Source organism: Arthrobacter sp. NPDC080031, assembly GCF_040702485.1.
Lineage (GTDB): Bacteria > Actinomycetota > Actinomycetes > Actinomycetales > Micrococcaceae > Arthrobacter.
In genome coordinates this window covers 112,834-167,051 of record NZ_JBFBLA010000011.1, presented here as the reverse complement: position 1 = coordinate 167,051, position 54,218 = coordinate 112,834, and the positions used below count along the sequence as shown (strand labels likewise).

The 54,218-nt window shown below is 63.9% G+C and carries 64 protein-coding genes, 1 tRNA gene and 1 pseudogene (2 of these 66 only partly in view); 38 read left to right on the top strand and 28 right to left on the bottom strand.

Annotated elements, in window-relative coordinates:
• Nucleotides 1–1,351, top strand: the 3' portion of a protein-coding gene (locus tag AB0323_RS11615; RefSeq protein ID WP_366177442.1) for a recombinase family protein. It extends 419 nt beyond the left edge of the window; 1,351 of the gene's 1,770 nt are visible here — the last part of the coding sequence; its start codon lies off the left edge, out of view; it ends in the stop codon at nt 1,349–1,351.
• Between the two features lie 10 nt (nt 1,352–1,361).
• Here AB0323_RS11615 and AB0323_RS11610 read toward each other — a convergent pair whose 3' ends face one another.
• The 3 genes from AB0323_RS11610 to AB0323_RS11600 form a co-directional block, all read right to left on the bottom strand.
• Entirely contained in the window at nt 1,362–1,592 is a 231-nt protein-coding gene (locus tag AB0323_RS11610; protein WP_366177441.1) for a hypothetical protein, read from the bottom strand.
• 137 nt (nt 1,593–1,729) lie between these two features.
• A complete protein-coding gene (locus AB0323_RS11605) occupies nt 1,730–2,017 on the bottom strand; it encodes a hypothetical protein (RefSeq protein WP_366177450.1) in 288 nt (95 codons plus the stop codon).
• Nucleotides 2,018–2,036: 19 nt separating this feature from the next.
• Nucleotides 2,037–2,372, bottom strand: coding sequence for a hypothetical protein (locus AB0323_RS11600; protein WP_366177440.1), 336 nt, complete (start codon nt 2,370–2,372; stop codon nt 2,037–2,039).
• A 30-nt stretch (nt 2,373–2,402) separates the two neighbouring features.
• Here AB0323_RS11600 and AB0323_RS11595 point away from each other — a divergent pair, with 30 nt between their 5' ends.
• The 3 genes from AB0323_RS11595 to AB0323_RS11585 all read left to right on the top strand — a co-directional run bounded on the left by AB0323_RS11595 (nt 2,403) and on the right by AB0323_RS11585 (nt 4,140).
• Nucleotides 2,403–2,783 carry a hypothetical protein gene (locus AB0323_RS11595; RefSeq protein WP_366177439.1) on the top strand — a complete coding sequence of 127 codons (381 nt, stop codon included), beginning with the start codon at nt 2,403–2,405 and terminating at the stop codon, nt 2,781–2,783.
• A gap of 181 nt (nt 2,784–2,964) precedes the next feature.
• Complete coding sequence (locus tag AB0323_RS11590; RefSeq protein ID WP_071416348.1) at nt 2,965–3,546, top strand: hypothetical protein; 582 nt, start codon at nt 2,965–2,967, stop codon at nt 3,544–3,546.
• A 129-nt stretch (nt 3,547–3,675) separates the two neighbouring features.
• Nucleotides 3,676–4,140, top strand: coding sequence for a hypothetical protein (locus tag AB0323_RS11585; protein WP_366177438.1), 465 nt, complete (start codon nt 3,676–3,678; stop codon nt 4,138–4,140).
• 107 nt (nt 4,141–4,247) lie between these two features.
• Here AB0323_RS11585 and AB0323_RS11580 read toward each other — a convergent pair whose 3' ends face one another.
• From AB0323_RS11580 to AB0323_RS11555, 6 genes are all read right to left on the bottom strand, one after another.
• Entirely contained in the window at nt 4,248–4,415 is a 168-nt protein-coding gene (locus AB0323_RS11580) for a hypothetical protein (RefSeq protein ID WP_366177437.1), read from the bottom strand.
• Nucleotides 4,400–4,759, bottom strand: a complete 360-nt coding sequence (locus AB0323_RS11575) for a hypothetical protein (protein ID WP_366177436.1) — start codon at nt 4,757–4,759, stop codon at nt 4,400–4,402. Before AB0323_RS11575 ends, AB0323_RS11580 begins: the two co-directional genes overlap by 16 nt.
• 77 nt (nt 4,760–4,836) lie before the next feature.
• The gene (locus AB0323_RS11570; protein WP_366177435.1) at nt 4,837–8,379 is read right to left on the bottom strand and encodes a hypothetical protein; all 3,543 of its coding nucleotides are present in this window, start codon (nt 8,377–8,379) and stop codon (nt 4,837–4,839) included.
• A 35-nt stretch (nt 8,380–8,414) separates the two neighbouring features.
• A complete protein-coding gene (locus AB0323_RS11565; protein ID WP_366177434.1) occupies nt 8,415–10,661 on the bottom strand; it encodes a hypothetical protein in 2,247 nt (748 codons plus the stop codon).
• A 41-nt stretch (nt 10,662–10,702) separates the two neighbouring features.
• Complete coding sequence (locus tag AB0323_RS11560; protein ID WP_190610340.1) at nt 10,703–11,602, bottom strand: hypothetical protein; 900 nt, start codon at nt 11,600–11,602, stop codon at nt 10,703–10,705.
• Nucleotides 11,603–11,854: 252 nt separating this feature from the next.
• Complete coding sequence (locus tag AB0323_RS11555) at nt 11,855–14,299, bottom strand: DNA topoisomerase (RefSeq protein ID WP_366177433.1); 2,445 nt, start codon at nt 14,297–14,299, stop codon at nt 11,855–11,857.
• A gap of 213 nt (nt 14,300–14,512) precedes the next feature.
• On the opposite strand from AB0323_RS11555, the gene AB0323_RS11550 reads away from it, so the two are divergent.
• A complete protein-coding gene (locus AB0323_RS11550; protein ID WP_225496625.1) occupies nt 14,513–15,004 on the top strand; it encodes a hypothetical protein in 492 nt (163 codons plus the stop codon).
• 308 nt (nt 15,005–15,312) lie between these two features.
• Here AB0323_RS11550 and AB0323_RS11545 read toward each other — a convergent pair whose 3' ends face one another.
• From AB0323_RS11545 to AB0323_RS11535, 3 genes are all read right to left on the bottom strand, one after another.
• Nucleotides 15,313–16,740, bottom strand: coding sequence for a hypothetical protein (locus AB0323_RS11545; protein ID WP_366177432.1), 1,428 nt, complete (start codon nt 16,738–16,740; stop codon nt 15,313–15,315).
• 266 nt (nt 16,741–17,006) lie between these two features.
• Nucleotides 17,007–18,044 (bottom strand): hypothetical protein, encoded by a 1,038-nt coding sequence (locus tag AB0323_RS11540; RefSeq protein WP_366177431.1) that lies wholly within the window; start codon nt 18,042–18,044, stop codon nt 17,007–17,009.
• Entirely contained in the window at nt 18,041–18,451 is a 411-nt protein-coding gene (locus AB0323_RS11535; protein ID WP_366177430.1) for a hypothetical protein, read from the bottom strand. The genes AB0323_RS11540 and AB0323_RS11535 overlap by 4 nt, the downstream gene beginning before the upstream one ends.
• A gap of 381 nt (nt 18,452–18,832) precedes the next feature.
• Between AB0323_RS11535 and umuD the strand changes: the two genes are divergently transcribed.
• Together umuD and AB0323_RS11525 are read left to right on the top strand one after the other, a co-directional pair.
• Complete coding sequence (gene umuD / locus AB0323_RS11530) at nt 18,833–19,309, top strand: translesion error-prone DNA polymerase V autoproteolytic subunit (protein WP_366177429.1); 477 nt, start codon at nt 18,833–18,835, stop codon at nt 19,307–19,309.
• A gap of 15 nt (nt 19,310–19,324) precedes the next feature.
• Complete coding sequence (locus AB0323_RS11525) at nt 19,325–20,629, top strand: Y-family DNA polymerase (protein WP_366177449.1); 1,305 nt, start codon at nt 19,325–19,327, stop codon at nt 20,627–20,629.
• Between the two features lie 70 nt (nt 20,630–20,699).
• On the opposite strand, the gene AB0323_RS11520 is transcribed toward AB0323_RS11525, so the two are convergent.
• Together AB0323_RS11520 and AB0323_RS11515 are read right to left on the bottom strand one after the other, a co-directional pair.
• Entirely contained in the window at nt 20,700–20,984 is a 285-nt protein-coding gene (locus AB0323_RS11520) for a hypothetical protein (protein WP_139126767.1), read from the bottom strand.
• Between the two features lie 109 nt (nt 20,985–21,093).
• Complete coding sequence (locus AB0323_RS11515; protein ID WP_366177428.1) at nt 21,094–21,567, bottom strand: hypothetical protein; 474 nt, start codon at nt 21,565–21,567, stop codon at nt 21,094–21,096.
• Nucleotides 21,568–21,787: 220 nt separating this feature from the next.
• On the opposite strand from AB0323_RS11515, the gene AB0323_RS11510 reads away from it, so the two are divergent.
• Nucleotides 21,788–21,931: a hypothetical protein gene (locus AB0323_RS11510; protein ID WP_366177427.1), complete on the top strand. Its 144-nt coding sequence runs from the start codon at nt 21,788–21,790 to the stop codon at nt 21,929–21,931.
• Nucleotides 21,932–22,017: 86 nt separating this feature from the next.
• Here the strand turns inward: AB0323_RS11510 and AB0323_RS11505 are convergent, their stop codons facing one another.
• A complete protein-coding gene (locus AB0323_RS11505) occupies nt 22,018–22,593 on the bottom strand; it encodes a mismatch-specific DNA-glycosylase (protein WP_366177426.1) in 576 nt (191 codons plus the stop codon).
• A gap of 240 nt (nt 22,594–22,833) precedes the next feature.
• On the opposite strand from AB0323_RS11505, the gene AB0323_RS11500 reads away from it, so the two are divergent.
• Nucleotides 22,834–23,421 (top strand): hypothetical protein, encoded by a 588-nt coding sequence (locus AB0323_RS11500; RefSeq protein ID WP_366177425.1) that lies wholly within the window; start codon nt 22,834–22,836, stop codon nt 23,419–23,421.
• A 95-nt stretch (nt 23,422–23,516) separates the two neighbouring features.
• Here the strand turns inward: AB0323_RS11500 and AB0323_RS11495 are convergent, their stop codons facing one another.
• On the bottom strand, nt 23,517–24,365 hold the full coding sequence (locus tag AB0323_RS11495) for a hypothetical protein (RefSeq protein WP_366177424.1): 849 nt from the start codon (nt 24,363–24,365) through the stop codon (nt 23,517–23,519).
• 301 nt (nt 24,366–24,666) lie between these two features.
• On the opposite strand from AB0323_RS11495, the gene AB0323_RS11490 reads away from it, so the two are divergent.
• The 17 genes from AB0323_RS11490 (at nt 24,667) to AB0323_RS11410 (ending at nt 32,065) form a co-directional block, all read left to right on the top strand.
• Nucleotides 24,667–25,302 (top strand): hypothetical protein, encoded by a 636-nt coding sequence (locus AB0323_RS11490; RefSeq protein WP_366177423.1) that lies wholly within the window; start codon nt 24,667–24,669, stop codon nt 25,300–25,302.
• A gap of 72 nt (nt 25,303–25,374) precedes the next feature.
• Nucleotides 25,375–25,686 carry a hypothetical protein gene (locus AB0323_RS11485; protein ID WP_366177422.1) on the top strand — a complete coding sequence of 104 codons (312 nt, stop codon included), beginning with the start codon at nt 25,375–25,377 and terminating at the stop codon, nt 25,684–25,686.
• 86 nt (nt 25,687–25,772) lie between these two features.
• Entirely contained in the window at nt 25,773–26,060 is a 288-nt protein-coding gene (locus AB0323_RS11480) for a hypothetical protein (RefSeq protein WP_366177421.1), read from the top strand.
• 200 nt (nt 26,061–26,260) lie between these two features.
• Nucleotides 26,261–26,581: a hypothetical protein gene (locus AB0323_RS11475; RefSeq protein ID WP_366177420.1), complete on the top strand. Its 321-nt coding sequence runs from the start codon at nt 26,261–26,263 to the stop codon at nt 26,579–26,581.
• Entirely contained in the window at nt 26,581–26,820 is a 240-nt protein-coding gene (locus tag AB0323_RS11470; protein WP_133830785.1) for a hypothetical protein, read from the top strand. Before AB0323_RS11475 ends, AB0323_RS11470 begins: the two co-directional genes overlap by 1 nt.
• Nucleotides 26,821–26,839: 19 nt before the next feature.
• On the top strand, nt 26,840–27,103 hold the full coding sequence (locus tag AB0323_RS11465; RefSeq protein ID WP_133830784.1) for a hypothetical protein: 264 nt from the start codon (nt 26,840–26,842) through the stop codon (nt 27,101–27,103).
• Between the two features lie 232 nt (nt 27,104–27,335).
• Entirely contained in the window at nt 27,336–27,827 is a 492-nt protein-coding gene (locus AB0323_RS11460; RefSeq protein ID WP_021473537.1) for a single-stranded DNA-binding protein, read from the top strand.
• A gap of 175 nt (nt 27,828–28,002) precedes the next feature.
• Complete coding sequence (locus AB0323_RS11455) at nt 28,003–28,266, top strand: hypothetical protein (RefSeq protein ID WP_133830782.1); 264 nt, start codon at nt 28,003–28,005, stop codon at nt 28,264–28,266.
• Nucleotides 28,263–28,493, top strand: coding sequence for a hypothetical protein (locus tag AB0323_RS11450; RefSeq protein WP_366177419.1), 231 nt, complete (start codon nt 28,263–28,265; stop codon nt 28,491–28,493). The genes AB0323_RS11455 and AB0323_RS11450 overlap by 4 nt, the downstream gene beginning before the upstream one ends.
• Nucleotides 28,494–28,712: 219 nt before the next feature.
• The gene (locus AB0323_RS11445) at nt 28,713–28,850 is read left to right on the top strand and encodes a hypothetical protein (RefSeq protein ID WP_316963715.1); all 138 of its coding nucleotides are present in this window, start codon (nt 28,713–28,715) and stop codon (nt 28,848–28,850) included.
• 27 nt (nt 28,851–28,877) lie between these two features.
• Complete coding sequence (locus tag AB0323_RS11440; protein ID WP_257370982.1) at nt 28,878–29,291, top strand: hypothetical protein; 414 nt, start codon at nt 28,878–28,880, stop codon at nt 29,289–29,291.
• Nucleotides 29,292–29,357: 66 nt separating this feature from the next.
• Nucleotides 29,358–29,503, top strand: a tRNA-OTHER gene (locus AB0323_RS11435).
• The gene (locus tag AB0323_RS11430; protein ID WP_366177418.1) at nt 29,494–29,883 is read left to right on the top strand and encodes a hypothetical protein; all 390 of its coding nucleotides are present in this window, start codon (nt 29,494–29,496) and stop codon (nt 29,881–29,883) included. The genes AB0323_RS11435 and AB0323_RS11430 overlap by 10 nt, the downstream gene beginning before the upstream one ends.
• A 17-nt stretch (nt 29,884–29,900) precedes the next feature.
• Nucleotides 29,901–30,203: a hypothetical protein gene (locus AB0323_RS11425; protein WP_366177417.1), complete on the top strand. Its 303-nt coding sequence runs from the start codon at nt 29,901–29,903 to the stop codon at nt 30,201–30,203.
• A gap of 103 nt (nt 30,204–30,306) precedes the next feature.
• Nucleotides 30,307–30,954 carry a thermonuclease family protein gene (locus tag AB0323_RS11420; RefSeq protein ID WP_366177416.1) on the top strand — a complete coding sequence of 216 codons (648 nt, stop codon included), beginning with the start codon at nt 30,307–30,309 and terminating at the stop codon, nt 30,952–30,954.
• A 37-nt stretch (nt 30,955–30,991) separates the two neighbouring features.
• A complete protein-coding gene (locus AB0323_RS11415; protein ID WP_354259006.1) occupies nt 30,992–31,330 on the top strand; it encodes a hypothetical protein in 339 nt (112 codons plus the stop codon).
• A 141-nt stretch (nt 31,331–31,471) separates the two neighbouring features.
• On the top strand, nt 31,472–32,065 hold the full coding sequence (locus AB0323_RS11410) for a hypothetical protein (RefSeq protein ID WP_366177415.1): 594 nt from the start codon (nt 31,472–31,474) through the stop codon (nt 32,063–32,065).
• 197 nt (nt 32,066–32,262) lie between these two features.
• Here the strand turns inward: AB0323_RS11410 and AB0323_RS11405 are convergent, their stop codons facing one another.
• Nucleotides 32,263–33,306, bottom strand: coding sequence for a hypothetical protein (locus AB0323_RS11405; RefSeq protein WP_366177414.1), 1,044 nt, complete (start codon nt 33,304–33,306; stop codon nt 32,263–32,265).
• A gap of 371 nt (nt 33,307–33,677) precedes the next feature.
• On the opposite strand from AB0323_RS11405, the gene AB0323_RS11400 reads away from it, so the two are divergent.
• The 3 genes from AB0323_RS11400 to AB0323_RS11390 are packed head-to-tail and all read left to right on the top strand — an operon-like array spanning nt 33,678 to nt 40,113.
• The gene (locus AB0323_RS11400; protein ID WP_366177413.1) at nt 33,678–33,953 is read left to right on the top strand and encodes a WXG100 family type VII secretion target; all 276 of its coding nucleotides are present in this window, start codon (nt 33,678–33,680) and stop codon (nt 33,951–33,953) included.
• Nucleotides 33,954–34,009: 56 nt separating this feature from the next.
• Nucleotides 34,010–38,542: an FtsK/SpoIIIE domain-containing protein gene (locus AB0323_RS11395; protein WP_366177412.1), complete on the top strand. Its 4,533-nt coding sequence runs from the start codon at nt 34,010–34,012 to the stop codon at nt 38,540–38,542.
• A complete protein-coding gene (locus tag AB0323_RS11390; protein ID WP_366177411.1) occupies nt 38,539–40,113 on the top strand; it encodes a DUF4407 domain-containing protein in 1,575 nt (524 codons plus the stop codon). Before AB0323_RS11395 ends, AB0323_RS11390 begins: the two co-directional genes overlap by 4 nt.
• 13 nt (nt 40,114–40,126) lie before the next feature.
• Here AB0323_RS11390 and AB0323_RS11385 read toward each other — a convergent pair whose 3' ends face one another.
• The 3 genes from AB0323_RS11385 to AB0323_RS11375 form a co-directional block, all read right to left on the bottom strand.
• Entirely contained in the window at nt 40,127–40,546 is a 420-nt protein-coding gene (locus AB0323_RS11385; RefSeq protein WP_366177410.1) for a hypothetical protein, read from the bottom strand.
• 8 nt (nt 40,547–40,554) lie between these two features.
• A complete protein-coding gene (locus tag AB0323_RS11380; protein WP_366177409.1) occupies nt 40,555–41,904 on the bottom strand; it encodes a DNA/RNA non-specific endonuclease in 1,350 nt (449 codons plus the stop codon).
• Between the two features lie 570 nt (nt 41,905–42,474).
• Nucleotides 42,475–42,696, bottom strand: a complete 222-nt coding sequence (locus tag AB0323_RS11375) for a hypothetical protein (RefSeq protein ID WP_366177408.1) — start codon at nt 42,694–42,696, stop codon at nt 42,475–42,477.
• 252 nt (nt 42,697–42,948) lie between these two features.
• Between AB0323_RS11375 and AB0323_RS11370 the strand changes: the two genes are divergently transcribed.
• The 6 genes from AB0323_RS11370 to AB0323_RS11345 all read left to right on the top strand — a co-directional run bounded on the left by AB0323_RS11370 (nt 42,949) and on the right by AB0323_RS11345 (nt 45,438).
• Nucleotides 42,949–43,188 carry a hypothetical protein gene (locus AB0323_RS11370; RefSeq protein ID WP_366177407.1) on the top strand — a complete coding sequence of 80 codons (240 nt, stop codon included), beginning with the start codon at nt 42,949–42,951 and terminating at the stop codon, nt 43,186–43,188.
• 67 nt (nt 43,189–43,255) lie between these two features.
• Nucleotides 43,256–43,591, top strand: coding sequence for a hypothetical protein (locus AB0323_RS11365; protein WP_366177406.1), 336 nt, complete (start codon nt 43,256–43,258; stop codon nt 43,589–43,591).
• 5 nt (nt 43,592–43,596) lie between these two features.
• Nucleotides 43,597–43,977 carry a hypothetical protein gene (locus AB0323_RS11360; RefSeq protein WP_366177405.1) on the top strand — a complete coding sequence of 127 codons (381 nt, stop codon included), beginning with the start codon at nt 43,597–43,599 and terminating at the stop codon, nt 43,975–43,977.
• 36 nt (nt 43,978–44,013) lie between these two features.
• Entirely contained in the window at nt 44,014–44,277 is a 264-nt protein-coding gene (locus AB0323_RS11355) for a hypothetical protein (protein WP_366177404.1), read from the top strand.
• 155 nt (nt 44,278–44,432) lie between these two features.
• Complete coding sequence (locus AB0323_RS11350) at nt 44,433–45,155, top strand: HD domain-containing protein (protein WP_366177403.1); 723 nt, start codon at nt 44,433–44,435, stop codon at nt 45,153–45,155.
• Between the two features lie 40 nt (nt 45,156–45,195).
• Nucleotides 45,196–45,438, top strand: coding sequence for a hypothetical protein (locus tag AB0323_RS11345; RefSeq protein ID WP_366177402.1), 243 nt, complete (start codon nt 45,196–45,198; stop codon nt 45,436–45,438).
• A 111-nt stretch (nt 45,439–45,549) separates the two neighbouring features.
• Here the strand turns inward: AB0323_RS11345 and AB0323_RS11340 are convergent, their stop codons facing one another.
• The 7 genes and pseudogenes from AB0323_RS11340 to AB0323_RS11310 all read right to left on the bottom strand — a co-directional run bounded on the left by AB0323_RS11340 (nt 45,550) and on the right by AB0323_RS11310 (nt 50,269).
• On the bottom strand, nt 45,550–45,762 hold the full coding sequence (locus AB0323_RS11340) for a hypothetical protein (RefSeq protein ID WP_166187762.1): 213 nt from the start codon (nt 45,760–45,762) through the stop codon (nt 45,550–45,552).
• Between the two features lie 79 nt (nt 45,763–45,841).
• Complete coding sequence (locus AB0323_RS11335; protein WP_366177401.1) at nt 45,842–46,882, bottom strand: M50 family metallopeptidase; 1,041 nt, start codon at nt 46,880–46,882, stop codon at nt 45,842–45,844.
• A 167-nt stretch (nt 46,883–47,049) separates the two neighbouring features.
• A pseudogene (locus tag AB0323_RS11330) lies at nt 47,050–47,295 on the bottom strand (site-2 protease family protein); the annotation flags it as partial.
• Nucleotides 47,296–47,530: 235 nt separating this feature from the next.
• Nucleotides 47,531–48,004 carry a hypothetical protein gene (locus tag AB0323_RS11325; protein ID WP_366177400.1) on the bottom strand — a complete coding sequence of 158 codons (474 nt, stop codon included), beginning with the start codon at nt 48,002–48,004 and terminating at the stop codon, nt 47,531–47,533.
• Between the two features lie 3 nt (nt 48,005–48,007).
• The gene (locus tag AB0323_RS11320; protein ID WP_366177399.1) at nt 48,008–48,439 is read right to left on the bottom strand and encodes a hypothetical protein; all 432 of its coding nucleotides are present in this window, start codon (nt 48,437–48,439) and stop codon (nt 48,008–48,010) included.
• Nucleotides 48,436–49,749, bottom strand: coding sequence for a hypothetical protein (locus AB0323_RS11315; protein WP_366177398.1), 1,314 nt, complete (start codon nt 49,747–49,749; stop codon nt 48,436–48,438). Before AB0323_RS11315 ends, AB0323_RS11320 begins: the two co-directional genes overlap by 4 nt.
• A gap of 52 nt (nt 49,750–49,801) precedes the next feature.
• On the bottom strand, nt 49,802–50,269 hold the full coding sequence (locus AB0323_RS11310) for a hypothetical protein (protein ID WP_366177397.1): 468 nt from the start codon (nt 50,267–50,269) through the stop codon (nt 49,802–49,804).
• 2,139 nt (nt 50,270–52,408) lie between these two features.
• On the opposite strand from AB0323_RS11310, the gene AB0323_RS11305 reads away from it, so the two are divergent.
• Both AB0323_RS11305 and AB0323_RS11300 read left to right on the top strand, forming a co-directional pair.
• Nucleotides 52,409–52,741 carry a hypothetical protein gene (locus AB0323_RS11305; RefSeq protein WP_366177396.1) on the top strand — a complete coding sequence of 111 codons (333 nt, stop codon included), beginning with the start codon at nt 52,409–52,411 and terminating at the stop codon, nt 52,739–52,741.
• Nucleotides 52,742–52,909: 168 nt separating this feature from the next.
• Complete coding sequence (locus AB0323_RS11300) at nt 52,910–53,398, top strand: SLOG family protein (protein ID WP_366177395.1); 489 nt, start codon at nt 52,910–52,912, stop codon at nt 53,396–53,398.
• Between the two features lie 123 nt (nt 53,399–53,521).
• Here the strand turns inward: AB0323_RS11300 and AB0323_RS11295 are convergent, their stop codons facing one another.
• Nucleotides 53,522–53,857, bottom strand: a complete 336-nt coding sequence (locus AB0323_RS11295; RefSeq protein WP_056387574.1) for an Lsr2 family protein — start codon at nt 53,855–53,857, stop codon at nt 53,522–53,524.
• A 207-nt stretch (nt 53,858–54,064) separates the two neighbouring features.
• Between AB0323_RS11295 and AB0323_RS11290 the strand changes: the two genes are divergently transcribed.
• A protein-coding gene (locus AB0323_RS11290) for a DHH family phosphoesterase (protein WP_366177394.1) crosses the window boundary here: on the top strand, nt 54,065–54,218 show its beginning. Its footprint extends 1,772 nt past the window's final position; 154 of the gene's 1,926 nt are visible here — the first part of the coding sequence; its start codon is at nt 54,065–54,067; the stop codon falls past the right edge of the window.

Sequence of the window (54,218 nt, the reverse complement as noted above, 5' to 3'; positions counted from 1 at the left end):
GCGCACCGCCGAGAACATCCGCCAGAAGGGCGGCTGGAACGGCCCTGCCCCGTACGGCTGGATGCGGCCCGAGCAGCGCAACACCGACGGCGTGAAGACGCTGAAGCTGCACCCGGAAGAGAGCAAGACCGTCCGCCGCATCGTCGAATGGCGGCTCGACGGACTCTCCGTCGCCGAGATCGTCCGGGAGCTCAACCAGAAGGGCCTGACCAACCGCGAGGGCCGGCCATTCCAATACCGCGCCGTCGCCTCGCTACTGCGCCATCCGCTCCTGGCCGGATACAACTCCCTCACGGCCAAGGCCGATGGACGCAGCGCCGGCCCAGGTCCGGACTTCCGCGACACGCGCAAGATCGTCATCGACAAGGATGGGCGTCCGGTCAAGAGTCATGAGGCGGTCTGCACGGAGGCCGAGTGGGAAACCCTGCGCCTGCTGATGAAGCCCCAACCGCTCAAGCGGACCCGGGCCCGCGCCGGAGGCCTTCCCCTGGTCGGCCTCGTCTACTGCGCCGGCTGCGGCACCAAGATGACCAGCAACAGGTCGATGGGTGAGTCGGGATCGTACGTGTGCAACGGACGGATGCGCGGCGCTGACTGCCCCGGCGTTGCAATCAACAGGGAAGCCCTGGAGCGCTTCATCCGCGACGTCGTCGCCGGATCGCTCGACAGCCCCGAGGTGATGGAGCTGCAGGCCGAGAGGCTGAACCAGGCCGCGGAAGGGAGCGCGAGCTCGGAGTTGTCCGAGCTCCACGAACAGGCTGATGCCCTGGGGGACTCCATCCTGATCCTGCGGGCCCAGATCAACACCGCGCCGGCCAGCGCGATGTCGGCACTCCTGAACCGCATCGGTGAGGAGGAGGCCCTCAAGGGCCAGATCGAGATGCGGATCTCGGAGAAGACCGAGGGGCGACCGAGGGCGATCCCCGACATCAGCGGGGCCGAGTTCCTCGAGCTCTCCGAGACGGAGCAGAAGTCGATCATCAGGGCCTTCCTCCGCAAGGTCGTGGTCTACGCCGACGACGGAAAGCGCGGGTCGGTCAAGGGGATGTTCGGCTCCCAGGGCACGAACCTGAGCCGGATCGGCTTCTGGTATCTCGGCGAAGCTGACGACCAGGAGCCGCGCCGCGGGGGCGGGTACTCGCTCATGCCCTCGAACGGCAGCTACCAATGCCCCAAGTGCGAAGAACCCCGGACGTTCCGCTACCGGAACAACCTGCGCCACCACATGAACTACGCGCACCCGCAGCCAGTGCCGTGTCCTGAGTGCGGCCAGGAATTCCCTTTGCCCGGGCTGCCCAGCCACCGCCGCAACAAGCACGGGGTCAAGGGCTCACGCCAGTCCTGGAGCTGACCCTCGGGGACTAGGCGGCCCGACGGCGACCCAAGCGCGCAGGCCTGGCAGCCTCAGCTGCCTCCGCCCGCCGGATGGCCACCGAGGCCGCCACGGCAGCTCCGGCCTTGATGGCCTCCACCGGGATCGGGCGGACGGCGATCGCGGCCGCAGCTGCCGCCGAGATCTGCACTGGCCTGCGCGGGGAGGCAGATGCAGACAAAGCCACACCGCGTTCAGCGGTGGTGACCTGTCCTGCCATGACTGCCTGCCTCAGATAGCTGTGCTTTGAATGCCTATCGGCACTCTATCAACTAATGAGTCAGAGGATCAATCGAATGGAATCGGATACGAGTCGAATCGTCACACTCAGGGATGAGTCGACGAGATGGAGCGGGCTCAGGCCGCGGCGGCCCCGATGTTGCTGATCCCGGCCAGCAGCCACTGCTCGGACAAAGGGTCGAGGCGCAGCTCGAAGGTTCGCAGCGCCGAAGTGGACGTCAATCGGACCTGGACCTGCCAGTGTTCGATGCTGACCAGGTCGCCGCAACCCACCGGTGCCCGCTTGGCGGTGTTCCACCAGTCGGCGCGGGTGAACCAGTGCACAGGTTCCGCGGCCACAGCCCAGATCCTGCCGTCATGCCTGACGGCCAGAGGGACCCCCTTCGCGGTGAAGCGGACCTCCACCGGAGCGTCCAGAGGTTTGCTATTTGATGCTGTTGCTGCCACGGGTCCGCTCTCCAAGATTCCTGTTCATCATTTCTTCCCGGCGGGTAACCGCCGAACTCCACACCCAGGTCCGGTACGTCACCGGCCCGTCCTTCCACGTCACTTCGACCGCTTTCGCTGTCCATGCGAAGACCTCGGCGTCCACCAGTTCTGCGCAGTTCGGGAACCGGATCCAGGCCTTGACGGGAATTCCGGGATACCCGTTCCTGGCCGGGAAGTGTTCGAAGTCGAGCTCTTCCGTGGTCAGCCCGATCGGGCCGGCCCGCCGCGCATACTGCGCCTGCAGCGCGGCGGCGAACTCTTCGGAGGACATACCTCAACCTTAGAACACATATTCGAATAGATGACCCGCAAAGATGACCGCGCACCGGCCGGCCGAACCACTCCCGGGACACCTTTGGTCCTGTTGTTCGATCCCATGGGCACCACGCTACGAAAGGGCTCCGACATCGCCCCGAACAGACTGAGCCTGGTCCGCTGCCTGTCGGCACAACACCGCGCAGTGTCCGACAATGGGGACATGCCAGCTGCTTCTGCCCCCCGCGCCGTCCACCACCTCTACTCCGCCCCCGGCCACCTCGTTCCCGTGTGCGGTGTAACCCCCGGCCCCGACGGGTCCGAGTGGCACACCGGACACAACGCCGGGGTCCTGCAGGCGTTCTCCGCACAGGGATCCGCGTGCTGCTCCCTGTGTCTGGAGTTGTCCCTGTCATCTCCTGACTGACATGTGCAAGGTGGTACACGTGGTACGTGGTCTGCCATACTGGTAGAGAAAACAGGTATAGGAGTGGAAATCCTGCTCAGCCCCGGCTGAGCAGATCGTCCGTCCAGGCGGGCGTGGATAGTCCAGCTTCGGCTCCCGGGCGTGGCCTGGGAGCGGGGGCTCGGGGAGACAGTTCTGAACTGTGGAGCCGAGACGCTGGACCTTCCGAACACTCATTGCCTGGACACAGAGCCAGGACGACAGGACCGACCAGAAGGACGAGAAGACCATGGACATCACCAGGACCGCACACGTGACGCGGACGAAGCTGGCCGCGACCGCTGCAGCCCTGGCATGCGCCGCGCTCGTGCTCAGCGGCTGCAGCAGCTCCGGCGGGGACGGGCGGTACTTCGCCACCTCGGAAGGACAGAACGGCGACATCGTCGTCGTGGACGGTGACCAGATCACCTACTTCGACACCGCCAGCCGCCAGGACCTCGCCTGCCACTCCATCAACTCCGTCCTCGACGACCCGAAGGCGGCCGCGGCGAAGGGCGAGCTCAAGGACGCCTACACCGTCCGCGGCACCGGCAAGATCAACGAGTCCAAGTCCTCCGTGGACTGGACCGAGGCTGGCCGCAGCACTACCGAGACCGGCTCGATCAGCTTCGGCAAGGACAAGTCGACCATGGAGTTCGTCTTCTCCAACGGCGTCAACGACGTCGTGCTCGTGCCAGTCGACAGCGAGCAGGGCAAGGCCGTCAAGACCAAGTACTGCGGCTGAGGAGGCTGACCCCTTGACTGCCCCGATCGACCTGCAGTACCGGAGCCCCGTGGACCACGCGTCCGCGGGGCTCTGCCTTTTCTCTCCCGGGACGCGCCCGTGCGCCAGACAGGATGCAGGAGCTCGGGCATGACGCTCATCGGACCGATCAGGTACTACAAGGGGCGGGTGGCGTACCCCAGCGACGAGCAGCTGCGCACGGCAAGAGCCACCTGGGATTTCGACGACATCCGCCGGCCGACGGACGATGTGGACTGCACGCACATCCAGCTGATCGAAGTCTCCGGCCGCAACGCGGGGGAGCGGCGGCAGCTCGAGGAGGAGAAACTCACACGTTTCTTCGACTACATCGGCACGCGGGCCGGCTTCCGGGTGCTTACCCACCAGAAGAAGCCGGACTCGGCCACTTCGGCCTTCGTCTCGCACGAGATCGTCTACGTCATCGAGTCCCGGCCGACCAGGGGGTACACCAAGCTCACCCTGCGCTCGGAGCTGCCGCGCAGCGGGACCGCCAGTGCCGTCTCGGACATCTTCAGCGCCGAGGGAATCGACCGCATCTCGCGGATCTTCGACAAGGGCCCCCGGAGGGATTGAGGCCGGTGCTGCAGTACGACTGCCGCCCGACGGAAAAGGAAGACCCCGTGGACATCACGTCCACGGGGTCTTCTTGTGTCTGACTGGCTGGCAGTCCCGTATGAGCCCTACAGCCGTCCGCCCTTCAAGCGCAGCGCCCGGTACTCCTCGATCGTCTCCGGCGGCCGTCCGTACTTTGGCGCATGTGTCTCGACGAAATCGATCTCGGCCCAGGTGTCCCGGTGCCGGACCCGCGACCTGGCCAGCATCGCAAGCGCGGTTACTGAAACGACCACGTTGGCCAGCCACCACAAGATGGCGATGAAGACCGCCGCTGGACCAGTCCCCGTTCAGAGGAGCCCGTCTGTGCTGCCACGGCCGCGAGGGCCGTTGAACTACCCAAAGCCATGCACCCGAGCAGGAGCCCGGCCACCCAACCCTCCGTCGGCACCCGCCGGCGCGCCAGATCAGCGGGGCTGTCGCGATCGCGGACCAGCCGCAGCGCCTCGCGCAGGAAGAACACAGCAGCCAACGCGGCCAGGCAGTTCACCGCCAGCTCGCGCGCTCCCTCGAGCCACCAGCGCCCCGAGTGCCACCAGCCCGGCGGAAACTCGTCGCGCGCCTTGCCTCGCAGATTCATCCGTTCCATCCTTTCCCCCGTGGAAGGCAAAGGGCGGCGCACCCCTTGTCGGAGTGCGCCGCCCTCATCACCAACGATCAGTTCTTCGGGTCCTCAGCCGGCTTGCTCCGCGACACGGGACCGTCCGAGCGCTTCGGAGCCGGATCCGCCGTCCGCCGCGGCTGGGCCGGAGCCTGCTGCGACGGCTTCGGGGCCGGAGCCTTCGGAGCCGGGGTGGGAGCCGAAGCCTTCGGAGCCTGAGCCGGCGGTGCCGATCGACGTCCGCTGCGTGGAATCGGCTGGACACCCTGGCTGCCCTGAGCGCCTCCGGTAACCCGGCCACCGACACGGGGCTGGGTAGGAGCAGGAGCAGGAGCCGGGGCCTGCGGACGCTGACCGGACTGGCCCTGCGCCTGCGCCGGAGCGCCTGTGCGGGGCTGGACCGGAGCCCGGTGGACACTGCCCTGGCCGGTCGGAGCCTGGACCGGAGCCTGCGGGCTGCGGCGCTGGCTGCCGCTGGCCTGCGGGATACCCGGTCCTGCCTGCACAGCACGGGAGCCGGAACCCGCGTTGGCCTGCGGCTGCTGGCCTTCGGCGGCCCGCGTCGCCCGGGTGCCCGGAATCCCCGGGACCGCTGCGACGACGGGGTTCACCTGCGCGGGCCCGACGGTGCCAGCGGTGAAGCGCGGGCCCTGGCCCGAGGAGGCAGGAGCCGCCTGCTGTCCGGTGCCGAACTGCGTCGGTGCCGACTGGCCGGCGTCCGCCTTGCGGCCACGGCTGGTGTGTGCACCGCTATCGGTGCCGCCCGTGAGCCCGTCCCGCTTCTGGCCCTGACCCTGGCCATGGCCCGGCTGCCCGGTACCAGGAGCACCCTGCGCGCCGCCGAGCCCGAAGCTCGTCTGGCCGCCGGTGGCCTGGCCGCCCCGCGAGGAGGGACCCTGGCCGGTGCTGTAGCCGAGGTTCGACAGGCCGCCCTTGCCGCTCAGGGTCTGAGCAGTCTCCTTGTCGGAGCGGGAGCTCCCCGCCTTGCCGCCCGCGAGCTGCAGAGGACCGCCCTTGTCGCCGGGACCCTCGGGACCACCAGCGGACGGGCCGCGGCCGCCGCTGTCACCACCACCGCCGGGAACCGGACCGGGGCCGGCTTCCGGACCGTCGTTCGGACCGGCGGCCAGGGCCAGTGCGCCCTTCCCGGCAGCAAGCGACTTCTGCTCACCGTTCAGGCCGCCGGCGTTGGTCGACGAGCCCTTGCTGCCACCGGGGGTGCCGCCGGGCTTCGTGGCCCCGCTGCCGCCGAGCTTGCCGCCGACGCCGGAGGCGAGCTTGTTACCCATGGCCATGCCCGCTCCGGCCCCGGCTCCCGCAGCCAGCGCGGGGAGCATGCCGCTCTTGTCCGGCTTCGGTGCGGTGTTGGTCTCGAGGAACTTGTCCACGAGCTTGGTGAACACCTCGTCCATCGCCTGCAGCACGACCTTGCGCACCCGCAGGAGCGCCAAGGTGATGCCGATGATCAGCAGCGAGGAAACCAGGGTCAGGATGACCACGATGATCCCGCCGAGCATGCCTGAGCCCCACAGGCCGTCCTGGGACATCCAGGCCGACACCGGTCCGGAGATGATGTCCGGGATGGAGATCAGCAGCTCCGAGACGAACTGGTAGATGAACAGCGTCACCAGCACCTCGAGGATCAGTGCGACGGAGTAGACGATCACCTTGCTGATCGCGGCGGTCGCGCCCAGCGTGGCGAACGGCACCGCGGCCACGAGGCTGAAGGTGCGCTTGACCGCGCCCACCAGCATGCCGATGGCGTACCAGAAGCCGAGCAGGACCATGCTGCCCAACACGACGCCGGCGTTCTGCCAGTACATGAACTTCGCCGGGCCCGTGCCGACCTGGCTGACCGCCATGTGGTCCTCGCGGGTCAGGCCGCTGGTGACGTTGTTCGAGCTGTACATCGTCATCGAGTCGGGGCCGAAGCCGGTGTTCAGGTAGTTGTACGCCGACAGCGCCGACATGTTGCAGGAGACCGGGGCGTTGTCCGCCCAGACCGAGAACCCGCAGCCGTGCTTGGTGCCCTGGGTCGAGAAGCTCGTCGTGTTCCCGCCCGGATTCGAGGAGGTCAGGCCCTTGCCGCCGACCGCCAGCACCGGGTGGTTGGTCGGGATGTAGTCCGACTCGCCGTGCCCGCCGAAGTTGTCGCTGTCACCGTAGGACTTCTTGTCGATGAACCACTCCTTCTTCACGTCGCTGTTGACCGGCAGGTTGGTGATCGCGCTCTTGATGCCCGACTCGAAGTCCGACGCCGATGTAATTTGGCCCGAGATGTAGCTGTTGAGCATGCCGAAGGTCTCGCCCACGGCGTTGAAGTCACCCGCCGGGCTGCCCTCCATGCCGACCAGGCTGTTCTTCCAGGCCGTCTCGGCATTGGTCGCACCGGGGCCCACGCTGATGTCGCGGAAGGTCGAACCGTGCGCCTGCTTGTTGATCGCCAGTGCCGTCGTGCGCACCGACATCATCGCGTTGTTGCTGGCCTGGCCGTTGTCCCAGGCGATAACGGCCTCATCAGGAACGCCGAGGCGGTCGTTCATCATCCAGGCCTCGAAGTCCACGTACGTGGAGAGCACCACGCGGGTCGGGCCGGCGTGCTGGCCCAGCAGCGAGTCATCGAACTTGTCCAGGACGCCGGTGTACATCGAACCCATCAGCGGAAGGCCCACGCCAATGAAGACGACGCGCACGACGAGCTTCTTGATCGCCGAGCCGCGGTCCATCTTCTTGAACAGCACCAGGCCAATAATCAGGAACCCGATGAAGAGCGGGACCAGCGCCTCCCAGGCGATGGACTGCAGCAGGCCGTACCAGCTTGCGATCCAGTGCTGCAGGCCCGCCAGGGCACCGCCGCCTGCCTGGCCATCGGTCATCCCGTCGGCGAGGTCCTGCTGGTGCGCGCTGTTCGTATTGCCGCCGGAGTCCGCGACGCCTGCGACCGCCTGGTAGAACCACATGAACGGGTTCAGCACTTTCAGCAGCTGGATGATGAGATAGAACAGCGTGCCCACGGCCAGCGCCATCGCGTAGAGCAGCCAGATCGCGCCGCCGCCGATGAGCGACAGGATCTGTCCACCGATGCCCGAGGACATCGTGTCCAGGCCGAGGTCGGCGTTGGCCGCGCCGAAGTGGGCGTAGTCCACCATGCCGGAGTAGACGTTCTTTCCGCTGCCGCTGGCTGTCGCATTCAGCGTGTCGTACCCGATGGTCTGCGTGGAGCCCGTCGCCTCGGCGAAGAGCCAACCGACTACGTTGAAGAGGCTGAATTCGGAGTCGGCGTAGCCGAGCATGTCGCCGCCCGTCGCCGGGTCGGCGGTGATCGCCCGCCAGTCCTCGTTCATCCGATCCTCGGGCTTGTCCTTGCCTTCGGGAGAGTTCTCCTGACTGAAGTACGTCGAGGCATTCGACGCCAGCTGGTACAGCGAGTAATTGTCGCGGTCCTCGTCGTCGGCAGCGTGCGCCGATGGCGCGAACACCGTCATCAGCAGCGGCACAACCAGTGCCACGAGCAGCGACAGAGGCAGGACGCGCACCAGCCCGCCCCGGGCAGTCGCCGCGGCCCGGGCCCGCGCCGCGAGCGTGATGGTCCCGTTCATCTTTCCCTTCCTGTCTGTCGTGTCCGTGATGGCCGTCATGACTTACCCAGCTTCCGCGGGGTCGTCCCGGCCTTCTTCATGGCCTTCCTGCGGTCGGCCCGCCCCACCTGGTCCTCGGAGCGGTCCTCCTCGGACTCGACGCTCTGGCGGGCGCTGGTGAGCTTCGCGCCGGGTGCCGGCTTGTCCTTCATCAGTTGGTCCATCCGGGCCGCTTCGTCGGCCTTGGCGGCCTCCAGGCGAACCTGCCTGCGCTGGGCCTCGCGGAAGGGGTTGATCCCCAGCGCGAGGTCGAGGTGGAAGACCACGTTCGACACGTCCCGGCGCAGGTAGGTAAGGTTCTCGCCCTTGGTCGTGATGAGCTGGGCGAGGTCCGGCGGGATCTGCTGGTGCAGCTGCTTCTGGTACTCCGCCACCGTGCGGTCGCGCATCGGCCCGAAGAGCGTGTAGTCCGCGGCGTCGAACTTGTTGAAGTCCGAGTCCGCGAGCATCTTGTCGACGTCGTTGTAGCTGTAGACCACGCGGCCGCCGCGCTCGTGCATGTGGTCGAACTGGTCGCGCAGGTACTTCTTGACGCGGTCGTCAATCTGCTCGGTGCCGTGGATCACCACGGTGTCCCCGCGCCCGAGCTTGCCGACGGCGAAGCCGACGATGTTGACCAGCTGGGCCATGGCCACGCCCTTGCCGCGGCGCATCAGCCGCGAGAAGTCGTAGACCACGCGCCGGGCATCCCGGACCCCGTCCACGGCTGATGCCGTGTGGTTGTTGAACAGGTCGCCGTTCGTGCTGAGCATCGTGTTCGCGATGCCGCGCAGCACGTTGTACGCGCGCAGCTGGTCGGGGTCGGTCTTGCTTGAGTTCAGCAGGGCCTTGTGCGCGGTGTCGAGGTACGAGACGAACATCTGCAGCCGCGGCACCTGCTGGTGCGGGATGTTGACCACGCGCAGGCGGTGCCGCTGGTCCTTGGCGTTGTGCCGCCACATGCCCTGCTCGACGTAGAAGTCGGTCGCCGTGTCCTCCAGCGCAGAGCGGATGATCGAGCCGATGGCCCCGTCCGTGGTCTCGTAGAGCTGCTCAAACATCAGCTTGAGCTTCTCCATCTGCGCGGCGAAGACCGTCAGTTCGTCGTCCTCGTCGCCGAACAGCTCGAAGGGATTGACGTCACCGCGGTTCAGGTCCACGCGCGAGGTCAGCCGCTCGAAGTTCGGGCCGAGCTTGTCCAGGTCCGCCCCGTCCAGCACGAGGTGGACCACCGAGCCGTTGCCGAGCATGCAGGCCTGCGAGATCTTCGAGCACCACATGTTCGACACACGCTGGCGGTCCAGGTACTCGCTCAGGGTCGCGTCTGCCACGACAACGTGGTGCTCGTACCGGTTCACGTCCATGAGTACGGCCGAGTTGTTGACGTCGCCTACCATGTAGCCGACGTACTCGCCGCCCCGGTCGTTCAGGCCGTTAGTCACCAGCGAGTACGAACCCGCGAGCTCGGTCGAGGTGAAGTGGAAGCCCTTGCCGCGCTTCTTCTCGTTGTTCTTGAACAGGCCCGAGAGTTCCTGGCGCTGCTCGCCGGCGTACGCCGCAGCCTTCAGCGTGCCGAAGCGGTCGATGTACAGGCGCGTGACGCGGTCGACCGAGTCGTCCAGCGTCTCGAGGTCCGGAGCCTTGAGAAACAGGCGGTTGTGCACCGACAGGTAGCTCGCGCCGTCCTGGATCTCGCCGATGGTGACCTCCAGATCGGAGGAGATCTTGGCGGCCTTGCGCTTGGAGGAGGTCGTGCCGGTCTCCTCCTGCTCGTTCGCGTCAAGGCGGTCGAGCTTCTCCGACTGCTTGGTGAACGAATCCACCCACTTCTCGTCCATCCGGCGCACCTGCTCCAGGACGACCGCGGTGACGCGCTCGTCGAGCCCGTCCGGGATCCGGTCGATGCCCCAGAACGCGGCGAAGTTGTCGTGCGCGGCGTCGTCGTGGAAGAACGCGAGCACGCACGCCACGGAACCGTCGACCTCGAAGTAGTCGGAGCGGAAGGCGTACTTCTCCCGAGGCTTGAGCGCCAGCAGGTGCGGATACGAGTCGAACCGCCCCGCCAGCTTCTTCATCTCCTGGCGGCGCTGCCACCAGTTCTTCTTCGGCTCGGCCACCTCGGCCGGCTCAGCGGCGACCGCCGGCGCGGGGCCGTCGAGAGCGGCCTCCAGTTCATCCACGCCCGGCACGGCCGTCGCGTCCCCGCCCCGGGGCTTCTTCCCCGGAATGCCCAGCTGCGCGCGGGCCTTCGTCATCAGCGCCATGTCACCCTTCGTCCTTCCTTTGTTCGTCCAGCTCGGCCCGGTCAGTTCAGTGAGGCCTTGAGAGAGTGCAGGTCGTCCTCGATGCCCTGGTAGAAGACCCGCAGCATGGGCTCGGTCTCCTCGCGGTCGAGGACCGTAGCCTCCTTGATCATCAGCGCGGACCCCTCGACCTCGGACTGCAGCACCATGTGCGCCCGGCGCAGAGCGTCAGCGCTCTTGCCCTTGAGCAGCAGGTACTGGTGGATCGAGGTGAACTTGCCACCGACGTGCTGCGTGAGGATGTCATACTGCTCGTTCTGCAGCTCGATCAGGTCAGGGTCGCGGACCGCGAGGGCGTGGTTGCGGTGCTCGAGCGAGGCCACCTGGTGGTAGATCCGCTGCGGCTCCTTTGTGGTGACGAAAGCCCACTCGCAGTTCGTGTCGATCTTGCGCCAGAAGGCGTCGACCCGGTCCAGGATGCCGATGCGGTCCTCGTCGAAGAGCAGGTACGACGCTGAACCGACGACCAGGTAGACCTGCCCCTCACCGCCGTCCGAGAAGTGGATCCGGCCGTCCTCCTCGATGCCGTCGATACCGACGATCGAGTAGAAGTCGCTCGGGTCCGAGCTGCGGCGGGTGAAGACGTTGCGTGCCCGGGACGGGGCGTATGCCAGCAGGGCGGGCACGTTCATCGCCCGCAGCTCCTTGGTCTTGGTCATGCCGCCGAAGTAGACGATCAGTGCCAGGCCCCAGATGACGAAGAGCGTGATGAATACCGGACCCGAGCTCGCCACGAAGGTCTGCGTCACCGCCCACAGCAGCGCCAGCGCGCCGCCGCCGAAGAAGAACAGCTGCTTGATGGGGGAGGGCTTGGCCGCCCAGCCGCCCTTGCTGAGGGTGATCTCGTGGTCGAGGAACGACCTGTTGAGGCTCGTCGGCACCTTGTACGACATCTTCGCCATGAATCTCTCCCTGCTGCCACCACTGATTTGTCTGCGCCTGTCCGAATGCCCTCATAGATGAGGGATACATGACAACTCTACCTTAGATAGGCCTATCGAATCGAGCGCGACTGACGCAAGAATGGCACCGCCCAGCGACTCGGACGTGCGATCCGGTGCCGTCGGGCGGTGCCGTGGCGTGCTGATGTACGTGGACGGGCAGTCTATCGGACTGGCATCCGAATAATCAGTCAGAAACGAGTCCGCGCAACCTCAGCCAAAGGAGGGGACGAGCTTCTTCTTGCCGCCCTCGTTCCTCCACTGAAGCTCGGCGTCGAACTTCTTTCCCTTGTTCGAGGTGAAGCCCGTACCCTTGATCGTCTTGCCCGCGGTCAGTGCCGCGAGCTGGTCGTCGGTGAAGGCAACCCCGCACCAGCTCTTCGGCGGGGAGTCCAGGGAGGCCTCGAAGTCAGGCACGATCTTCTTACCCTCACCCTTCTTCTCCTCCCGGAAGAAGACCTTGCACTGGAAGCGGTTGCCCTTCTTTGAGACGAAGTCGCTGGACTCGACGCCCTCGCCAGCCATGAGGCGGTCGATCTCCTCGGGCGTAAAGGTGTAGTGGCACCAGGACGCCGGCGGCAGCGCGTTGCCGCTGGCGTCGCGCCGGCCGAAGCCGAGCTTCTGGAACCCGACGAACTTCCGGCCCTTGAAGGTGCCCTCGCCAAGCTCGCCGAAGACCTCATAGGCCTTGCCCGTGGTGCTCTTCGCCGAAAACTCGATCGTCTCCCCGGCCAGCAGCCGGGCGACCTCGTCGTCGGTGAAGCGGTGGCCGCCCCACTCACGCGCGAACACCACATCCTTGCCCGTCTTGACCCAGGTGCCCTGCGCCCGCTCCTTCCGGGTGACGGCCTCCTCCTTGAGCCCCAGTGCGGAGCGCATCGTCGCGGCGTTCTTCTGCATGGTCGCGATGTCTTCGCGCACCCAGTCGGCCACGACCGCGAGGCGCTCCTCTGCGCTCGGGCCCGTGCCCGCGGCAATCTCCTTCATATCGGCATAGACCTTCTCGGTCAGCGCCAGGTCGCCGATCCGGGTGCCCGGAAGCAGCCGCCAGCTCATGTCCCCGGCCTCGGCGAGGATGAGCTTGCGGCCCTTCTCCAACAGCAGCGGGTACTTCGTCTTCGTCGAGGTCACCTCGGAGTACGTCGAGGTCCGGGTGGCACCCGTGCCCACGTCGCGCTTCTCCAGCTGCTTCATGAGCCACTTCATGCTCGGGTGCTCGGGGCGCTTGTTCGCACCCCCGAAGACGAAGGGCTCAGCGTTGGTGCCCAGGCCCTTGGCCGATTCGTTCTCGTCGCCCTCGGCGGTGTCGTCGCCGGCGTCCGGATCGAACACCGCCTTCCAGCCCGCCGACATGGGCACGTTGGCGATGCCCACGAAGTCCGGATAGTCCTTGACGTGGCCCTTCTGCTGCTCGTAGACGTAGTCCTCGGCAATCATCGCCAGGTAGTTCTTGCCCAGGGTCTCGTAGATCAGGCGGCCGGCCTTGCCGAAACGCTGCTCGACGTCGTCCAGCGAGGACGGCACCTTCGGGCCGGGACGGTTCGCACCGTGCGCCCCCTGCGGCTTCACGTGGGTCTTGCGCGGCTCGCGGTGCGTCAGATGCTTGCGATCCACCCCGACCACGCCGGCGATCTTGTCCACCAGAGGCGCAAGCTCGTTGAACTGCTCAGGCGTGATCGTCTTGTCCTCGGTGCGCGGGTAGCTCACGACCTGGGCCTCGTACATGGACTGGTAGGTCGAGAGCACCAGCTGGGCCTTGATTCCCTTGCCGACCAGGATTGACGAGAGTGCGGCCAGGTCCAGCAGCTTCGGTGGCGGGGTCTGTTTCGTCGCCTTGCCGTCGAGCAGGACGGGGGAGGGGCCGTACTGGTTCGGCACCTGGTCCTTCTGGTCGAACCGCGGCTCCTCCGGGTTCGTGTACATCACGTCGTTCTCGTCACGGAACCGGTTCTGGAAGAACGGCTTCTTGACGTAGTCGTTATACGCCTTCAGCTGGTCGCCGACGAGCTTGATCATCGCCGACTTCAGCCGGCCCTGGCGCAGCACCGTGTCCTGCCCGGACTGGCGGGCCATGTTCGTGGCGATGCGGGTGAACTGCATCGAGAGCAGGTCGAACTGTGAGCGGTAGCGCGCCTTGCGGTACTCGTCGAAGTCCAGGAGCGACGGAATGGCCTTGCGCGCGGCGAAGGCCTTCTGCAGCGAGGCCGGAGCCTCATCACTGAAGTACATGCGCGACCACTTGCCCGGCTTCAGCCCCAACTCGAGGAAGGCATTGACCGCGATCATGCCGCCCTCGCCCGTGGGGTCGACGTCGGTGGCGATCACGATCTCGTCGCACTTGCCCAGGGTCCGCTTCACGTCCTGGGCGACAGAGCTCGCGTTCTTGATCACCTCCAGGCTCCAGTCCAGCTGCTGAGGGTCCCAGGGCAGGTTGCCCAGGTCCCAGGTCCGGTACTTCCCGGCCACGTCCGGATCCCCCACCATCCGGTGCGGATCGACGAACTCGTACAGGTGCCCCCGGGCGTGGGCGATGACGAACTGCTCCCCGTTGTACGTGCCGTTCATGCCGCCGAGGGCTGCAGCGAAGTGCCGCGCCGCGCTCGGCTTCTCGGTGAGGATCCCGACAACCATCATGACTCCCTTTCGTCGGTGACTCATAATCCAGTCGACTCATAAATCAGTCACAAGTCTATCGACAGAATGAGTCGAATGGCGAGTCGGTGCGAGCCGCACAGCGAGTCGAATGGGAGCCGCGAGACCCGCGCCGGCACGCCGGTCAGAGAGGGCCCGGATCATTCACGGCGACCCCGGATCGAGGTAACGTCTATAGAGTCGCCACCCGCTCACGCCCGACCCAGGAGCACGAATCCCATGGCCCTCGACCACGCTTTCCTGCGCACACCACAGGACTTCAGCAGCATGCTCATCGAGATGCAGGAGGGCAGCTGGCCGCCGGATGAGGCGGACGTCATCCGTATCGCCCAGGGGTGCTCGATGCTGATCGAGTGCATCGACGCCTGGGAGAGCGCCACGCACGGCAAGAACGTCTTCGACGTCGCCCGCGGAGAGATCTGCACGGCCGACGTACGGCGGCTCCTCGCCCAGGAGGTCTCACTGAGCTACGAGGGCGACGTCGCGGTGCTGCTGGTGCCGCCTGCGGACGAACGTGTGCGCGTGGAGATCCGCGCCGACGTCGACGAATACCAGGGCCTGCTGCGCCGTCCGGAGATGGTCCTGGATTGGGAGCATGATGGCAAGCAGCACGAGCACTACATCTCACTTAAGCCCAAGGGCGCGCACTGGTACATGCTGTCGCAGCTGCGCGACGACATGAAGGAAGGCCGGCTCACCGTCCGGTCGTAGCGGCCAGGCCGTGGGCCTCCTTGCATCCTCTGGAATGAAAATCAGCCCGTTGCCTGATGGCAACGGGCTGATCGTTTCGGCTGCAAAGCGGCGCTTGGCCGCCAATCGGCAGTGCGACGCCCAGGCGGGCACGGTAGGTCTTCAGGACCGGCCGGTTCGCCATCCCCCCGCCTCGAGGAGCACGGTACAGCCCGAGCTGCACCAGAGCCTGGGAAATCATCCCTGGGCACCTGATACCCGGATGTGCTGACCGAGCTCAATGGCAGCGGCAGATGACGAAATCGAGTCTCGCCTTCATTGGAAACGGTTTACGGCAATTCATTTTCAGCATCGTTGGCACTGCCTGCCAACTCTGCGCGTCGGGCCTCAAACAGCATTTCATTGATTGCGAACTCCGCGTTCCCTGACCACGCTTCGCTGCCGAATGCAGTGATGTCGTAGTACTCGGGGATGCCGTCGCCTTCTGGATCGGCAAAACCAACCCCAAGGTCGTCGCATTTCAGCATGAGCTTCCACTCGCCATACGAAGCCGCCAACTCCCAGTTGCCGAGGTAGCTGCCGTAAATTGTGAGATCCAGGGGAGCCCCGGCAACGTCTACCACCAAATTGGAGGATTGGTTCCTTCGCTGTTCCGGCCAAGACGCCAGGCCATCCAGTTCGACGGTGACCCCTGGAACCAGAGTCAGAGAATCCATGACGCTCTCCAGCGCGTCACTTTGCTCACTCCAGCCACTTCCACCTGCATTGAGATAGCAGTTTGTCACCAGCGCGTCCTCAGCTGACGTGGAGCCAGCGGGAAGGGAGATATCCGCTCGCAGAAGGGCCCTTGGGAGAGTTGCTTCCTGCGTCCTGGTGTTTCCACGGCTCCACGGAGATTCCAGAAGGCCTGCGATCCTCACCTCTGCAAGATAGAAGGCCGTGAACGTCAATGCAGTGGCGTCCTGCTTGGTGTGGTTGAGACCGACCAGTTTGGCAGAGGCGGCATCGACGTCGAACGAAAGGGAGGAAAAATCGTCGGGTACCAGATCCGCCCAGTCACCCATATGCCCTTCGCTGATCGTGACGTCCCGCAACAGAACATTACCCTCGTAGGCAAGCCGCAGAGCCAGGCTGAGCCCGTCGGCATCACTTGGAACTGAACCGAATATCTTTTCTGTGGCCCTCCTAAGATCGTTGAAGATGTGGGGACCTTCTGCCCCGAGCCACTGCTGGTAGGCGGTGCGGGTGTCCTTGTCTGCCGAGACAACCACATACTCCAGGTCCCGGCTTCGCCCCTCATGGATGTACGCGCGGAGGTGAGCGCTGTCGGCTGCGCCGGTTTTTACCTCACTCTTTCGTTTGGCCGGTCCTTCCAGCAGGATCTGGTCACGAAGAGCTTCATGGGCAAAATCTGCGGTACTGAGGACACGAATGCTGGACCCCAAGGATGTGATGACCCCGCGAAGGTCCAGCGCGATGTCTTTGGCTGTCTTTTCGTCCGGGACCTCGACCGAAAACCCGGCACTGTGAAGCTTTTTTGTCGCGGCCCGAAGTGTTACGTAGTGGGCGTGCAGGTGCTGGCCCCATTCCCAGATAGCGGTGTCCGTTACCCAGATTTCAATGCGTCCGTGCTTATCAGCGCGGGAACAAAGGGACCTCAGTGTTTCCATGCCGGGTGCTTCGGCGAAGATGTTTGTGTCGAGCGCGATTGCTGCGACGCGGCTGAAGTTTGGGTCGGACCCGGCAGCAGTTTCCATGCCCTGATCGTCGGGCAAAGTTGACCAATTCGACAAATTGTCCCGTCACAAGCTTTCTTACGGTTCGCGAAGACGCACTCCAGGACCAACGACAAATCCGAAAAGACCTATGTCAAATCATGGGGCTGACGCCCGGTTTCCTTCATTTCTGCGTTGCCGGGCCGGTCGTCGCGGCCCTCCTCCACCTTCTTCCTGGCCCGCCTCCTTGTCGACCTTCTCCCAGAACCGCTCGGCGTCGGTCGCTGTACTCCTGTGCGTGGCGGTGCTCACCGGATCGGCCGCCCTTCCCGCTCGCGCTCAAGCTTCGCCTGCTTCTTCGTCGCCTCCCGCACCCGATCCCGGACGAAGACCGCGTCTTTGTGCGTGATCGGAGCCTCGTGGACATTGTGCGAGCCGCGCAGGAAGTTGCTCGTGCGGTCCGCGATCGAGTACGCGACTGCCTGCTCGATCGCCGCGCTGGTCTCCTTTACCTCACCCAGCTGCCCGTGAAGCGCGGCCAGGCCCTGGGTCTGCTCATGGCCCCTCCGCTCCAGGGCTTCCATGCGCGCCGCGATGCTGCCCAGCAGCGGATCACGGGCGCGGAACAGCTGCGCCGCGCGCCAGGTGGCGGCATCAGTCGCCAGTCCAAGGTCGAGCTGGGCCAGCAGAAAGGCCGTGACCAGGCTTGCCTGGCTCAACCGCTCGGCGAACTCGCGGGCTGCCGTGTCGCCGACACCGAGCTCACGGACGGCCGCTGAGCGCAGCTGCTCCCGCAGCGCGCCGACGATGGCCTCGGGCAGGGCCCGGACGGCAGGCTGGCTCTTCACGCCGTCGAGCCGGAAGCCGCTCTGTGGCAACGACTCGCTGCCCTCGTCCCCTCCGCCGGAGCCGCCCCTGGCCGCCGCAGACTGCACGGCCTCCTGATGGTCGGTGTGCTGGAGCGGGACGGGCGGGAGGAGGTTGGCATCTTCCGGCGGCGACACCGGGAGGGCCGCGGGGTGCGCTTCGGCGTCTGCGTCGTCGTGCACCTGCGGCGTCGCTGCTGTGTCCACGGCGACGGCGTCGCTCTGGGCCGGGGGAGTGGCGCTGCCTGCTCCCGATCCTCCCCGCTGGCCAGCACCGGTGTCCCGGTCGAGGTCCTCGGCGCTCTGCTGGGGGGCCTCATCCTTCTCCGGCGAGTCCTGCTCCGGCTCCGCCGGCTGTGCCCGTTCCTGGGCCCGCTTCAGGCCCTCGCTCCCGCCGGTCCGGTACGCATCGAGGAAGGACGTGTCGACGTCCATCAGCTCGTCGGTGGACGGCATGATCCCGTTCAGCCCCTGGCTCACGTCAGCTCCCCGTTCTCCTCGTCCAGCAGATAGTTGTCGCCCCTGGTCAGCCCGAGCAGGGAATCGAAGCCCATGGTCACGACCCGCTCGAGGTTGGCGTTGTTCGTCGAAAGCGCCTTGAGCTCGTCGACGACCTGGTTGATGCGTGCGGTGAGCAGATCAGGGATGTCGAAGTCGAGATTCTCGCGCCGGATCTTCTCGGCGATCGCCTCGGCGTAATACTCGTTGGCGGAGGGGTAGCCGCGCCGCTGCGCCCAGTACTCCGCCCGCTGCTTCTCGTCCGAGGACAGGCGGGTAAAGACCCGCTCCCTGCGGTCGCTGCCGTTCTGGTCGGTGCTCGGTCCACCGGACCTGGTCGCAGCCCGCGCAGCGGGAGGCGCAGCCCTCGGCTCGTCGACGACGGTCATGTCTGGCCTCTCCTGTCATATTCGACTGATGTACGAGTCCATTCTAACGTCATTCGATTGTCTGTCACGAATGATTGCGCAATGACTTGTGATAGACCTTTGCGGAGAGGTCGGGCAGAGAGGTAGGGTCATCTGCGTCACCCGGTCAGCGCCTGATCGCGTGTCCCAGGCTGCCTCGGTTCCTCGACCCCAAGTCCGGGGCCGCTGAACGTTGGTTCGCACCTCCCGTTCGTGCGGAAAAGAGAAGGCCCCGACGCGCATGAAGCGCACCGGGGCCTTTATTCCTGCCTGCAGTCCCAGGGCCCAGGCCCGTCCGGTCCGCCCGTCATTTGCTCCACGTTGCGTGCCGTTCCCGCCCGGGCGTACGATTCCATCGAACATATGTTCGAAAAGGAAGTGGACATGCAGGCCTCGCAGCCAGAACCGTTGGCGCTCGACGAGCCGCTGATACTCCCGTTTGCGCCGGAAGCCGTCGCCTGCGGCTTCCCCAGCCCTGCAGAGGGATATTGGTCCGGGGACCTTGATCTTGTCCAGCACCTGGTCCGGGACCCAACCTGTACATTTGTCTGGCGTGCAGCCGGCCATTCCATGACCGGAGCGGGAATCAATGACGGCGACCTGCTGCTCGTGGACCGGGGGATCGATCCCGTTCCGGGCAAGATCGTGATCGCCGTCGTTGACGGCGAATACACCGTCAAGCGGCTGGACGTCATCCAGGGACGTACCGTTCTCGTGGCAGAGAACCTTGACTATGCGGACATCGTTCTCCACGAACACACCGCGATGTCAGTCTGGGGCGTGGTCACATGGATTCTGTCTCCTGCGAAAACCAAACGTGGTGTCAGACCCCGCCTATAGTCTCCGGCCGTGGCAATGACGACTCTCACCCCAGCACCCGATCAAATCGCTCTCGTAGACTGCGTCTCCTTTTACGCCAACGCGGAGCGCGTCTTCGACCCCACGCTGCATGACCGGCCGACCCTTGTCCTCTCGAACAATGACGGCTGTGTGGTTGCCGCGTGCCCGCTGGTGAAGGAGCTCGATCCTGACATCATGGGCAAGCCGTGGTTCAAGATCCGCGGCTGGTGCCAGGCCAAGGGCGTCGAAGCCAGGTCATCGAACTATGAGCTCTATGGCTCGCTGAGTGCACGGGTTGCCACCATTCTGGGCCGCTTCAGTGCGTGGCAGGAAGTGTATTCGATCGACGAAAGCTGGCTGAAGCTGCGGGGCGCTCCTGAAGAACTCGAATCACGGGGACAGGAGATCCGACGGACTGTCCTCCAGCTGACCGGAATTCCTGTCCGCGTCGCGATCGGTCCCACGAAGACCCTCGCCAAGGTAGCGGCTCTCGGCATCAAGAAAAACCCCGGGTTCAATGGAGTTCTCGATCTCCGGCGGTTTTCGGAGGAGCAGCTTGACCGGATCCTTGACTCCCTCCATGTGACTGACCTCTGGGGCGTCGCCGGGCGTAACGGCACGCGCCTGGCTGCGCTCGGCATCCACACGGCCAGAGAACTGCGCGACGCTGATGCCAAATGGCTCCGCAAACGGTTCTCCGTCGTCATGGAAAGAACCATCCTGGAGCTGCGCGGGCAAAAATGCATCGAGCTGGAGACCCAGCCGCCGGCTGCCAAGGACCAGCTGATCTATTCCAGGAGCTTCTCGCGCAAGCTTACGGACCCTGACGAGATGCACCAGGTTCTGTCGATCTACGCCCAGCGGGTCTCAGCACGTCTTCGGGCCCAGGGGTCCGTCGCCGGCGTGCTCTCGGTGTGGGCTTCGACCGGCTGGGCCGACGAAGGAACCGTCCCGCATTCAGCCCACCGGGCTGTTCCGCTGGCCATGCCGACCGATGACCCGATCGCGCTTACGAAAGCTGCCAGTGCGATCCTGCCTGATCTGTTTCCGACCGCCGGTATCCGCTACGCCCGTGCAGGAGTTGTGCTCACGGGACTGCGCGCGGGTGACGGCGTGCAGTTCTTACCTGTGTTCCAATCCGAATTCGAAGATCGGGGAGTAGGGAAGGTACTTGACGAGATCACGAGAAAGCTCGGCGCGCAGGCTGTGGGTGTGGGCCTGGGCGGCATGAAGACCCCGCCGGCGTGGGAGATGAAGCGCGCCATGCTCTCGAAGCGCTGCACGACCCACTGGGACGAGCTGCCGGTCGCTGTGGCATAGCGGGGTAAGGGAAGCGCAGGACCTCAACAGCACCCGCGCCGGCAGCAAACTCGAGCAGCGACCTGCCACATTAAAGCGCGGCTTCGAGTTCCTCCGAGGAATACCCGAACATGTAATCCTCATCCTTACCGTGTGAGGCCCAGATCTGAGCTGCATCGTAAACACTCAGCGCCTCGCTGTCGTCATCGTCATCGTCATCTAGACCGTAGCGACACTCAAGGCAGTACATCTCGGAGTAAACAAACTTTTTCACCAGGGGCGTCCCACAGTTGGGGCACGGGGGCGTTTCACCCTCGTAGACATCGATCTCGTCCCAGCTTTTTTCCTTCTTCGCCAGGAAATCAAAGATACCCAAAGGCCCTACCGTCCCAATACGTCCCGCCGAAGCCGTTTCTGATATGACACAAACCGCTGACGACAAGCACAACCGCAATTTTCGACACGGTCAGTATCGCATGCGCCTGTTAGGTACTACCTCCACGCGAGTAAGGCGATACCTGGACGAACTTTGTCTCGGTGCCGCCGGGACCGTAGTGCTGCACGCGCTGGTGCCCGCTGACATTATGCTCGGTCGGAGACTTTCTGCTGGCCTCCCCGCCGATGCCCTCGAAAGCCGCCTCCGTGAACTCAGGGATTTTCTCCCAGACCGCCGCGCTGACCTGCTTGAATGCTTCGGGCGACCTCAGTGTCAACAACGTGACCGCGCCAGCAGCCGCAAGAGCGCCAACGGCGAGACCTGTCTTGAAAGCCGGATGCTCCTTGATCCGCTGCCAGCGGGTCGGGCCCTGGCTCATATCCTGCTCGCAGGCTCCGGCGGCCTCAGGGTTGCGCACTTCACTGGGCTCAGACTGGACTGACTTGTCCTTGGGCTGCGGAAGACGTGATGGATTGAGCGGCTGCGCCCGATCGCACGGGCCTTCTTGATCATGATCGGGCACTCGGGCAGTCTATCCTTTACCGGCCATCCCAGTCTCACTCCGGTCCGATTCAAGTTGCCGACCGTAGTCCGACACCGTTGATGGCGCGCCGATCAGAGACTCTCATTTCACAGCTTAGGCAGGCTACTCACTGCGCATGCTGTTACTTGACAACTTTCTCTTCTCCAACGGACAGAGGACGGCCGAGCAGGGCTCTATGCTCAGAGCTATGGAGGTTGAATTGACCATTGAAGATGCCCAGGGCGAAATGATGCGCGTCAGCGCGACGGGCCCCGACTATGACACCGCCATGGCTGCGGCGAAAGCAAAAATCCCGGAAGGCTCCCGGGCAATCGTCATCCGCGTCGCGGACCGGGAGGCCTAATCGACCCAGGAAGCGACAAAGCTGCCCGGGCCATCGAGAGCATGAATTCTCGGAACCAGATGTCGGTCGATCGAGCGGCTGCGGATTCACTGCTGCCGATCAGTTTCTCCAACCCGCACATCGCTGGTGACAAGCTGACCCATCTCCAGCCAATAGTCGATGGCTGCATGCGTCCCACCCGCGCTGTTCTTGCACAACCGCGCATCCGAGACTCGAGGAGAGCTGCCAGGGGCCACATAAACGCGGCTCTGGCCCAGCTTCCATTCCTGTAGCCCAAAACCGCCGCACCTATGCCCGTTGAAGCGCGCGTGCTTCTTGGCGTGCTCCGCCCCATTGAAGACCACCCATGCCGGAGTCAAAGGTAGTACACGATCCAGGAATCCCTGATGGTCGTAGGCGAGGCCTCTGTTGTTCCCTTGAGCCACCGTCTTGTTCAGGTCTGTTACACCAACCCCGTACTCGAGGAGTTTCAGTTCATCCTTCGGGCGAAGGATGACGTCAGTGAGCCCAGCAAGGAACAGTCGCCGCCAAAACGAGTTCTGAATATTGGAGTAATAGTGCCCCTCCCGGGCGCTCACATTCCCGACTGCCGTGCCGACAACGACGACGTGAAGCCCCGGGGCGAGGATGTCAGATAGAACGTGCTCGGACCTGTCAGGCATAGCTACTCCTCAGATAGTGGAACAGACGTCGCCGTGAGATTTCCAAGGAAGTCCACGCCCGTGTTGAGGAATCACGCCTTATGTTGAGCGACGCAAGTAGCCAAATTATGCGCCTGAAATGAGACCCAAGACCAGTCAATCGTTCTCACCGTGGCGTGGGCCTCTATGTCATACGTGCATGCAAAGCTGAAACATCACCGACGGCCATTTCCGTCGGGCCAGCACAGCACGAGGGGGATCATGACTGACATTTTTATTTCCGAGCCCGAATTCTGGTGGCGCGCCGACGCCGGGCAGATCCGTAAATTCGTACCCGTCGATCCCGATGTCGAGGACGGGCGTCAACGCTGGGACGATCGCGAGCAGATTCGCTGGGGCCTCGTGACACAAGCTGTCATCCGGGTCTCCCAGGCACTGGCCGCCGGCGAGTGGGAGCGGGACGAAGAAGACGACGGAGCCCACGGACTGGTCCGGATCGACACTGAGGACCTGACCGCCCAGGAGAAGAAGATCGTCCAAAAGTGGTTCAGCATGGATGAACCCGTGCGCATGGATCCCTGGTTCGAACCACTGCAGAACGGCCGGCACCGCCTGTGGTCGACGCTGGACTTCTTCGGCGGTGAACCAGTTCCGATCAAGGGTGACGCCCTCTGCTATGCCAACCCGGCGGACACTGAGGTACTGGGGCAGAACTGGCAACAGCTCTTCGTGATGAACGTCCAGGATCTCGCCGCCGTGGACTGGTTCGACACCACTGACCCCGTCAATATCCGGTTTGCCAACGCACTGAGGACTGCGGCGGGCGGACATTTCCCGGCATCGTGCTGATCCGGCTGACCCAACGAAAAGAGATCACCCCGGGAAGCATCAGCTTCCCGGGGTGCATTGTTTTCCGACCAGCCTGGCGCAGGTTTTGATGCCCGTCAGGCCTTCCTGCCCTTCGTTGTCGCACTGGCCGTGCAGTCCACGAGCGCCGAAGTGAAGTCTTTCGACTTCCAGATCTTCTTGTCCTCGTCCTTGGGCAGGAAGTCCGAGATCGATCCGGCCCCTATTGGTGCGCCGCCGGCGAGGAAGCGCAGCGTCTCCTGCGAGAACCCCGCCTGGAAGACGACGCCCGCCAGGCAAGCGCCCGAGGCTGCGTAGGTCTTCTTCTGATCCTCGTTCAGCGCATAGGAGGAGAACGTCGAAACGAGCCCCGCGGTCAGCTGCGACGAGGAGTTGATGCTCGTGCCCTGCGGCACCGGGAACTTCGGCGTGAGATCCGGCTGCCGGGCCTGGGGGAGCTCCTGTCCCTGCTTCGGCGGCGCGTAGACCTGATCCTTGCCGTCCTTGCTGGTCGTGGCACCCGGGGCAGGGGTCGGCGGGATCACCGCGTCGACGCAAGCGTCGAACTTGTCGCGCAGCTCGGGGGAGAGCATGATCGCGGCGTCCATCGCGCTGACCTCGCGCAGGCCATTTGCCACCGCGGCGATGTCGTCGCTGCCCTTGCCCACGATGTAGGCCTGCGCGGCGTCCGAGAGCTTCTTATCTTGGACGGCGCGGACCAGGCACGCGCCGCCGTCGGTGCTCTTGGCCCCGGTGCCCTGGAACACGAGCCGGTCCAGCGCCTTGCCGAGGTCCTCGCTGGTCACCTTCGCCGCGCTGGTGCTCGGGCTCGGCGACGGCTGCGCCGTCTCTGAGCCGGCGGAGCATCCGGCGAACAGGCTGCCCAGCACCGCCAGTGCGGCGGCGGACAATGCCGCCTTCCTCGTCATCGGGGTCTTCATCGCCATGGCCTCTCATGTCGGGTCGATGTCTGCGCCGGATGGCACAGAGCCCGCATCCGACTGGTCTTCCAGTACATCTTATCCGATAGGCCAATCGAATGGTCTATCGGTTGATGCGCGAAGAGCGACACCAAAGACGGCTGACAGAAGGTCTGCGCCAGGCCCTGGCGATGCCGGGTATCGCCAGGGGGCAGCTGGGCTGGGAGGGATCAACGGAGTTGATCCGGACGGGTGCTCGACGCGTCCCGAGCGCGTCACCCGGTCCCTGGTGGGCCGGGTCGGGACGGCATGCCGCGCCCGGACGACTGTGCCGACGGACCTGATGCCGCGCTGCCAGATCGCGGACCCGCAGGTGCAGGAGCACCTGCCGTGCCAGCACCACGAGAGCGGCGGCGTCCAGTGCGAGAACCCCGATCCGCACACGGACGATCACTGGATTTCGGAGCACACAATTTCCCACGCGCTGGCCGGAAACGGCTACGCCTGCACGGCATTCGACCCCGCAGAGCCGGCCCAAACCTTCCAAGGGTCTGTCCAGACCTACACCGAACAGCAGATGGTCGACGCGCTCCTGCGCTGCGTTGCGGACCGGGACAGCCTCCCGCGCAACGACTACATCCGCCGCAGACACGACGACGAACCATCCGCGCCGCTGCTGGAGCGCCGGTTCGGCTCCTGGAATGCAGCCCTGGAGAGAGCGGGCCTGAACACCACCGAGCAGCCGCTGCACTTCCAGAGCGCGACCACGAAGTGGACCGAGGAGATGATCCTCGACGCCCTGCGCGAGTGCTGGATCAAGACCGGCTCCATCGCCGTGCTCGCCTACGAGGCCTGGCGCACCGGCGGCACCGACGGCATCTGCCGGACCCATGTCCCGCCGGCAGCCACCATCCGGTTCCGGATGGGCAGCTGGTCGCGGGCCACGCAGCTCGCCGTGGGCTGAGCCGGCGGCCCTGGCGCGGGTGGCTGCCATCCCGCTCATCCCACTGACCGCACACAGACCAAGGACTCCATCATGACGATCGCCCGCCCCCTCCATGACGTCATCGACGACGCACCGCCGTCGGACGCCATCGCACAGCAGATCCAACTGCAGGCCGCCGCTGCGCTCCTGCCCGAACAGGAGTGGTGCGGCGGCTGCACCCCCGGGGACGATCCGGTGCCCGACGTCGAGGGCGGCATCCCTGGCATGCCGCAGGACGTCGTCCTGCGCATGACGGAGCCGCTGCCGCTGCCCGCGGACTGGAAGGCCGCCTGGGGCCCGGCCCCGCTCTACGGCATCGCGTACCTCGCCTGTGGGCACACCGTTGCCCGCCGGGCCTCCTGACCCGGGGCAGGGATACAGCGACGCAGCGCAGCTGCGTCGGGGGACTCATCGACTGAACCATCGACCAATAAAGGAGCGTCCCGCTCATGCCCATGACACCACTGCAGAGCTGGGCCCTCATCGTGCTCCTCGCCGTCTTTGTGCTCGGGCTCATCTGCCTCTACGCCGAGGCCGAGGCTGCGCTCCGGCGCAGACATACAGACAAGGCGGCAGCACAGCAGCCGCAGGCCGAGGAGGCAGACAGCTCACTCGTTCCCATTCCTGTACCCACCGCCCGCCCGGCCCTTCGTCTCATCCAGGGGCAGGGCCAGGGCTCCGCGAGGTCCCGTCGCGGTCCCGCCGAGGTCTATGACTGGGCCCGCCGGGGAATCTAAAGAGACCCCTTCCGGCCCCTGGCCTCCTGCGCGGCTGGGTCGAGACTTCATGCGGCCAACCGCCGCACCACGAACAGCCCCGGGCCGTCGCGAGAAGCGCCGGACACACCGTTCCCGCCGCAGCCCGGCAACGAAGCCACGGCGACTCGGGGTCAACAACCATTCACCTGCCCGTGCAGGCATCGAAAGCGAGAAGAACCATGGACCAGACCATCGCACCGCCCCTCATCAAGCACAGCGTCGCCGTCGACTTCGGCGTCATCGAGCTCACGGGCACCCTGCAGCACGCCGACGCCCAGCGCAGCCTCATACTCCTGACCGACGAGGCCCCCGAGCGCATCTCGGTGAACCTCGAGGCATATGGCCTCGTAGTCGGCCCGGGGCGGGTGTTCATCAAGGACTGGTCGGAACACGCTGGCCTGGCCGAGCGCCTGCAGGATGCGGGGCTCGTCCGCATTATGCGCTCCGTGACCGTCGGCCCGTTCGCCTCCACCGCCCACGAGGTCGAGGTGACGCTCTGATGGCCGCGGACACCCATGCGCTGAGCGTCCTGAAAGTGAACACCGGCCACCTCGAGAAGATCGAACAGCTCCAGGGGCGGATGCTCGCCCTCGGCGAGGAACAGCTGGAGGTCGAGCGCCGCCAGCTCGAGGCCCAGGACACGCAGAACGTCCTCGCCTGGCTGCAGCTGCAGCAGGCCCAGGGACATACACCCGACCCGACGCTCATGGACCTGGTCCGCCGGCGGCTGCGGATCTGAAGCAGACAGGAGAAACGCCATGGACAACATCATCGAGAGCACCGGAGTCCTCATCACCACTCTTGCCTTCATGATCTGCCTCGCGTGGCTGGGCTGGTTGCTGTTCCGGCGACGGTTCCCGAACCGGGACGGGCAGATCGCGTACCTGGAGGAGGACTACCGGCGGGCCTGCGAGAGCGGAGACGTGGCCGCGGCCGATCAGATCGAGGCCGAACTCTGGGATCTGGGAGCAGCACCGGGCTGGCCTGGGGCCGGGCGTACCGGGTTCGATCAGCGCAGCTGATGCGGGACCCGTGATGCAAGGGCATCTGGGATCAACGCAGTTGATCCGGAAGGAGCACTGAGGAGCGCTCGATCAGCACAGCTGATCCGAGTCTTCATTCGAAAGATCATCGTCTGATCAGCACAGCTGATCCGGATGGGGGTCTGAGAGACAACCGAACACTTCAACTCACCATCGCGCGCGGAGCAGGGACACTGCCCGCGCGTTTCGTGCACAACGAGGAGAAACACTCATGTCGAACCCCCGCAACTCCGCCACCGTCATCGGCCGCCTGACCAAGGACCCGGTCGTCTTCAACAACCAGGACGGCTCCAAGAAGGTCGCGTTCACCCTGATGGCCGACCACAACTACACCGACAGCCAGGGCAACCGCGGCGCTGACGCTGTGCCGGTCGAGGCTTTCGTGCGCGCGACCACCAACGGCATCGGCCCGTTCGCGAGCATCCACAAGGGTGACCTCGTGGCCGTGAACCTCAAGCTGCGCCAGGACCGCTACACCAAGAACGGCGTCGAGGTCTTCGAGCTCAAGGCAGTCGTCGAGGACATCACGTTCCTCGAGCCCCGCTCGGTGACCCAGGCCCGCGTGAACGAGCGCGTCGCTGCCGCCGAGGCGCAGAACCAGGCCCTGCAGACCCAGCCGGCTCCGGCTCCCGTCGCAGCCGCTGCCGCACCGCAGCCGGCCGTCGCCAGCGCCGTCCACAGCGAGGAGCTGCCCTTCTCCTGAGAAGCGCGGACCGCACCCAGCACAACCCACAACTGAATAACAACCGAATAGGCGGGTCACGCACGCCGACAGTCCCCGTCCGAGGAGCCTCGCGCTGCTCGGACGGGGATCTGCTTTCGCTGGCCGCCGCCCTGCCCTGCCCCCAACGTCATCAGCCAAGAGAAGGAGTTCCGCCATGCAGATCGTCGCCGACGCGACCGTCGAGGCCACCGATCACGACCAGGCCCTGCACGCAGGGCTCACCGCCGTCGTCGGCTCGGTGATCACCGACCACCCCGGACCGGATGTCGAGGCCATGGTCGACGACGTCGTCACTGCCGTCATCCAGAAGCTGCGCCTTCACGCCAGCCAGGTCTTCGTCGCCGATCACGGTGGTACCCGCCCCGTGGAGCGCTTCCGCACCGTCACCGGGCGGATGGACCTGGAGGACCCGGAATGAGCCTGGTCCAGCAGCTCGAGCCCGCCGCCGAGGTCCATCGGGCTGCCGGGCTTCCCGCGGCGGCGCGGATCCTCGCCGAGGCATATCCCCAGATCGTCGACTTCGACCCCAGTGGGATGACGATCGAAGAAGTGCACTACTTCCTCGGTGAGTCGGCTGCCGTCGCCTTCTTCCAGTTCCTGGTCCTCACCAAGCAGTGCAAGGTCGCCGTCGGGATCCGGCGCTGAGAGCTTCCGTACAGAGCGGTTCGATCCCTCCGTGGCTCCGGCCCCACCAGCGCCCCGCGCGCCCTGCCCTGCCCTCCCGGCAGCAGCGGCGTGGCGGGGCGCTGTCTTTTCGTTCAGGTTTCGTTCCTGGCCGGGCGTGGAGGGGATCGGCACAGCCGATCCGGATCTGACGACGAAGGACAACGTCCCCGTCCTGCCACACTTCACTGGAGGTCCGCCATGTCTGGTCTCAGCTGCCCCAACGATGGCGCGCCGATGGAGTCCGACGCCCCCGCCACGGCCCGCGAACGGGCCGGCCGGAGCGGTTGCGCCTGCACCCACACCTGCCCGGAGTGCGGCTACTCCGAGATCCGCTAATCACCGCCCATCGACCGAGGAGGGGCCATGTCGACCTCCGTGCAGCACCGTCATCACCGCAACCACGACCACACCCTCACCGGCTTCCTGTCCGCCGTCGCAGCGGTCTGCCAGGAGCTGAACGCCGCCGACGACGCCCACGAGCTCGAGCGCCACGTCGGCTGGGTCTCGCACTCGTGCGAGCCGGACTACCAGGTGCTCGTCGAGCTGATCGGCCCCGCGCCGGGCCTGGCCCTGCAGCTGGTCATCGACCTGGACATCGACTCGACGGTCGCCTCCGCGCAGATCGTCGGCACGGCCGATGACGAGTCGTTCACGACGGACGTCGAGGTCGGAGTCCGGTTCCTGTCCCATCTCGTCGAGCACCACCTCGCGCCAGCGGCCAGGCCGTGCGACGGCTGCACGGCTCCGGGCTCCCTGCGGGCACCGACCTGGAAGTGAGTGGCGAACGGCTCCTCGTCCCTTTCCTCACAACCCCTCGCCGGCTCCTTCCCGGAACCGGCCCACGGCGCTCTAGCTCAGCGGCAGAGCACTCGGCGTTCTGACTGCCCGCGGTTCGATTCCGCATCACTCCCTGGTCGGGCAGACCCAGGCTACAGGCCCGCTGCAGGGCGACGCACGAGAGGTCACGGGTTCGATCCCCGTGAGCGCCACAGACCCAGGGTCGTACAGGCCCGCGCGATCCATCAGCTGCACCAGCTGCACCAGCCAGGAGGGCACTGCCATGACCGACACCATCACCCCCGCCTTCCTCGACATCGTCAAAGACGGCGGTCCTGCGGTCCAGGAGGCTCTGTTGCGCTCGACCGAGCGCCACCGCATCCTCGGCGGCAAGAGCGCCCGGATGCTGCGCCGGGGCGACCGGGTCGCGCTGCGCGACCTGAACCCCGATCTGGATGGCGGCACAGCCGTCGTCGAGCAGGTGCGGCCCTCGGTGGGCAGCACTGTCCACGTCCTCACCGTCGGCGGTGAGGCCCACCTCGTCCGCGGCTCGCGCCTCGTGCTCGTCGCCCGCGGACCGGAACAACCCTGACCAGCAAGGAAACCGCCATGTACACCGGACCCATCAGCAACGGCATGCTGCTCGGCATGACGCACAAGGGACGCAGCGCATTGATCCGCGAGCTCAGCCCGGACGTGCGCCGCAAGCTCGCACACATCGCCTCGCTCGGTGCCGAACAGGAGACCAGGAAAGCCGCAGAGCACTTCGACGCTGGCCGGCGTGTCTGGGCCGGTACCAGGCTCGACCACGCCCAGTCACTGAGCCGGCTCGCTGCTGAGCTCGCGGGCGAGCCCGATGACGTCATGGTCGTCGAGCCCATCGACTCCGGATCCGTCGCCGTGGGCAACTGATCGCTGTCTCTCGCGTGACCCCTGGCTCGGGCGTGCCCGTGGAGAAGCATGCCTGCCGCCCCGGCCAGAACGCCTACCGCCCACTCCAGCAAGGAACTCCACCATGAAGCGCACCCCCTCCGGATCTGTCTTCGGCAGCCTCATCGCCGCCGTGCTCTGTATCGTCATGCTGACCGGCTGCGAGGACCTGCCGATGGCCCCCGGCGTCCCGGGTACGCCGTCCACCAGCACTGCGGCAGCCCAGGACCCGGCACAGGTGTCCTCGGGCGCACCGGCGAGCGTGGAGACCAAAGTCATCCGCGTCATCGACGGCGACACCGTCGCCGTGCTGCCGGTGGCCGGCCTGCTCGAGGCGACCGACAAACATATCGGGATCCCCGAGCACACAGTCAGGCTCCTTGGCATCGACGCGCCCGAAATGAACTATCACAAGGATGCCGAGCCCGAGTGCGGCGCGAGAGCCGCTACTGATCATCTTGGCGGCATCCTGCCGCAGGGCATGCCAGTGACCATCGAGTTCGACCCCGGGGCAGACAGAACTGACCGTTATGGCCGTTCTCTCGCCTACGTCATCACACCGGCCCACAACGATGCCGCGCGACAGCAGGTCACCGACGGCTACGCCATGCCCTGGTTCCCCAAGGGCGAGCCGGAGCCCCAGCGGATCCCCGAGTACCGCACGGCGGCTGACAACGCCGTGGCTCTGCACGCCGGTGCGCACTCACAGTGCTCCTCCATCGGCGGCGGCTGAGCTGCTGCACTTACAGACTACGAACCAGGAGAACCACATGCCCATCCCTACAGCACCCTCTGAGCTGGACGAACTCCAGGTCGGCGACAAGGTCCTCGTCAAGAGGGTCCTCGACCACCCCGCCTGGATGAAGCAGGTCCCGTGCGATCCCCGCAATGGCTCCACCACGAAGTACGTCCGCGACCCACAGGTCGTGGAGGAGCTGGGGGTGAGCAGCGTGATGGACCGCCGGGCGGTACCCGCGATCGCAGCTGCCGGCAACTGGCCGGGACGCGAGGCGCACACGCTGGTCCGCCTGCCCAACGGCTTCTGGTACGACTGCGCCACCGGCCTGCAGGACGGGTCCGGATCCACGCGCATCGAACGCGTGCACTGAGCCTGAACAGAGCCCGGCACGGGGGAGAGCCCCTGGTGCCGGGCTCGTCTCTTTCCTGGCGGCTCGTCAGATCGGCACAGCCGATCCGGATCTGGACTCGAAGGAGACACCCGCTCCTTCCTGACCAGAAGGAGCAGCACGATGAGCCACGACGACCACAAGTGCAGCCTGGCCCAGCTGGAGCGGGCGCTCGAGGTGCTCGACGGAAAGCTGAAGCGCCTGGGGCTGAACGCCCCGGTGCAGATCCGTGCGATCGGCGGCTTCGCGCTCATGAAGTACGGCATCCGTGCTGCAGACCGGGCATTCACCGTCGACATCGACAGCGTCACCGGTGATTTCGCGCCAGAGGTCATGGCGGCAATCCATGAGGTGGCCGACGAACTGAACCTGGAGCGCGACTGGATCAACAACGACAACGTGATGGACGGCGACGACGCTGAGCTGGTGGCCTCGATATACCAGGCGCGCTGGATCGACGACGACACAGCGTACGAGTGCATCAGGCTTCAGCTGGCCAGTGTCCCCACGCTGACCCGCGCCAAGATCATCGCCGCGGACACCGCGGAGTTCTCCGGCCGTGCACAGGACCTGCCGGACCTCTTGGAACTGCTCAGGCACCAGGGCATCACCACGGCTGCCCGGTTCGATGCTGCTTACCTGGATCCCCACGACGAGTGCCCCGCCGCCCGCGACGCTGTACACCGGCATTTCGCCACACAGCGGGCGGCTGCCTGAAGACCCGCGACGGCCCAGCCGGCGCTGCGCCCGACGATCACCACCTTGAGCCCCGACGGGAATGGGCGATCGCGCTCTTCGTCGGGGCTCTCTTTTTCCCGCTCCATTACTTCAGGCACGCACGACCGGAGGGTGAAGGTGTCGGGGACCCCGAAGGGCTCCGTTTGCGCCTAATCAACCGAACAGCGCGCCGAGCGTCAATGACGTTCCCTTGCCTGGGCCATGTGAGACAGGACCTGCTCAATCCGTTCTGCCGTAGGCGTATCTGTCCGACGGTTGCCATCCACCAGGACCGTTTCGGCAAAGGAAAATGGAGCGTCCTCGCGAACCCGTTCCAGGACCCGGACAAAGCGCCTGTCCGAGGTCAGGAACAGGTCACAGCCGACCAAATAGGACGCCTGCTGAGCGTCGCCCGGATTACCAGAGCCGGGCTTGGCTGTCAGCTGCACGAAATCGACTGCCCAGTTCAACCAATTCCGGGGAACGTCGACAACGTTGGCCTCATCCAACCACATGTGCACGAAGCTCTCCGGGCTGGAGCGCAGCTTCCCGAGGTCAACCCAAGGCTCGATCCAGTCGGTCATGGTGCGGTCCTCGCCCGTGATGCGGGCTCGAGGGCCGACGACCCCCAGCTGGTGCCAGGTCAAGTGCGCGAGCCTTAGTCGCCACAGGGCCCTGGGTGAGCCGTTCCATCCAGGCAGCTCCCCGAGAAGGGGGGGGCTGTCCGACTCGGGGTCGTCCTTTCCGTGTAGCTCGGTGAGGTCGCCCGGCTTGAACTTCTCTTCCCTCATCTCCTTGCTGTTCTGCTTCTGTCCTGCGACGATGTGATCCCTCACGGGGGCCTGGGCCCCATGATGCTCATGCAGAGCCGTCGAGTCCTCTAAGGCCTGCCTCCAGATCTTCTTCAACCAGAAGGTCCGGAGTCGTTCCGCCTCGGCACGGTCAGGAATCCGGCGCAGCCATTCCGGATGAGTGCGTCTGATGAGCTCGACGACTTCCTCAGCGAACAGATCCGCCTCAGTACGAACCCGCGTTCTTCTGGGACCCCTGGCAAGGCCAGCCACCAATCTCTTGCGGACATCCTCGCGCCCGATGCCGACGATCTCCAGCAGTGTGCTGGGCAAGACCTGTACCTGCAGGTCCAGTTCTTCGAGGAGAGTCTCCAGCCGGGGAAGTGACCCATCATCCAACGTGGACCACAAGTTTGTATCGAGGATGATCCGCGTGCTTTGAGTCGACATTCCTTGACCATAGTGCTGCCAGCACGCGGCATGAAAATCCTCCCAGGTGGTGCAGATCCGAGTCGCGGGCCAGTCGTCGTACCAGTGGTGTCCATGGTCGTCTATTCGGTGCGGCCGAGGGAGGTGACAGCCGAGCCACATGGAGGAGTCATCGGCGAAAGGCGGGCGGCAGCACAGGGCCCGGCATCAAAGGAAGCAATGGCCTACGCAGGCCATATCAAAGCGTCACTGCTGCTTACTCATGGAAAGGAATCACCTAACCTGACACCTCCGTAACATTAGCCAGTTCCTTGACATGACAGAACCATCCGCTAGCTTTAGCATCACGCGCAGCATGCGCGGATTGGCGGGTTTAGCAGCTAGGAGAAACTGTGGGCTCCATACGTATTGACGTTGATTCCGTGCGGGCTATTGGTCAAGCAATTGATAATGCTTCCCAAAACGGATTTTCTGAAGTAAATTCTTTGGCCGCCCGCTTTGACCCTTCGGCAGTTTGGTCAAGTAATGCGTCTCAGAGCTACCAAGCGGCTATCGACCGATGGAAGCAAGCGCAGCTTAATGTTCATCAGGCACTCGAGGAACTCGGCAGGGAAGTCAAGAACATCGCCGACAACTTCGAGTACGTCGATGGAACCAACTTCGGATGATCAGATGATGATTCCATTGAGCCCCGCTGCCGCTGCCCTTAGGGACTGGGTGTAGTTTGCAGGGTGAGCGTGAGATTAAACTGCGGTTCTCGATTCCTGGCAAATCTGGGGCTGCACATGCAGATTTCATAGTTAAGTTTGGACCTGAGTCCACTGTTCGGGACCTCACGGACGGTCTCGAGGCTCAAGGCATCGTAGGACCTGGAGACTATATTCTCCGCCGAGAACTTGTGAGGTACGGTGACGCACGAGGCGTGCAAACCGCGGTGCACGGTTACCTTGATCATGCGACGCCCGTAGATGTCCATGATCTTATTGATGGTGACGTCCTTGAGATCGTTGCGGATGCGGGCCAGCTCCCGATGCCTCTGCGGGGGCGGGGGAGTGACCTTAAGGCTGACGAGATCTATGTCGTGGACGAGGCCGGTACGAGAAAAGGCCGTGTCACTCTCCTTTGCGAGGGCGATCCTGTCGTGTTTTCGGCCTTGGATTCTGATGCTCAGGTTGTCGTCGACGATGGTCAGTTCGGGCGGGAGCGCATGGTCATCCAGCGGCGGGGTAATGCCGCGGAAGTCACGTTCAGTGATGGATTGATGCCAAGGATGCTGGTCGGTGGTGAGCGTCCATCAAGTTCTATTGTCAGGCTCACCCCGGGGGTCCGCCTTGCATTCACCGACCTAAATGATGAAGTCGATCCTGTCCGTGCAGAGTGGGTGATAGCCTCCGGTGCCTCCCTGATTGGGAAGGCACCCTTGGGGAAGGTGCGGCTCGAGCCGAAGGCGCGTACCACAGTGCCAAAGACTCCGACGCTGAGGGAAAGATACAGAAAAATCTCCCGCCGGCCCGAGAAGCCCAGGAATCCCGACTTTCAGTTCGAGAACTTAGTAACCCCCATCGGTGTAGGGGCAATTTTATTTGCGGTTACAGATAAGCCGCTTTCCCTGATTCTGGCTGCTCCACTGGCTGTCCCAATGATTGTCTCGTACCGCCGCAACCTACGGCATCAGGAGAGGGTCTATCAAAAAAACCTCGATGTATGGCTCGAACAGAGCCGGAAGTCGCTTTCTGAACAGACGCGGTTAACTGGACAGGAGGAAGACATACTCCGGGAACTTGGGCCTGATTCTGAATGGCTCAAGGCACAAACCTACAGACGCCGTGCATCTACCTGGGGGCGTTCTCACCGGGACAGAAGCTTCATGCACGTTGTTGTCGGGAATGGAAGCTTTCGCAGCCATCAAACCATCGAGCTTGAAGCGGGCGTTGAGCTTGATGAGATTGAACTGGAATCAGTGCTCAAGGATGGAAAGCGAACCCGCGAGGGTGATCATCTGGCGTCGTGGGTAGCCGATGACACGCCAGTCCTGGTCGATCTGAAAAGCCACAACCTGGCGATCGTCGGTCCCGCTCAATCGGTCAAGAACAGCACCATAGACGTCCTTCTGCAGTTGGTTTGCAGCCATTCACCGACCGAGCTCGCTATTGCCACTTTTATTCCGGAAGGGGAGCTAGGCTCTTCGTATGACTGGATGAAATGGTTGCCACAAGTAACCGCGCCTTCCATATTCCTCCCACTCAATCGGATGGTCCTCGGAAGAACGTCCTCAACAGTTTTCCTTCGTGAGGTTCTTAAAGTCCTGAAGAGCAGGGAGGATCTCCTGCGGCGCGAGGTGACTGCAAGACATCATGTTCTCTTCATTTTGCATGAAAGCGCGGAAGTTGATGTGGCCCTCTTAGAGGAGATCCTCTCGCTCACGCCAGGCCTGTTTCATGTTTTATGGATCGGGTCCAGCCGCGACGGAATCCCTCAATTCATCGACGCGTTTCTGGAGATTCCGGCGGACCATGCCCTCTCACTTGCTGGACAGCCTGAGCCCAGAGCCTCATTGACGCTGCCCAGCGCGACAATAGACGACTTTGAGCCCGTACAGCATACTCATTCGCCCGATCGAACAGCGCTTAGTCTTGCACCTCTGTATGATCCTCGAGCTTCCGGTGCAAGTGCGAGCATTCCACCATCGGTCAGGGCGTCCACCGTCTGGAACATTGAGGCCGTTCACTGGGAAATCGCAAACGAGGATGGTGACATAGTCTCCCGCTCGGCCTCGAAAGAGCTCGTTGCCAGGCTTGGACGGGCCTCAACGGACAAGGATCTCGTCATCGATCTCGTCGAAGATGGACCCCACATGCTGATAGGTGGGACCACGGGTTCTGGTAAGAGTGAATTCCTTCGGTCGTTCGTTCTTGGTCTCACCCTCGAATACAATCCCGATGAAGTTTCTCTGTTCCTTGTCGACTACAAGGGCGGACAAACCTTCCGGAAAGTCGCCAAAGTTCCTCATACAATCGGTTTTATCAGTGACTTGGAAGGCGCAAATATCGATCGGGCCATCAAGTTCCTTCAAGCCGAAATTCGCCGACGGCTATCGGCCTTTCTCGAGGCCGGTGATGCCAAGGAGTTTGAGGAGTATCGCGCCAATATTGCTACCCGACCGGGGGCCAAACAGCTGCCACGGCTTGTTGTGGTCTTTGATGAATTTCACACCCTTGTTCGAGAGACCGAAGGCAAACGGGGTGCTGACTACAGCGTGCTTGAAGCCGTCGAGGACATCGCTCAACGTGGGCGATCGCTTGGCATACATGTAATTCTCGCTACACAGCGCCCATCAACGAAGGTCATCCGCGATGACACGAGGGCGAACATAAGGGCTAAAGTCGCGCTCGCTACACTCAGCGACGAGGACTCCCGCGTAATTATTGATGCTCCCGACGCGGCGCAAATTCCACGAAGTCTTCCTGGTCGTGCACTGCTCAGTACTGGCGGGTCCAGCCTCGTCGAGTTCCAGTCGCCAATCGTGAGTAGGGAGTACAACGCGCCCGGCCGGGCTGGCGGTAAAAGGGTGACTCTTGCCCCCCTGAGAGCGGGTACATCTTCACAAGGCCTGAGTACGGATCCCGACGCCACCGGCAAGCCAACGTCCGGGCCGACGGAAATAGACCATGTGGTAAAGACCATCAGAGATTCATATCAGGAAGCTCACCCGCTACAAATTAGTGGATCAGGGGAAGCCAGCTTCCAAGAACTGCGCGACGTTGCGGTTCTGCCGGCATCACTGTTTGAGGAGCCCCGACGAATCAATCCAGACGTCCGGAGGTCCGGCGAAAGGATAGCCGGTCAATCTTCCAGCGATGGTTCGATCGTTATTGGTGCAGTTGACGATCCGGCGAACCAGTGCATCCAGTCCCTGGACGTGGACATGGAAGCCGGCATGTTTGTTCTGCAAGGACCTCCTCGTACCGGGAAGACGCATGGCCTGTTGTTGCTCGCAGAGGGATGGCTGGCGAAATATCCCGCAGGGGAGGTCTTTGTCCTCGACGCGCAGACTGAGCTTACGAAGCTCGCAGAATTTCGCAAGCACACCAACTGGTACGTCACGTCCATCGGAGACGCGGCTTCACTGACAAGGGTTATTGACCAGCTCTGGTCGGCGGGGGAAACACCGGGCGACGACCCTGTCTCACCCCGGCTCCTGATAATCGATGGATTTGACCGTCTACAGATGCTGTTCGAGTCGAATCAGCGAACAGGACTCTGGCTTGAACGTCTTATCGACCTCACCCGGTATGGGCGGGCGGCAGGGATCCACATGGCTATCAGCATCGGCTCTGAACAGCCGGACAAAGTCTTCCAGTCAGACATCGGGGTCACGTTACGGCTTGGACGGAACTTTTACGAACACCGTGTTCCACGCAGCGAGTGGCTTCCAGGATACGGCTTGAACGACCAAGACCAGCTGATCCAGCTTTATTTCCTCGACGAGGAATCAACCCCCGTGTTGAGTAAATCGTCGAAATTCAAGCCCTGGTTGCAGCCAAGCCTGTCTGAACTGGCGTACCCGGGGTGGGAAAACAATAACTCCATTGGTTTAGGTCGTGACGACATTCTCGGGGAGATCGAATCTATCGATCTTACGAAGCACACTCTTTTGATCTCCGGTAGAGCACGCAGCGGGAGGACCAACGTTCTGAGGGTTATTGCAGCCCAACTTTATGAACGAACCTCTAAGAGAGTGATACTTTGCGGAAAACAAATTGAGGGAGAATCAGCTTACTTTCTAACCGAGCCGCTTCAATACGAGGCACCCTCCGGTGCCTCGTCAATTGAACACGAGCAATTGCAGGAAGCCGAGAACTGGTTGGCCGCTTCATACCCCGAGGCCGCATGCATCAATGGCAGGCCGGTATTTCTCTTTGATGAGGAAGATACCTACGGAGACGATACAATTCGCGAACGACTAAAGCTACTTCATAGGTATCGGCGAATTATCTTCGTGTGCACCATCAAGAGCTCATCGCAGCCGGACCGTTCGACCGTAGCCGGCTTCGACTCTGTGCGCGCACAGAGTATCCACCTTTATCTCGCTCCAAACCCACGTCTTGTCGTCGCCGAAAACAGCAGTCTCTACTCAGAGCCGTTGGTGCACAGGCCCAGGTCTAAATATCTTCCAGGCCAAGGCATTCTTGTGGATGAATCCGGACAAAGGTTTGTCTGGGTTCCCCACGCCCGCTCAGAAAGGAACGAATCATGAGTTCTGGGCTGATTGACGATGAGACTCTGGACCCGGAAGAGAGTCCTGTCCCGCCTTCGAGCGATATCCGGGATGACCCTCTCCAACGTCCGATAGGACCTCAGAGTTGGCGGCCGTCAGACCTTTTCATCAACCTCGCAGGCGGGGACGTCCGAACTGTACGTGCCTATGGGGACCGCGGGTGGTTCGTCGGTCTCGGCTGGGCACTCATCGTAGCCGCCACCGTTGCCGCGGCGAGCCTGACGACTGCCACGGTCATTTTCACGGACATGAAGACACCCGACTTTAACGTCCTGTCATGGGTGTTCGGCGGCTACTTCCTGGTTATTTTATTCCTGGACAGGTGGATCGTCAGCGATCAAAAGGCGGGGTTCGAAGTCAAGGGAAGGAAGTCGTGGTGGCGAACTGTCTTCGCTTGGCTGCTCAACCTCTCTGCGGAACTCCTTAAAATGGCACCCCGTCTCGGCCTCGTTGTGGTGGGCTCTCTGCTCTTCGCGGACATCCTGATGATGGTGGTTTTTTCTTCCGCCATCAGCGAGCAGGTCAAGGTCAACCAGGCGACAGCAGTCGCTCAATACAACACCACCATTGATACTGAAATCGGCAAGCAGATAAAGACCAAGACCGATGAACGCGACAGCCTTCAGAAGCAAATTGGGGCGGCCAACGCAGACAGTTCTACGGCAACGAAGGCAATCGCAGACGTGGACGCGCGGATCCAGGCCCTCGCAGATCGGAACGGCAAGTTCTATAGCTGTTATCTCAACGGATTTGGGTGGACATATTGCCGAACGACCGATTACCAGAACCTGCTGGACGAGCGTGACCGTCTAACGGGTGACGCTCCGAGCACCAAGGCACATATCGATGAACTTAACACCAAGATTCAAGACATCAACGATTACCTGAACCCGAACCCGCCGGCAAAGAGTGACGGAACCGTTCCCGCGACCGTCTACTCGGATGTTCGCAAGAAATTCGAAGCCCAAGCCCCTACTGCCAAAGACGGATTGCTGGAACGTAAGAAAGCACTGTCGCAACTAACCGACAAGTCGGAGGGTTCCAGCAACTACGATGCAGGTGCTGACTTCTTTCACTCGCTTTTCCGCTGGTTTTTGTTGCTCTTTGAGCTACTTCCAGTGATGATGAAGTTTACGCGCTCCATCACTCAGCGAACGGCGTACGCAAGCTCCATCGCTTCCCGCGAGGAGGCGGCTCGGATTCGCGGCTGGATTGCGGTCGAAGAGGCGGAACTGGAGCGTGATGAGCGCCTTCAACGGTTCAAGACGGAGAGCCGCATAGTCAGTGAGTTTCTGGCGACCGAGAAGGAAGTCATGCTGCGCGCCAACGCCCGCGAACGCATCAAGTATCGGCTCTGGGACTACTTCCAGCGCAACCAGAAAGCCGATACGCCCTCTCCTGACGCTGGCAAAGAACCGTTCTTTACAGAGGAGCCAGCCGTTCAGGAAGCCGAGCTCCTTGACCATCTCAAGCACGCCAGCAGCAGCAGCTCCTCCAGGCGCAGGACCCGCACGAGGGTGGTGGAGAATGACAACAGCCTGTACGAGTAACTAAGCTGTGCGGCTATTGATCCACCCTCTTTGGAAACCATGGGGGAATTTCACTGGCGGGCCGGGGGTACTCCTGAAGCTCAAGCCAGTAGTTCTCGGGCATCGGCTCGAGGTCCCATTTCGGCTTCTCATCGTAATTATAAGAGAACTTGTAGTCTCCTTGTTGGCGATCAATTTTGAGCTTTAGGGAAAGCCAAGCTCCGTGGGCTTCAGTCGCCAAAGCTTTCTTCAAAGCAAGGAGCACTTCGAGGGCTTCACTGGGTATAGGCCGATATTGAGGAGTGCCCGTTCCGACAGTACACTCGCTGACCGCCTCGGATACGTTCCCAACCTCAATGTACGAGACGGTAATAGTTTCCCAGCCCGTGTCGGAATACGCCGAAATTATAGATCGGCAAATGGTCTGCTCTAAATCCGTAACGCTTTCGCTCATCGGTGTTCCTAGTTTTTGAAGATTCTTGACATGACCGGACCGTTGTCCACCTTGTAGGTGACAGTGTAGATCGATGGTCTCAGGCTACTGTCGCTACTATAATTCATCTTAATATCAACGTCGATTGATTTTCCCTCACCTATGAATTTGGCCCACTGCTGTTCAAGGGCATAATAGTCCCGGTTGCCCAGGCGATTAAGATCACTCCTCATTGCGGTAATGTTGATAGATTCCCCAGGTCCCCCGAACTGGGTGCCATAGATGTGGCCACCATCGTCACCCGGGAGTCGGTCTACTCCACCGGCGAGTCGCTGTTGATAAATGTTCCGGTCTTTCGCGATCAAAGTATCCAGTCTTGCTGATGACTCTGAGACCCGGCCTATCGAATCAGTGGTGTAGCTAAATTTTTTATCAACGATATACGTTGTGTCAGGCTTTGGATTGTTGAGGATCCTGTTCCAGCTTCCAGATTCACCCGAGGAAAGATGGATCGTATCGAGTTGTCGCCCGGCGGTCTTCGCGGTCATCTTCCCGCCCTCGGAGGCAGCCTTTTCGATCTTCCCCGTGGTTCTTCCTGCAGCCAATGCGGCCCCGCCTTCGCCTGCGGTGAGTATTGTCGCGATGATTCCCGGCGCAATTTTGCCCATGGCTCTGGCGGGGTCTTTTTGCCAAGTATCGGCATCGATGATCCCGTCCCACATTTTCTTTAGTGTTCCGGGACTGTCAGCTTGGAAGGCGCGTACGAGGTTCACAACTGACTCGGGATGGGTCACAAGGTTCCAAGTGCCGGCGACCGGCTCCCAAACGCCTTCGACAACTCCGCCGGCAAACGAAGCGAAAGACTTGCCGATCTCTTCGCCTATCGCCTGACGCATGGCCTGTGGATTGACGTTGATGTCTGTTCTCCACGCGGCCGCGTGCGTGGCCGCGGCTCTCACGTCGTCACTGGCTTGCTCGAAGCAACGCTGGATACGGGACTCAAGACTGATGAGATCACTCTTGAGCTTCGAGAAAACTAGAGTGGCTGCGAGGCCCGGTTCCCTGGCTTGTTGCTTAAGTTGCGCGATAACGGACTGGCGTTGGGCGATCAGCGGACTTACAGCGTAAGCAAGAACCTCGAGGGTTGAAGCGACTGACCCTGATGCCGAAGCGAAACCGTCAGTTGCGTTCGCGATAGTTCCGAGAGTCGAGCTGACATGTTCGGCCGATACCCCAGCCCAAACGGAAGAGTGTCCAATTTGGCCCGCGATTTGTCGAAGGACATCGGCCTGTGCCCTAAACTCGTTCTGCGCGTCTCGGTACCGCTGAGCTGATCCAAGGACTTCGTGCTGGGATGGGGGATCCGGACGGAAATCCATGATTAGTACCGCTGAAAGCTCGATGAACCAGCGCCGTCAATTTGGGAGACTTCCGATGCAAACGATTCCATAAACGACCCCGCGTTGGAGCACGTCTGCTTCGTCTGCGAGACGTCAGAACCCCACACCTCCTTGTAAGCTCCCAGACTCGTGGCCAGGTTTATTCCCCAACCAGTCTGATGAAGCCGGGAACTGAGCTGATCGCCTCCCATGTCACCGTGATTACTTGCCAGCAGCAGGTTAACTCCAGCCGACGATACCGCCTGGCCCAGGGCCGATAGTTGTGCTGGATCCACTTCCAGAATTTGAGCCATATTTCCTCCGCAGTTAGCGCCGGGACCCTTTCGAAACCTCTGGGGCTTGGCTGAAGCATATGTGATGATGTACCGCGCAACGATCTGGGCTAAGACATGTTCCGTCAACGACGGGATTGTTCGCCTTCTACCCACGGACCGGTTCCCGGGAAAACTGGCGACACCCAGTTCCGGCGGTCCTCGCATTCCCGACCTAGACCCCACCGTCCGGAGCATGTACTCCCGCGGTGGGGTCTCTTTTTTCTGCGTCCGTGGCTTACTGCTGGACGGAGTCTTCGGAGTCGCCTCCGTCGTCGATGTTCTTCATCCGCTGTTCCAGCCGGGTTGCGTGGACCTGCTTGGCTTTCCGGTAGACCTTGACACCCCCGGCAATGACAAGACCGGCAGCCGCCAACACCCCCGCGGCGATCAGGTCCTCTGTACGGGCATCCTGCTTGCCTGCGTGGTAGCCCTTGCCATAGACCGCGCTTCCCGCCACGAGTCCCTCCCCTTTTGAATTCTGAACTTCGCCGAAAGCCTATCCCAGGGGATGTGTGTGGGGGATATGTGTCGATCCGGGATCGCCGGCGCTGCCCCGGCGAGGAACTTTGGAACTTTCTTGTTGTTCTCCTTCTTCGTTTTTCCAGATGCAGCCGGTGGAGGTGACAGCGGAGCTGTCACGGAGGAGTCATCGAGGAAGGACGGCCTGCAGTGCAGCGCCGTGCCCCACAGGATTCCGAGGAGAACCGCCATGAGCACCATCGCCGCACCCATGCAGGACGCGCTGCCGTTCGACTTCGGCTCTGATGTGCTGGTCGTCAGCGCGCCCGTCTACGACGAGCAGGCCCGCCAGGCCGACCGCGAACTGTGCCAGCGCTACTTCATCGGATGGTGCGGCACGGCGTTCCCGGTGGACGGCACACGGGCAGAATGCGCCGAGATCACCTTGGCGGACTTCCAGGCGGCCGCCCGCCGTCTGGCAGAGGGCTGAGGAACCAGAGCAGCGGATCCAGGTCCGGCATCGAACAAACGACTTCATCAAACAGGAGGGGATCACCGTGTCCACTGCCACCACTTCCGAGCCCGACCTCGACGCTGAAGCTCAACGCGTTGCCGCCGTTCACCGGCTCGCCACGGGCAAGGCCTTTCACCCGGAGCTGCGGCGTGCCGAGGCCCAGGCCCGGGTCCAGCTCGCGGCTGCCGTCATGGCAATGGACGAGGTCGAGGACCGCATCGCCGCCGGCGAGAAGATCCACTCGCTCTACGAGCAGGCTGCAGTCGAGCGCGCCAAAGAGGCCTACGCCCAGGCGCTGGCCGACCTCGTCCGCGGCCAGTCCAGCACTGAAGCATCGCCGACCCACTCTTCTTCACGACCCACGAACCGGGAGTACTGATCCCCATGTCCTTCCTCGAGAAGCTCGGATTCATCGAGACCGCCGAGCAGGAGGCCCAGCGCCTCGCGCAGTCGCCCGAGGGCTCGGCCAACCACGAACTGTCCAAGCTGCCGGTCACCATCGAGCAGTGGCCCCAGGACCTGCTCATCGAGCTGCCCTGGCACGCCACCGAGCGGGGCTCAGGCCACCGCGTCGTCGTGGTGCCCATCGAATACCGCGGCGAGGCCCGCACCGAGGGCGAGGAAGAACCCCGTCCTCGCAAGCGCCACGCTGGTTGGTGGAACTGCGCGGTCGTCGCCAGCGACCACCCCAGCTACCCGGTCGGCGGTTACCGGCTGAGCATCCCCGCTGCCGAGCTCGCCCGCGGCAAGCGGATCGAGCTCTGAGAGAACACATCCCACGACGAAGGAGCGTGAACCACCATGCCTGACACGATGCAGACCACCGGCCGCCGCGAGCGGATCCTCCGGAGTGTCGGCAGGGCGCTCCTCGTCACGGGGATCGTGCTGAACGTCCTCGCCCTGCTGCCCGCGATCGCAGCCAGCGCCTGGACCGGCCACTGGACGGCGAGCGTGGTGCTCGTGGTCCTGTCCGGTGCTGTCTGGGCTGCTGGACTTCCGGGCCTGAAGACCTGGGCTGCCCGGCTAGGCCGTCACAACGACACCCAGCCCAGCCAGCACCAATGACCAGTCGCCCTGCCTGATCCCACCAGAGCCCCGGCTCCTGCGCTCCGGCGCGGGGCCGGGGCTCTCGCTCTGTCTCTGAGGCGGGTCCACGCGCTGCGGGGCAGCGCCTGGTGTTTTGCAACAGCAAGAGAACCATCCCGAACAAAGGAAGAGCCATGACCACCCTGACCACGACGCGTGTCCCGCTCAAGCAAATGGACCCTGCGATGCTCGTGTTCGAACTCGAGCGGGAGATCCAACACCTCATGCCCGGCACCACGAACACGGAGCTCGTGACCCGCGCAGCTGCGACGGCCTCGTTCCTGCACCGGAAGCAGACCCGCTTCATCAGGGGAGACATGCCTCGCGTGCCGTACATCGAGCATCCGCTGCGCGTGGCGTTGCGCCTCCTGCGCTGGGGCGTCACCGACGCTGAACTGATTGCCGCAGCACTGCTGCATGATGTCGTCGAGGACTGCAGCAAAGAGCTGCTTGCTGCTTTCGGCCAGCCGGGTGAAGATCCCCTGGGCTGCCTGGCGCGGCTGTACGGTCGGCGCGTCTCGGTGCTCGTTGGGGCGGTGACCACCCCTAACGGGAGCACCTCCTATGAGGAGCACCCCACGCGGCTTGCCAACTCCGGTTCCCGGGCGCTGCTCATCAAGGCCAGCGACCTGAAAGACAACGCCGGTTCGATCCGGCACCAGCTCGGCCACGGCCAGGATTCGCGCATGTACCGCATGCTCTTCAAGTACATGCCGGCCGTCGAGATCGTCGGAGCAGGTCTGCGCCGCTCGCTCTGCTGCCCTGCGACCCAGCAGTGCACCATGGCTGCCATCGCCGCGATGGAAGATCTCAGCCACGATCTCGCAGCCCTGTCGGCCGAGCATGGCATCGACTGATCAGCATGCCGCATGTCGAAAAAATTCAGAAAGGAACCTGATGGGAAGCAGGCAGGTAACTCTCACCTCGTGTGATCGCTGTGGAGTTGAGACGGAGTCGGATGTTGCCCATGAAAATTCAGACAACTACGACCCGGCCGCCCACGTATGGCGGACATTGAAATTCCACTACATCCAGCCGTGGTTCTTCCTCTGTCCCGATTGCGTGAAGGCCTTCCTCAAATTCATGGCCATGGAAGCAGTGCTGCCGGTCAAAGTGATCCGCAGGCCCGACCGTCCATGAACCAGAGAACCAGCACTACAGCAGAGACCCCACCGTCAGGAGCATCAGCTCCGGCGGCGGGGTCTCTTTTTTCTCTGGTCACTCCTTTCTCCCGCGGACCGGATACTCCGGCTACCAGCCGGAGCTGAAGGGCAAGCGCAGGTCACCGGAGAGGATCCCGCCGCACAGGAACAGCAGTGCCGAGACGCCGATGAGGCCAACGGCGAAAGCCACCGGCCGGTCCTCGTAGATCTGCCGCAGCCGGGAGACGAGGCTCTGTGGCTTCTTACTGGTCTTGTTCGGGTCTCCTGCTGGACTCTTCCGGGTCTCGTCGTGGTCGGTCATGGGTCTGCATCCCTTCTGGTCGGTGTGTGGTCTGGTACTGGGCGGTGGATGGTCTCGTCGAGGGCTGGTGCGGGTCCCGTCAGAGCCCCGACTTCAGCGGCACGACGATGTCGCCGACCATGAGCACCAGGCTCATCGACAGCATCGCGAAGCCGATCAGGTAGGCGACCGGCAGCTGCCGGGCGACGTTGACGTGACCGGGGTCAGGACGGCTGAACCGCCGTGCCAGGCAGCGCCTGGCCCCTTCGAAAGCGCTGCCCGCGATGTGACCGCCGTCCAGCGGCAGCAGCGGGATCAGGTTGAACACCCCAATGAAGAGGTTGAACGAACCGACCACCAGCCCGAGCAGCGCAGCCTTGCCGCCGATGTCGAGGCCGGGTTTGGTAGATGCCGCGACCTCGCCGGCGAGCCTGGATCCACCGATGACCGACATGGGTCCGTCCTGGGCACGCTCGCCCTGGCCGAAGATCGCCTGAGCGACGTTGTACACCCGGGCGGGCAGCTGCACGATGGAAGACACTGCGTGCCCGGTCATCTCGCCCATGCGCTCCATCGTGTAGACCGGGCCGTGCCTGGTCACCACCTCGCGGGACTCCGGCTCGACACCGAGGAAGCCCACTGTCGCAGTCTCCTTCGGGCCGTCACCATCGAGGTCCCGCGGCATGGCGATCGTGTGCGAGGCCTGGAGCTTCACCTGCGTACCATCGCGCTCCACCTCCATGGCAGCGACGCTGTCGCCGTTGGCGTGGATCAGGTCCGACAGCTGTGACCACGAGGTGACTGGCTGGCTGTTGAAGCTGATGACCACATCGCCGGGACGCAGCCCCGCCGCCCGGGCGGGGGAGACCTGATCGCTGTCTTGGCACGCAGTGCGCTTGGCGTCCTGGGGGATCACGCAGTCGGAGACGACGGAAACCGCAGGGCGGCCGGTCGGCTCGACCGAGTGCACACCGTAGATGCCATAGACACAGAGGAAGCAGAGGAAGGCCAAGGCGATGTTCACCCCGGGGCCCGCCACCATCACCAGGATCTTCTTCGCCGCGGGCAGCTTATAGAACAGACGGTCAGCGTCGCCGGGTTCGACGAGCTCGAACTCCGCCGCCCGGGTCTGCGAGACCATCTGTGCGAACAGGCCCGTGTTGGACTTGCGCAGCGTGACGGGCGCGTCCGGGGTCGCGGTGCTGGCTGCGACGAGGACGTCGCTGTGAGCTTGCTGTGTGCCGGCGCGGCTGCTGTATCTTCTGGCACCTGCCCGCCGCAGGAAATCTGCTGCTCGCGGTCCGTCTCGGGCGGGAACATGCCGATGATCTTCACGTAGCCGCCGAGCGGGATGAGCTTGATACCGTACTCGGTCTCGCCCTTCTTCAGGGACCAGACCGTCGGGCCGAAGCCGACCATGTACTGGCTCACCCGGCACCCGAACTTCTTCGCGAAGTAGAGGTGCCCCAGCTCGTGCAGCGCGATCGAGACGAAGATCGCGGCCAGGAAGATCACCACACTGAGCACGTACAGTGCGACCTCCGGGCCCGTCACGGTGTGTACCCCTCGTCGGGCCGGCTCTGTGCGATCGTCATCGGTGCATCTCCTCGTCATGCCTCGTCTGTCGATGCTCTATCGCGATAACAGGGAGCATCGACTCGTATACGTCAATTCTCGCATGTCGAATGCCATTCAGACAGGACGTGGCATTGATGACGAGAGATGCGAAGAGCCCTTCCTGATCCTCTTTCGATGATCAGGAAGGGCTCTTCGCCCGCGCGGACCCGGGTCAGTCCGAGTCACCGCGCGTCAGCTCAAGAGCAGCCGCCTCACGCTCCCTGTAGACCTCGTAGAGCGTCCGGCCCGCCGCATCGACCTGCAGGAACGCCAGCAGCGCCTGGTCGACGTCGATCATCCCGGCGGCCACAAGCGCGAGCTGCGCCTCGAGCCAGGTCTTCATCACGCGCCACGCAACACGCTCAGCCTGGGCCCGGCTGGTCCGCTCGGCGCGCGATCCCGCCTTCAGCCGGCCGGCGGCGTCCTCCTTTCGCAGCAGCGCCTCCATGCGGTCGACGCTGGCTGGAAGAGAGAAGCCGCGCTGGCCTTGCGGCGTCGCGAGCAGGAAGTCCAGGAAACTGGGCACGCCGGAGGCGTCGTAGTCGACGCTGATTCGGCGGGCCCCGTGCTGCGCGAGCAGCGACTGCATCTCGGCGACGGTCTGCGCCGCCGAGATCTTCGTGGAGTAGTTGACCGGCGCAGCCACGGCTCAGCTCTCCTGGTCGTCGTCCACGGCGGCCTCGTCGACGGGCACCAGCTCGCCGATGCCGCGGACCGTCCAGTCGCCGCTCGCCACGTCGACGAGCGTGCAGTTCGACCCGGCGGTCGCCTCCGAGTCATACTCCTCGAAGACGTAGACCCGTGGCGGCGCGTGCACGCCTTCATAGACGTCCTCATCGAGCATCACGCGGCCGCCGAGCTCGACGCCCTTGTGCATGACGACCTCCGGCGACTGTTCCGCCTCGTCGTCACAGTCAGCGGCGTGGGTCCCGGCGGCCTGGGCCGGAGCCCCGGCCAGCGAGCCGAGAAGCTCGGCTCGGCGCGCATCGAGCTCAGCCAGCCGACCGAGGAGCTGACCCTGCTCGTCCTGCAAGGCCAGCAGCTCGGTCACGGCCACGGAGGGGCCAGGCGCGACTATCACGCCGCGGCCTTGCTGCGATTGCCCTCGGGCTTCTGTACCTCGACGGCCTTCGCAGCCAGGTACAGGCCCTCGCGGTTCAGGTGGCGCGAGTACGCGGCGTCGAGGTAGAGCACCGGGATGCCGCCGGCGGCCTTCTGCAGGACAGGGCGCAGGATCTCCTTGATCGGGCCCGAACCGCCGCCGTAGACGTACACCACCTCGGTGGTGCCGCCGACCTCGGCGAGGACGTCCTCGAAGCGTGCGCCGATCTCCTCGCCGAGGTACTCGGCCTCCTCGTCGACGTAGCCCTTGGCGCGGTCAAACCTGCCCTGCAGGAACACGCTCGGCTCCTGCTGCAGGAAATCGGCCAGACTCTTGCGGTTCTTGAACCGCAGATCCTTGTCGCCGCTGGTGCTCATGCGGTCAAGGGCGTTCGTCAGCGCGGTGCCGTAGCCCTGCTCGAGCGTGCTGGCCGCTTCGGAGTTGAACGCGCCGTCGGTGAAGACGGGGAAGTTCACGGTGCCCTCGCCGACGTCGACGCCGACGGTGTTGCGCACACCGACCAGCAGCTCGGCGGTGACACCCTGCAGGCGCGCGGCCTCCTCGGGGTCCGAGGCCCGAAGATCGTCCAGCAGAGCCTGCGCCAGCGGCGCGCCCTTGTCGGTGATCGCGAACTGCGCGGACGCGCCCTCGGGCAGGACCTGCACATCCTCGAACTGCAGGCGCACGGTGACCGGCGTGGAGAAGTTCTTCACGGTCACCAGGTGCACCGTGGGGTCAGCCGCGCCCAGGAGTCCCACGAACTGGGCAGCGTAGGCGCTGCGGCGCTGCACGTACTCAGCAATCGGCAGAGCCAGGCCTGCGCGCACCGTGGCGCGCAGCTCGCGGTCCGGCAGCGCGCCGTGCTCGCGGACATAGTCGCGGAGGGCCTTGGCGGCGAAGACGCCCAGGACGAGCACCGAGCTCAGTTCCTGGTCTGCCTTCGAGCGGGATCCGACGACCTCGAACTGCGTGAACTTCGACCCCGGGGTGCTCAGGGCCGCACGGCCGAAGGTGCGCAGGTCCGAGTGCCCGATCAGGGGAGTGGTGAACGAGGCGGCGACGCGGTTGTAGAAGTCGTCCTCCACCACGATCTTGAAGGCATCCGAGTCAGCCTCGGGCACCTTGGGCGTGGAGCGCGAGGTGCTCACCACGGCCGAAGGAAGGTCGATCGTATCGAAGACCTCCTTGCCGTGGACCTCGCCGCGGATGACGCCCTTGACGTATCCGTTGCCGACGTCGATGCCGCCGGTGAGCTGGATGGTCTTCTCGGCGGTGCGGGTGTTGCTCATGATTGTGTCCCTCTCGGTCAGGAAGTCGGTGTCTCAGGAAGTGCGGTACGGATCAGCGGGTGAGGAAGGCGTCCAGCCCCGAAGGGACAGAAGGCTCCTCGGCGGGAACAGGGTGGGGCTCGCGGACAGGAGGCTTGGGCGGCGGCTGAACAGCCTGGGCTGCCTCAACGCGCTGCACGGGCTCTGAAGGAACAGCAACAGGCACGGCAGTCTCGTCACGGCTTTCGCGACTCTCATGCTGGCTTTCACTACCGTCACGGCCGTCATCGCCGCGTTCCTCTCCGTCATGGGCCTCGCTGCGCCCAGGGTCCTGCTCGCCCTGCGGCGGGCGGCCGCGCCGGGGAAGCTGCTCAACGGGACGGTTGACCACGTCGATGTAGCCGTCGCGCTGGATGGACTCGCGGATCAACAGCTGGAGCGAGCGCGAGATGTCGTACTGCTCGTCCAGCCACCGGTTCGTCGACTCGTCGGCCCGCGGGACGCTCCAGCGCAGACGGCGCGGCTCGGCCTTATCGGTCATTGCGAGCACCCCCTTGCGCCCTCGTGCTGATGGACACTGTCCTCGGTCATCGCGGCCCCCTCTCCTGCGCGGTCCCCGAGGCGCTACTGCCAGTCGGGGACCTTTCGACTCATTTATCAGTCATCATTCTACTGGTCTTTCAATGGTCTCTGCAAGGACCACGCCAAGACCAGCAAAAGGCCACCAGCAGATCAGGCCTGCATCACCGTGAGCGACCCCTGGCCGCGGCGGGACCCGTGGGAGCCGCCGGCAGGACCCGCAGAAGGCCACGGGTCAGCCGGGGAACCAGAAGACACAGGACTCATCAAGGGCTCACCCGGGACCGGCACGCGGTCCGCTGCGGACCAGCAGAAGACCTCGATCAGGCCACGGCACATTGGAGGGCGCTCGGTGGTCCCACACAAAGCACAGAAGCGCCCTCGAAGAGACCAGCAACAGTCCACCGTCGCGAGCCGGACCAGAGCAGACCTGTAAGAGACCATCATGGGACCAGCAGTACGCCCGAAGCGGCCCCAAGGAGTGCCATCCGGCACTCAATGGGGCCTGAATGGCCTTTCTGGACTCTCTCGGGTCTTTTATGGGTCTGGTCTGTGTCCCTGTCTGGCCATGCCGGTGCAATGATCTGTCCACTCCGGGACCAGAAGGGGTCCAGCGATGCGGGCCCGGACCGGTACCTGGAACACCCGCCTGCGACACCTCTAGGCAGTCCTGGAGCAAGCGGAGGAGCTATCGGAGCAGGGTGGAGCAGCTGTGGTTGCGCCTGTGGCGTCACCGACCCGCCCGGGGGCCGCAAGGAGAGCGGAGGGAAAAGGCGAACCGGGTAGTAGGGCCCCGCATGGAACGAAAGGGCAAAAACTCCGCTTCCTGAAGAGGCTCACGGGCGGTGCGGGGTCTAGAAGGTAAGAACCCGTGAGCCTCTTCAGGAAGCTGCACCTGGTGGGAGACCCGGACGGCTCGGTGACGCTGTGGAAGCGGGGGCTGCCGTTGGATCCAGGGAGGCTTCATGCTTCCCTGGAAAGCTCCTCTTCTGATGCGTCCACGAGGGACAGGCCGGGCGGTGGCCGTCGAGGACTCACTGTCGCTCATCCGGGGGTGCAGCTGCCACCAGGTGGGGCAGGCGGCCGGCCCGGAACGGACCCCGGCAAGGAAGCGGTGTGGGCCCGCCTCGGACGCGGTGCGACAGATGCTGGCGCGACCGCGAAACAGAGCCGGAGTGAGCGCCCGCACACCGGTGCGACGAGCGCACCGACAGATCAGTGCAGTGCTGTGACAGCAGAGTTTTCCACAGCCTGACGCGACAGGTCGCGAGGAGTGGTGGACCGCTGCGCGCCGGATCTGATGCGCCTGCGGCAGCAGGATGCGCCAGGGGGTGCGGACCGGGCTGCGCCCGACGTCGCTGACGCTACGTGTGAGGACCCGTACGGGTACCCGCTCGTGCCTCGCGGTGGTGCGGAAGATGCATCCGTACGGCGTTGCAGCGGACGGCAAAAGGGCTGTACACCCAAAAGCCCGTAAATCCAGCGGAAACGACGTGACCCGTACACCCGCTGCGCGGATGGAGAGGGGGTGTACGGGTCAAGGGTGTACGGGTCGTTTCCCCTGATATTCCAGGCTTCCGCTAACGCTCCAGCCGTGGAATGGCGAAATGGCGGCAAGAGAGGAAAAAGGGCATAAGGGAACCTGGCAACAGCGGTCCTGCGGACCCTCCGCTTCGCTCCGGTCTCTCGCTGCGCTTCGAGACGCTGTTGGTCGGCATAGCCGACAGGTTCCACCGCTCGCTTCGCTCGCCGGTCCGTCAGTCGCTGCGCTCCCTCCGGCTATGCCCAGCGCTGCGCTTGAGTGGAGGACGCCCCCGCCTGCCCCGCCGCATTTGTCCACAGGTGGACGACGCGGCAAAGGGTGCAGCCAGGCGGTGGATCACCTGGCGCTGCGCACCAGGTTTGTCCGAGGAGGACGACCCGTCGGCCGGCCCGCTGCGCGGCCCAGTCGGAGCAGTTCCCGACACGGTTCACCAGTGGGCCGTCAGGCCAGCGGAGCTGGCACGGGAGCTGGACCGTACATCGAGTCTCCGCGGACCCCTGGCGGGACCTGCACTCGATGCCCGACACCTGCATCCCGAGAAACAGAAGAGGCATCGTCATGACACACGCCCGGAAGGCATCCAGGTCCGCACGCCGGCCACAGCCGCAGCTCTCGCCCTACGACACCGGAGCCGGGTGCGAGGCCAAGCCGTGGATCCCCTACGGAGAGCGAGTCACTGCGGCGACTCCGGCGGAGAGCTTTGGCAAGGTCGACTTCGACGATGAAGAGAGCGGCACGGTCTGCGTCGCCTACCTCGAGCGCGACATGGACGGTGGATACACCCTTCACGTCGCACCGCTCAGCGAGGACCGGAAGGTCCGGGTGGCAATCCATTACGAACGCGGCGTTGCCAGGGTCAACAGTGCCCAGGCGTCGGCAGCTGCCGCGTAGTGACCTGCCGACTGAGAAGGAACACCGGGAATCATTCCGGAAAACATTGCGGCGAAAGAGGACGCGAATGATGCAGCGACAGACGAGTATCACAATCCGGACTGCCACCCCGGCGGCCTCAGCAGGATCTATGCCGATAACCAAGATGACCAGCCGGGAGGCATCGCGATGACCAGTGGATTCAGCCATGCCCTGCTCGTGACCGGTTCCCGGACCTGGGACGCCGCGGAGGCCATGAAGGCGGCTTTGAACGAGGCCTGGAGAGCCTGGGGACCGTCTGCGGTCGCCCGACCCGTGCTCCTCTCAGGGCACTGTCCCAAGGGTGCTGACGCCATGGCCGAGCGGCTGTGGCGGGCTGCAGGCTTCGAAGTAATTGAGTTCCCGGGCGACTGGAGCGCTGAGCCCAAGGCGGCGGGCTTCACCCGGAACCAACGGATGGTCGATGCCCTCGTCGCCATCCGCGCCGGGGGAGCGCAGGTCCGTGTCGCCGCCTTCCTGGACCTTTGCAGCAAGTGCGATCAACGCACCGGCCAGCAGCAGCTGATGCCCGGAACGCCAGGGCACTTCTCACATGGCACCGTGCACGCCCGCTCCCGCGCCCTGGCTGCAAGCATCGAGGTCGAAGACATCATCCACCCGCGCCTGCCTCCGTTCTGACAAGTGCACACCCCGGACATGACAACAGCCCTGCAGCTGGTGCTGCAGGGCTGTTGATCCTTGATTCGAATAGGTGGCCGGAAATCTCTCCGGTATGGCCCGAAAGACTGCGGAAAGGGTGGGCTAGAGAGTCCGCTCGATGCCGTGTGCCTCATCGTGGGCCTTCATGACAGCTTTCGGAATGCGACCGAACTCGGGCACTTCATGACCGTTCTCGCGCGCCCACTTACGGATCTCCTCGCGTTCCTCGGGCGTCGTCTCGGGCACGAGTCGCTTCTTCTCGCCCTTCTTAGTGGCCTTTCGACCCTTACTGATGTATTCCTTGAGATTCTTCTCAAGCTCTTTGCGCTCTTCGTCGGTCAGGTCTATCTCGAACCAGGTGTCGCCCAGTCCGAAGGTGACTGTGGCAGCATCCGGCTTGCCACTGATGTCCGACTCCACAATATTTCGAATAGCCATGTCTTGAATGGTAGACGATCCGAACCACCTTAGAGAAGTCTTTGGGCACGCCAGAACGACAGATCTTTCGAATGCCTTCATCATAGGCCGAAAACGCTGCTATACCAGCATAATAAACCCGCGGCACTGCTAAAATCACACTGCCAGTGCGTGCCTTTCCCCACCCCTGTAAATCGACCATTCGACACGATCGAGAGGCCCCCCACCATGACCATTCTCCAGACCGTCGACGACCATCCACTGACGGACGACGGCGTCGACCTGTTCGCCCTGATGTGCCAGCGCCGCGGCTGGACCGACGAGTACCTCCGCGAGATCGAATCAGCTGAACACGACGAGCTCCTGGGCCTGGCCGAGATGG

Excerpts from the sequence above, each read along its gene's own strand:
- AB0323_RS11475 (WP_366177420.1), top strand. The coding sequence starts at position 26,261 with ATGGACCAGACCATCGCACCGCCCCTCATCAAGCACAGCGTCGCCGTC.
- AB0323_RS11315 (WP_366177398.1), bottom strand. The coding sequence starts at position 49,749 with ATGAGCAACACCCGCACCGCCGAGAAGACCATCCAGCTCACCGGCGGC.
- AB0323_RS11385 (WP_366177410.1), bottom strand. The coding sequence starts at position 40,546 with ATGAGCGAAAGCGTTACGGATTTAGAGCAGACCATTTGCCGATCTATA.
- AB0323_RS11295 (WP_056387574.1), bottom strand. The coding sequence starts at position 53,857 with ATGGCTATTCGAAATATTGTGGAGTCGGACATCAGTGGCAAGCCGGAT.
- AB0323_RS11440 (WP_257370982.1), top strand. The coding sequence starts at position 28,878 with ATGTCGACCTCCGTGCAGCACCGTCATCACCGCAACCACGACCACACC.
- AB0323_RS11525 (WP_366177449.1), top strand. The coding sequence starts at position 19,325 with ATGACGACTCTCACCCCAGCACCCGATCAAATCGCTCTCGTAGACTGC.
- AB0323_RS11410 (WP_366177415.1), top strand. The coding sequence starts at position 31,472 with ATGAGCCACGACGACCACAAGTGCAGCCTGGCCCAGCTGGAGCGGGCG.
- AB0323_RS11310 (WP_366177397.1), bottom strand. The coding sequence starts at position 50,269 with ATGACCGATAAGGCCGAGCCGCGCCGTCTGCGCTGGAGCGTCCCGCGG.
- AB0323_RS11485 (WP_366177422.1), top strand. The coding sequence starts at position 25,375 with ATGACGATCGCCCGCCCCCTCCATGACGTCATCGACGACGCACCGCCG.
- AB0323_RS11545 (WP_366177432.1), bottom strand. The coding sequence starts at position 16,740 with ATGGAAACTGCTGCCGGGTCCGACCCAAACTTCAGCCGCGTCGCAGCA.
- AB0323_RS11300 (WP_366177395.1), top strand. The coding sequence starts at position 52,910 with ATGACCAGTGGATTCAGCCATGCCCTGCTCGTGACCGGTTCCCGGACC.
- AB0323_RS11350 (WP_366177403.1), top strand. The coding sequence starts at position 44,433 with ATGACCACCCTGACCACGACGCGTGTCCCGCTCAAGCAAATGGACCCT.
- AB0323_RS11360 (WP_366177405.1), top strand. The coding sequence starts at position 43,597 with ATGTCCTTCCTCGAGAAGCTCGGATTCATCGAGACCGCCGAGCAGGAG.
- AB0323_RS11535 (WP_366177430.1), bottom strand. The coding sequence starts at position 18,451 with ATGACCGTCGTCGACGAGCCGAGGGCTGCGCCTCCCGCTGCGCGGGCT.
- AB0323_RS11380 (WP_366177409.1), bottom strand. The coding sequence starts at position 41,904 with ATGGATTTCCGTCCGGATCCCCCATCCCAGCACGAAGTCCTTGGATCA.
- AB0323_RS11595 (WP_366177439.1), top strand. The coding sequence starts at position 2,403 with ATGACCCGCAAAGATGACCGCGCACCGGCCGGCCGAACCACTCCCGGG.
- AB0323_RS11405 (WP_366177414.1), bottom strand. The coding sequence starts at position 33,306 with ATGTCGACTCAAAGCACGCGGATCATCCTCGATACAAACTTGTGGTCC.
- AB0323_RS11305 (WP_366177396.1), top strand. The coding sequence starts at position 52,409 with ATGACACACGCCCGGAAGGCATCCAGGTCCGCACGCCGGCCACAGCCG.
- AB0323_RS11565 (WP_366177434.1), bottom strand. The coding sequence starts at position 10,661 with ATGGCGCTGATGACGAAGGCCCGCGCGCAGCTGGGCATTCCGGGGAAG.
- AB0323_RS11420 (WP_366177416.1), top strand. The coding sequence starts at position 30,307 with ATGAAGCGCACCCCCTCCGGATCTGTCTTCGGCAGCCTCATCGCCGCC.
- AB0323_RS11505 (WP_366177426.1), bottom strand. The coding sequence starts at position 22,593 with ATGCCTGACAGGTCCGAGCACGTTCTATCTGACATCCTCGCCCCGGGG.
- AB0323_RS11455 (WP_133830782.1), top strand. The coding sequence starts at position 28,003 with ATGCAGATCGTCGCCGACGCGACCGTCGAGGCCACCGATCACGACCAG.
- AB0323_RS11345 (WP_366177402.1), top strand. The coding sequence starts at position 45,196 with ATGGGAAGCAGGCAGGTAACTCTCACCTCGTGTGATCGCTGTGGAGTT.
- AB0323_RS11585 (WP_366177438.1), top strand. The coding sequence starts at position 3,676 with ATGACGCTCATCGGACCGATCAGGTACTACAAGGGGCGGGTGGCGTAC.
- AB0323_RS11450 (WP_366177419.1), top strand. The coding sequence starts at position 28,263 with ATGAGCCTGGTCCAGCAGCTCGAGCCCGCCGCCGAGGTCCATCGGGCT.
- AB0323_RS11460 (WP_021473537.1), top strand. The coding sequence starts at position 27,336 with ATGTCGAACCCCCGCAACTCCGCCACCGTCATCGGCCGCCTGACCAAG.
- AB0323_RS11340 (WP_166187762.1), bottom strand. The coding sequence starts at position 45,762 with ATGACCGACCACGACGAGACCCGGAAGAGTCCAGCAGGAGACCCGAAC.
- AB0323_RS11500 (WP_366177425.1), top strand. The coding sequence starts at position 22,834 with ATGACTGACATTTTTATTTCCGAGCCCGAATTCTGGTGGCGCGCCGAC.
- AB0323_RS11465 (WP_133830784.1), top strand. The coding sequence starts at position 26,840 with ATGGACAACATCATCGAGAGCACCGGAGTCCTCATCACCACTCTTGCC.
- AB0323_RS11495 (WP_366177424.1), bottom strand. The coding sequence starts at position 24,365 with ATGGCGATGAAGACCCCGATGACGAGGAAGGCGGCATTGTCCGCCGCC.
- AB0323_RS11335 (WP_366177401.1), bottom strand. The coding sequence starts at position 46,882 with ATGGTCTCGCAGACCCGGGCGGCGGAGTTCGAGCTCGTCGAACCCGGC.
- AB0323_RS11600 (WP_366177440.1), bottom strand. The coding sequence starts at position 2,372 with ATGTCCTCCGAAGAGTTCGCCGCCGCGCTGCAGGCGCAGTATGCGCGG.
- AB0323_RS11550 (WP_225496625.1), top strand. The coding sequence starts at position 14,513 with ATGGCCCTCGACCACGCTTTCCTGCGCACACCACAGGACTTCAGCAGC.
- AB0323_RS11560 (WP_190610340.1), bottom strand. The coding sequence starts at position 11,602 with ATGGCGAAGATGTCGTACAAGGTGCCGACGAGCCTCAACAGGTCGTTC.
- AB0323_RS11370 (WP_366177407.1), top strand. The coding sequence starts at position 42,949 with ATGAGCACCATCGCCGCACCCATGCAGGACGCGCTGCCGTTCGACTTC.
- AB0323_RS11445 (WP_316963715.1), top strand. The coding sequence starts at position 28,713 with ATGTCTGGTCTCAGCTGCCCCAACGATGGCGCGCCGATGGAGTCCGAC.
- AB0323_RS11390 (WP_366177411.1), top strand. The coding sequence starts at position 38,539 with ATGAGTTCTGGGCTGATTGACGATGAGACTCTGGACCCGGAAGAGAGT.
- AB0323_RS11470 (WP_133830785.1), top strand. The coding sequence starts at position 26,581 with ATGGCCGCGGACACCCATGCGCTGAGCGTCCTGAAAGTGAACACCGGC.
- AB0323_RS11570 (WP_366177435.1), bottom strand. The coding sequence starts at position 8,379 with ATGAACGGGACCATCACGCTCGCGGCGCGGGCCCGGGCCGCGGCGACT.
- AB0323_RS11415 (WP_354259006.1), top strand. The coding sequence starts at position 30,992 with ATGCCCATCCCTACAGCACCCTCTGAGCTGGACGAACTCCAGGTCGGC.
- AB0323_RS11610 (WP_366177441.1), bottom strand. The coding sequence starts at position 1,592 with ATGGCAGGACAGGTCACCACCGCTGAACGCGGTGTGGCTTTGTCTGCA.
- AB0323_RS11355 (WP_366177404.1), top strand. The coding sequence starts at position 44,014 with ATGCCTGACACGATGCAGACCACCGGCCGCCGCGAGCGGATCCTCCGG.
- umuD (WP_366177429.1), top strand. The coding sequence starts at position 18,833 with ATGTTCGAAAAGGAAGTGGACATGCAGGCCTCGCAGCCAGAACCGTTG.
- AB0323_RS11575 (WP_366177436.1), bottom strand. The coding sequence starts at position 4,759 with ATGAATCTGCGAGGCAAGGCGCGCGACGAGTTTCCGCCGGGCTGGTGG.
- AB0323_RS11425 (WP_366177417.1), top strand. The coding sequence starts at position 29,901 with ATGTACACCGGACCCATCAGCAACGGCATGCTGCTCGGCATGACGCAC.
- AB0323_RS11555 (WP_366177433.1), bottom strand. The coding sequence starts at position 14,299 with ATGAGTCACCGACGAAAGGGAGTCATGATGGTTGTCGGGATCCTCACC.
- AB0323_RS11480 (WP_366177421.1), top strand. The coding sequence starts at position 25,773 with ATGCCCATGACACCACTGCAGAGCTGGGCCCTCATCGTGCTCCTCGCC.